The 57671-nt window shown below is 46.2% G+C and carries 39 protein-coding genes and 1 pseudogene (2 of these 40 running past the window's edge); 17 read left to right on the top strand and 23 right to left on the bottom strand.

Annotated elements, in window-relative coordinates; all coding sequences use genetic code 11:
* A protein-coding gene (gene pabB, locus G8759_RS06785) for an aminodeoxychorismate synthase component I (protein WP_167206420.1) crosses the window boundary here: on the bottom strand, positions 1 to 997 show its 5' portion. Its footprint begins 302 nt before the window's first position; 997 of the gene's 1299 nt are visible here — the first part of the coding sequence; its start codon is at positions 995 to 997; its stop codon lies beyond the left edge, outside the window.
* Positions 998 to 999: 2 nt separating this feature from the next.
* A complete protein-coding gene (locus G8759_RS06780; RefSeq protein WP_167206418.1) occupies positions 1000 to 2031 on the bottom strand; it encodes an NYN domain-containing protein in 1032 nt (343 codons plus the stop codon).
* Positions 2032 to 2288: 257 nt separating this feature from the next.
* Between G8759_RS06780 and hisB the strand changes: the two genes are divergently transcribed.
* Complete coding sequence (gene hisB / locus G8759_RS06775) at positions 2289 to 3437, top strand: bifunctional histidinol-phosphatase/imidazoleglycerol-phosphate dehydratase HisB (RefSeq protein WP_167206416.1); 1149 nt, start codon at positions 2289 to 2291, stop codon at positions 3435 to 3437.
* Positions 3438 to 3729: 292 nt separating this feature from the next.
* Positions 3730 to 4296, top strand: coding sequence for a 1-acyl-sn-glycerol-3-phosphate acyltransferase (locus G8759_RS06770; RefSeq protein ID WP_167206414.1), 567 nt, complete (start codon positions 3730 to 3732; stop codon positions 4294 to 4296).
* A gap of 23 nt (positions 4297 to 4319) precedes the next feature.
* On the opposite strand, the gene lpxB is transcribed toward G8759_RS06770, so the two are convergent.
* Entirely contained in the window at positions 4320 to 5450 is a 1131-nt protein-coding gene (gene lpxB / locus G8759_RS06765; protein WP_167206412.1) for a lipid-A-disaccharide synthase, read from the bottom strand.
* A 74-nt stretch (positions 5451 to 5524) separates the two neighbouring features.
* Positions 5525 to 5941 carry a 6-pyruvoyl trahydropterin synthase family protein gene (locus G8759_RS06760; RefSeq protein WP_167206410.1) on the bottom strand — a complete coding sequence of 139 codons (417 nt, stop codon included), beginning with the start codon at positions 5939 to 5941 and terminating at the stop codon, positions 5525 to 5527.
* Between the two features lie 268 nt (positions 5942 to 6209).
* On the opposite strand from G8759_RS06760, the gene rfaD reads away from it, so the two are divergent.
* Positions 6210 to 7175 carry an ADP-glyceromanno-heptose 6-epimerase gene (gene rfaD / locus G8759_RS06755; protein ID WP_167206408.1) on the top strand — a complete coding sequence of 322 codons (966 nt, stop codon included), beginning with the start codon at positions 6210 to 6212 and terminating at the stop codon, positions 7173 to 7175.
* A 94-nt stretch (positions 7176 to 7269) separates the two neighbouring features.
* Here the strand turns inward: rfaD and G8759_RS06750 are convergent, their stop codons facing one another.
* From G8759_RS06750 to G8759_RS06730, 5 genes are all read right to left on the bottom strand, one after another.
* Complete coding sequence (locus G8759_RS06750) at positions 7270 to 7641, bottom strand: DMT family protein (protein ID WP_167206406.1); 372 nt, start codon at positions 7639 to 7641, stop codon at positions 7270 to 7272.
* Between the two features lie 4 nt (positions 7642 to 7645).
* The gene (locus G8759_RS06745) at positions 7646 to 8965 is read right to left on the bottom strand and encodes a sensor histidine kinase (protein ID WP_167206404.1); all 1320 of its coding nucleotides are present in this window, start codon (positions 8963 to 8965) and stop codon (positions 7646 to 7648) included.
* Positions 8962 to 9633 (bottom strand): response regulator transcription factor, encoded by a 672-nt coding sequence (locus G8759_RS06740; protein WP_167206403.1) that lies wholly within the window; start codon positions 9631 to 9633, stop codon positions 8962 to 8964. Before G8759_RS06740 ends, G8759_RS06745 begins: the two co-directional genes overlap by 4 nt.
* Before the next feature lie 81 nt (positions 9634 to 9714).
* Entirely contained in the window at positions 9715 to 10563 is an 849-nt protein-coding gene (locus G8759_RS06735; RefSeq protein WP_167206401.1) for a hypothetical protein, read from the bottom strand.
* Positions 10564 to 10740: 177 nt separating this feature from the next.
* Complete coding sequence (locus G8759_RS06730) at positions 10741 to 12339, bottom strand: S8 family serine peptidase (protein WP_167206399.1); 1599 nt, start codon at positions 12337 to 12339, stop codon at positions 10741 to 10743.
* 136 nt (positions 12340 to 12475) lie between these two features.
* Here G8759_RS06730 and G8759_RS06725 point away from each other — a divergent pair, with 136 nt between their 5' ends.
* The gene (locus G8759_RS06725) at positions 12476 to 13771 is read left to right on the top strand and encodes an aminopeptidase P family protein (RefSeq protein ID WP_167206397.1); all 1296 of its coding nucleotides are present in this window, start codon (positions 12476 to 12478) and stop codon (positions 13769 to 13771) included.
* 71 nt (positions 13772 to 13842) lie between these two features.
* On the opposite strand, the gene G8759_RS06720 is transcribed toward G8759_RS06725, so the two are convergent.
* Complete coding sequence (locus G8759_RS06720) at positions 13843 to 14493, bottom strand: TetR/AcrR family transcriptional regulator (protein WP_232074155.1); 651 nt, start codon at positions 14491 to 14493, stop codon at positions 13843 to 13845.
* A gap of 572 nt (positions 14494 to 15065) precedes the next feature.
* The gene (locus G8759_RS06715; protein WP_167206394.1) at positions 15066 to 15497 is read right to left on the bottom strand and encodes a WapI family immunity protein; all 432 of its coding nucleotides are present in this window, start codon (positions 15495 to 15497) and stop codon (positions 15066 to 15068) included.
* A 205-nt stretch (positions 15498 to 15702) separates the two neighbouring features.
* Between G8759_RS06715 and G8759_RS06710 the strand changes: the two genes are divergently transcribed.
* The 3 genes from G8759_RS06710 (at position 15703) to G8759_RS06700 (ending at position 18821) form a co-directional block, all read left to right on the top strand.
* Positions 15703 to 16911: a saccharopine dehydrogenase family protein gene (locus G8759_RS06710; RefSeq protein WP_167206392.1), complete on the top strand. Its 1209-nt coding sequence runs from the start codon at positions 15703 to 15705 to the stop codon at positions 16909 to 16911.
* A gap of 247 nt (positions 16912 to 17158) precedes the next feature.
* Complete coding sequence (locus tag G8759_RS06705; protein ID WP_167206390.1) at positions 17159 to 17881, top strand: hypothetical protein; 723 nt, start codon at positions 17159 to 17161, stop codon at positions 17879 to 17881.
* Positions 17882 to 17999: 118 nt separating this feature from the next.
* Positions 18000 to 18821 (top strand): energy transducer TonB, encoded by an 822-nt coding sequence (locus G8759_RS06700; protein ID WP_167206388.1) that lies wholly within the window; start codon positions 18000 to 18002, stop codon positions 18819 to 18821.
* 42 nt (positions 18822 to 18863) lie between these two features.
* On the opposite strand, the gene G8759_RS06695 is transcribed toward G8759_RS06700, so the two are convergent.
* The gene (locus G8759_RS06695) at positions 18864 to 21683 is read right to left on the bottom strand and encodes a two-component regulator propeller domain-containing protein (RefSeq protein WP_167206386.1); all 2820 of its coding nucleotides are present in this window, start codon (positions 21681 to 21683) and stop codon (positions 18864 to 18866) included.
* Between the two features lie 274 nt (positions 21684 to 21957).
* On the opposite strand from G8759_RS06695, the gene G8759_RS06690 reads away from it, so the two are divergent.
* The 5 genes from G8759_RS06690 to G8759_RS06670 all read left to right on the top strand — a co-directional run bounded on the left by G8759_RS06690 (position 21958) and on the right by G8759_RS06670 (position 30821).
* Positions 21958 to 25026 (top strand): SusC/RagA family TonB-linked outer membrane protein, encoded by a 3069-nt coding sequence (locus G8759_RS06690; RefSeq protein ID WP_167206384.1) that lies wholly within the window; start codon positions 21958 to 21960, stop codon positions 25024 to 25026.
* 21 nt (positions 25027 to 25047) lie between these two features.
* Positions 25048 to 26583 carry a RagB/SusD family nutrient uptake outer membrane protein gene (locus tag G8759_RS06685; RefSeq protein ID WP_167206382.1) on the top strand — a complete coding sequence of 512 codons (1536 nt, stop codon included), beginning with the start codon at positions 25048 to 25050 and terminating at the stop codon, positions 26581 to 26583.
* 111 nt (positions 26584 to 26694) lie between these two features.
* Entirely contained in the window at positions 26695 to 27579 is an 885-nt protein-coding gene (locus G8759_RS06680; RefSeq protein ID WP_167206380.1) for a LamG domain-containing protein, read from the top strand.
* A gap of 67 nt (positions 27580 to 27646) precedes the next feature.
* Positions 27647 to 29317, top strand: a complete 1671-nt coding sequence (locus G8759_RS06675) for a glucoamylase family protein (RefSeq protein WP_197933100.1) — start codon at positions 27647 to 27649, stop codon at positions 29315 to 29317.
* Positions 29318 to 29429: 112 nt separating this feature from the next.
* Positions 29430 to 30821, top strand: coding sequence for a glucoamylase family protein (locus tag G8759_RS06670; RefSeq protein WP_167206378.1), 1392 nt, complete (start codon positions 29430 to 29432; stop codon positions 30819 to 30821).
* Between the two features lie 30 nt (positions 30822 to 30851).
* Here G8759_RS06670 and G8759_RS06665 read toward each other — a convergent pair whose 3' ends face one another.
* The 3 genes from G8759_RS06665 to G8759_RS06655 all read right to left on the bottom strand — a co-directional run bounded on the left by G8759_RS06665 (position 30852) and on the right by G8759_RS06655 (position 36326).
* Positions 30852 to 32534 (bottom strand): amino acid permease, encoded by a 1683-nt coding sequence (locus G8759_RS06665; protein ID WP_167206376.1) that lies wholly within the window; start codon positions 32532 to 32534, stop codon positions 30852 to 30854.
* Positions 32535 to 33069: 535 nt separating this feature from the next.
* On the bottom strand, positions 33070 to 33438 hold the full coding sequence (locus G8759_RS06660) for a hypothetical protein (RefSeq protein ID WP_167206374.1): 369 nt from the start codon (positions 33436 to 33438) through the stop codon (positions 33070 to 33072).
* A gap of 155 nt (positions 33439 to 33593) precedes the next feature.
* Entirely contained in the window at positions 33594 to 36326 is a 2733-nt protein-coding gene (locus tag G8759_RS06655) for a T9SS type B sorting domain-containing protein (RefSeq protein ID WP_167206372.1), read from the bottom strand.
* A 390-nt stretch (positions 36327 to 36716) separates the two neighbouring features.
* Between G8759_RS06655 and gldA the strand changes: the two genes are divergently transcribed.
* Positions 36717 to 37634, top strand: coding sequence for a gliding motility-associated ABC transporter ATP-binding subunit GldA (gldA, locus tag G8759_RS06650; RefSeq protein ID WP_167206370.1), 918 nt, complete (start codon positions 36717 to 36719; stop codon positions 37632 to 37634).
* A gap of 63 nt (positions 37635 to 37697) precedes the next feature.
* On the opposite strand, the gene G8759_RS06645 is transcribed toward gldA, so the two are convergent.
* Together G8759_RS06645 and aroB are read right to left on the bottom strand one after the other, a co-directional pair.
* Complete coding sequence (locus G8759_RS06645) at positions 37698 to 38231, bottom strand: DUF4136 domain-containing protein (RefSeq protein WP_162387460.1); 534 nt, start codon at positions 38229 to 38231, stop codon at positions 37698 to 37700.
* A gap of 120 nt (positions 38232 to 38351) precedes the next feature.
* A complete protein-coding gene (gene aroB, locus G8759_RS06640; RefSeq protein ID WP_167206368.1) occupies positions 38352 to 39392 on the bottom strand; it encodes a 3-dehydroquinate synthase in 1041 nt (346 codons plus the stop codon).
* Between the two features lie 120 nt (positions 39393 to 39512).
* Between aroB and G8759_RS06635 the strand changes: the two genes are divergently transcribed.
* Positions 39513 to 40757: an MFS transporter gene (locus G8759_RS06635; protein ID WP_167206366.1), complete on the top strand. Its 1245-nt coding sequence runs from the start codon at positions 39513 to 39515 to the stop codon at positions 40755 to 40757.
* A 167-nt stretch (positions 40758 to 40924) separates the two neighbouring features.
* Positions 40925 to 41833 (top strand): manganese catalase family protein, encoded by a 909-nt coding sequence (locus G8759_RS06630; protein ID WP_167206364.1) that lies wholly within the window; start codon positions 40925 to 40927, stop codon positions 41831 to 41833.
* 74 nt (positions 41834 to 41907) lie between these two features.
* Here G8759_RS06630 and G8759_RS06625 read toward each other — a convergent pair.
* The 6 genes and pseudogenes from G8759_RS06625 to G8759_RS06600 all read right to left on the bottom strand — a co-directional run.
* Positions 41908 to 42096 (bottom strand): annotated as a pseudogene (locus G8759_RS06625) (pyridoxal phosphate-dependent aminotransferase); the annotation flags it as partial.
* Positions 42097 to 45096 carry a polysaccharide lyase family 8 super-sandwich domain-containing protein gene (locus G8759_RS06620; protein ID WP_167206362.1) on the bottom strand — a complete coding sequence of 1000 codons (3000 nt, stop codon included), beginning with the start codon at positions 45094 to 45096 and terminating at the stop codon, positions 42097 to 42099.
* A 405-nt stretch (positions 45097 to 45501) separates the two neighbouring features.
* The gene (locus G8759_RS06615) at positions 45502 to 47079 is read right to left on the bottom strand and encodes a SusD/RagB family nutrient-binding outer membrane lipoprotein (RefSeq protein ID WP_167206360.1); all 1578 of its coding nucleotides are present in this window, start codon (positions 47077 to 47079) and stop codon (positions 45502 to 45504) included.
* A gap of 19 nt (positions 47080 to 47098) precedes the next feature.
* A complete protein-coding gene (locus G8759_RS06610) occupies positions 47099 to 50239 on the bottom strand; it encodes a SusC/RagA family TonB-linked outer membrane protein (RefSeq protein WP_232074154.1) in 3141 nt (1046 codons plus the stop codon).
* Between the two features lie 114 nt (positions 50240 to 50353).
* Entirely contained in the window at positions 50354 to 50566 is a 213-nt protein-coding gene (locus G8759_RS06605; protein WP_167206358.1) for a hypothetical protein, read from the bottom strand.
* Positions 50567 to 52501: 1935 nt separating this feature from the next.
* Positions 52502 to 53644: a pyridoxal phosphate-dependent aminotransferase gene (locus G8759_RS06600; RefSeq protein WP_167206356.1), complete on the bottom strand. Its 1143-nt coding sequence runs from the start codon at positions 53642 to 53644 to the stop codon at positions 52502 to 52504.
* A 381-nt stretch (positions 53645 to 54025) separates the two neighbouring features.
* On the opposite strand from G8759_RS06600, the gene G8759_RS06595 reads away from it, so the two are divergent.
* Both G8759_RS06595 and G8759_RS06590 read left to right on the top strand, forming a co-directional pair.
* Entirely contained in the window at positions 54026 to 57193 is a 3168-nt protein-coding gene (locus G8759_RS06595) for a SusC/RagA family TonB-linked outer membrane protein (RefSeq protein ID WP_167206354.1), read from the top strand.
* A 116-nt stretch (positions 57194 to 57309) separates the two neighbouring features.
* A protein-coding gene (locus G8759_RS06590; RefSeq protein WP_167206352.1) for a SusD/RagB family nutrient-binding outer membrane lipoprotein crosses the window boundary here: on the top strand, positions 57310 to 57671 show its 5' end (the start). It continues 1162 nt past the right edge of the window; the window shows 362 of its 1524 coding nt (coding positions 1-362); the start codon lies at positions 57310 to 57312; its stop codon lies beyond the right edge, outside the window.

Genomic DNA, 57671 nt, shown 5'->3' with positions numbered 1-57671 from the left:
GAATCGCATCGGCCCAGGTAATCGTATCTCGTAACGTTGCCGAAACGGTCGATATCATCTGATACACCTGCTGAAAACCGTATATCCCAAAGAGCTCGTCTACGCGCACGGAACCCGTTTGGGCACTCCGGGCAAGGTCATTGCGAACCAGATCAACGATCATTAGATTTTCGGCCCGCTCTTTTTCCGAACTCAATAACTCAGTACGGAGCCGGGCGTCTTCAGCCGGTGTCTTTCCACGCCGAATTGTGCCCTTTATTGGCTGAGATAGAATCTTCAGGCCTTCTTTCTTCAAAAACCGTTCTGGCGAAGCACCCATCACATACCGATCACCAATTTTGAGGAAGCTCGAAAATGGCATTGGCGACCGCTCATTCAACGCCTGGTACACGGTCAGGGGATCGATGTCGACGTGTTCGGCAAAAAATTCGATGCAATAATTTAACTCATAGACATCACCGGCCAGAATATGCTGTTGTATCTGGCGGACATTGGCCTGGTATTCTTCGGGAGTAACACGGCACGTTATCGTAGTCACGGCACTACCCCGTCGATCTGATGGATGAGTAAGGGAAATCGCCTGCATAAGCGCATCTACGTCTCCTTCTCCCCACACGGTTACTTCATTCTCCAGAAAGTCGATAACCCATTCTGGCTCAACAAAATGGGTGTTCGGGAATCCCAGCCGATCAGGATTACGGCTGTTTAGCGCTTCGAGCTCATTTTTTACATCATACCCGAAATAGCCAACCAAAAAACCGGGCCGGGCGCAATGAGCGTCATATAATTCCTGAAATGTGTCTTTACCCGATAGCGAAATGACCCGTTTCGCCCCAACAAATAGTCGGTTCGGAAACGGGTCATTCGGGTAAGAAATATCGTTATTTGTAAGAAAAGCTATGAAAGCGTCTGCGCGCGTTTGCCGGGTTATGGCCCATGTCAATGCCTGCCAGCGGAAAACCGGTAAATCATCAACGAATACGCGCTTCCTGTTCATGCTCAGGGACGCAGCATCCGTACATCAACAGCAATATCTTTACCTTCGGCGTTCTGGCCAATAGTAAACTCAACGTCGTCGTCTACCTGTAATTCGTTGAAATCAGTATCTATAAGGCTTGTATAATGAAAAAACAGGTTGTTTGGCGGATAATTTATAAAACCGTAACCCGTTTTTAAACTCCGGATCGTACTGATTTTACGGCCTTCCGGATCATCGTCTACCGTATCGGCAACGTTATAATTAGGCTCATCAGAATGCGGGTATTCATCGTAGCCATTACCGGAAGCCGGGAACCCATTCCCGAAACTGCTACTGTAACTTCCTCCATTACCCGCAGCAGCCACGGCGGTAAAGGTTGGTCGAGCCTGTTGCTGTTGTTTTACGAACAGGTTCTGAATAACCAGATCGTTTCTACGGCTCCGGTCGTCGATCATACCGTGCATTGCAACTGGGTAAGAGACTTCCTCCAATAAGTCCTGCGACGTACGCGTCACCTGCTTTTCGCCCTGTTCGTTCAAAAACTCGAAATCCCAGCTTAACACCATAATGCGTGAGCCGAGGGTATTGAGTTTACGAATCAATGGTACATAATCCCCATCAGATGTAATAAGTACAACGACATCAAATTTCTTATACTGAGCTAATTCAAAAGCTTCGAGCGCCAGCCACACATCGATACCTTTCTCCTGCCGATAGCCCTGATAGGTTTTTACGGGGAGGTAATGCGTAACGACGCCCTCCGACATTAGAATGTCATCAAACAATCGATCGTAAAATAATTGATTACCCCGCTGATTAGCCTCGTGGGCATTTAGCCGACCTCTAAAATAGTGTGCATCAACAATTTGGCATAAACGCTCATTGACTCCTTCTTCTTCAGCAACCTGCCGCCGTATAAATGCGTGTAAACCTGAAATACTAATCCGGCTGCGCCGTTCGTGAGAGTAATTATAATAATTGCTTACGTGTAAAAAATAGTTACCGTCATAAAAAACCCCTATACGGGTCAATCTTGATGCTGCTGTTGGCATAACTTTATTTGTAATATATGTATGGTACGAAATGCACTTTTAACCTTATCTTATTCTTTGATGGGATAGATATTTATTTCTTTACGGTAAAGCGAGTTACGAACTGAAAGGACTTTAAACGTATAAACAACCGGAGGGACACTACAGAAATCCTACTTACAGTATTAAATCGGAATACGCTAAGACGTTGCAAAATTAATACGTTTTCGCTTACAATACGGTTGGTAAGGTATCTTTGTCGATCAGATATTCTTTTTATGCGAAAAATATTGTTCATCGACCGTGATGGCACGCTCATTATTGAGCCCCAGCCCGATCAGCAGGTCGATTCGTTAGCCAAACTTGATTATATACCTAAAGCGATTTCGGCCATGCGCAAGATCGCCGAAGAAACCGATTATGAGCTGGTTATGGTTACCAATCAGGATGGTCTCGGCACCGACTCTTTCCCCGAAGATACTTTCTGGCCTGCTCACAACAAAATGCTTTCTACGTTTGAGAGCGAAAATATCTCGTTTGATGCTGTCCACATCGACAGGCATTTCCCCCGCGACAACTCGCCTACCCGTAAGCCCGGCACCGGGATGTTGACCCAGTATTTTAGTGATGCCTATGATCTGGCCAACAGTTACGTGATCGGCGACCGCCTGACCGACGTGCAGTTAGCGATCAATCTCGGGGCAAAAGCAATTCTGTTCCTACCACCCAACGGCTTAGCGACCGTGCAGGCGGCTGATGTGTCGGGGTTAACCGATGCGATGCAGAACGCCATTGCCTTCTCGACCGACGATTGGGATAAGATCTACGAATTTCTGCGCTTACCCGCCCGAACAGCAACCGTCGAGCGGAATACGAAAGAAACCCAGATTCGTGTAGACCTCAATCTCGATGGTCGTGGTCAGGCCGAGATTCATACCGGTCTCGGCTTCTTCGACCATATGCTCGATCAGGTAGCCAAGCATTCGGGTGCCGACCTGACCATTCGGGTTCAGGGTGATTTGCACATTGATGAACATCACACCATTGAAGATACTGCTCTGGCGCTCGGTGAAGCCTATCGGCGTGCCCTTGGCGACAAACGGGGAATCAGCCGCTATGGTTTTCTATTGCCCATGGATGAAGCACTTGCTCAGGTCGCCATTGACTTTTCGGGTCGCCCCTGGCTTGTTTGGGACGCTACATTCCGGCGCGAGAAGATCGGCGATATGCCTACCGAAATGTTCTATCATTTTTTTAAGTCATTCTCCGATACGGCGCTCTGTAATCTAAATGTGAAAGTTGAAGGCGATAACGAACATCATAAGATCGAAGCTATTTTTAAAGCCTTTGCCAAAGCCATAAAAATGGCCGTTCGGCGTGATATTAAAGAATTGGATAACCTCCCCAGCACAAAGGGTGTTTTGTAAGTAAGTAGGCTCTGACAGGAGATTTTCATTTTTTGTCTAATGCTCAGTGTCTAATATCCAACGTGTATTGTACTTTTGCATACGAATTCAACCGAACACAGATATGGATTTATCAACCCCGCTAACACTCCTGTTCTACGTTGTCCTGCTGACGGCTTCATTTATCACTGGCCGGTGGCTGGAGAGCAAAGACCGGAAATACTAAGTTGGTTTACAGTTTATAGTTTTCAGTGCACAAAGCAACCTTGCATTGGCCACTAAAAACTATAAACTGTAAATTCTAATTACAGAAATGCTCAGCGCCCTCACCCGTTGGTTATTTAAAGTCGCCGGTTGGCAGGTTGTGGGCCCTGTACCGCATTTACCCAAGGGCATTTGGGCTGTAGCCCCTCACTCAACTAACTGGGACTTTCTGGTCGGGTTAGGTGTACGCCCTACCATTCACGTCTGGATTCAATATCTCGCCAAAAGTTCGCTCTTTAGCTGGTATTCAGGCTGGCTTTTCCGGCTACTGGGTGGCAAACCTGTATATCGTGATAAATCGCACAACCTGGTCGATGCCATCGTTGCTGTATTTAACCAGAATGAACAGCTACAGATTTGCATAGCACCCGAAGGCACTCGCAGTAATGTATCAAAGCTTAAAACAGGCTTCTACTACATTGCTCTTGAAGCGCACGTCCCGATTATTCCGGTTGGCTTCGACTGGCCCCGAAAACTAGTTATTATAGGCAATCCTATCTATGTAACAGGCAATTACGAGATGGATATGCTCCCATTTTACGAATTTTTCTCACAGGTTCACGGCGTCAAAAAAGACTGGCTGAAGAAGTGGGAGGAAACGGGTGTGATTGCCTGAAAAGCTAGTTTCCCTAAAAGCCGCTAGCTTTTTGTTTCCTGTGCGCGTTTCAGTTCATCGACCATTCGACTACCGGCTCGCTCCGATGCGCCGGATTCGCCCATTTTCCCCTGTACCTCTGTGTAACCAGCCAATTGCGTATCCCGGCCCGGTTCACCGGGTAAAATGGCTCGTAGTTCATCGGTAATCCGATCGGCGGTGAGGTCGTTTTGAATCAATTCCTTCACAACTTCACGGTTGGCAATCAGGTTTACAAGCGATATAAACGGTACCGCAATCAGTCGTTTCGCAATGGTATATGACACCGTTGTTGTTTTGTAGCAAACGACCTGTGGCACATTAAACAAGGCGGTTTCGAGCGTGGCCGTACCAGACGTAACCAGCGCAGCCGTGGCAATATGCAACAGATCATAAGCCGCGTCATTAACACGTTTAACAGTTGGGTACCTCCCCAACAGATTACCATAGAGCGGAGCAGGCAAATTACTGACTGTGCCTACAACAAACTGACAATCGGGAAACTGGCGCGTTGCTGCCAGCATAGCAGGTAATATAGACGTAATTTCCTGACGGCGACTTCCGGGGAGAAGGGCAACAACAGGGCGTTCATCCAGTTTCAGCGTTGAGCGAAAATCGGGATTGGGCTGAAAATCAGCCAGAGCATCCAGTAGAGGGTTGCCAACGTAGTCGACGTTGTAATCGTATTTTGCGAAAAACTCCGTTTCGAACGGTAGAATCGTAAACAGCCGATCGACATTCGCTTTAATTTTTAATGCCCGGCGCTGGTTCCATGCCCAAACCTTCGGCGAAATATAATAAAACACGCGAATGCCATGCTGTTTGGCAAAACGGGCCATCCGCAGGTTAAATCCGGCGTAATCGATGAGAATAAGCACATCGGGACGGTGTTCAAGCAGATCGGCCTGGCATTCTCGCATGATCCGGCGGATTGTACCCAGGTTTTTCACTACCTCCAGGAAGCCCATAAACGCCATCTCCCGATAGTGTCGCACCAGTACCGCTCCGGCATCTTCCATCTGCTCACCACCATACGCACGGCACTGTGCATCAGGATCATGGCGACGAATGGCCCGAATCAGGTTTGCCCCGTGAAGATCGCCGGAACGTTCGCCAGCAATGAGGTAATAGTTCATGTGGTGTTGTATGTTATGGGTTGTATGACTTGATTATCGGCTCTATCATACACCCCATATCATCCATACAGGCTCTATTCGCCAAAATAATCCACAAAATTTTTCGGTGTTTCGTAAAGCCGAAGCTGGTGCAGATGAGCTTCTGTTACTTCGCCCAGTGCACGTTCGAGAATTTTCCAGATCTCCATGATAAAGATCTCACAGCTGGCCATTTTGCCCTGCATGAAATCGACGTCCAGATTCAGATTTTTGTGATCAACTTTCTCGATTACCTCCCGCTTCACAATATCACCCAGCACTTTCAGGTCAATCACAAAGCCTGTATCCGGATCGGGCTCACCTTTTACCGTTACGATCAATTCAAAGTTGTGTCCATGCCAGTTAATGTTGGCACATGGGCCAAAAACTTCCTTATTGCGCTCCTCAGACCAGGCCGGATTGTAGAGCCGGTGGGCAGCGTTAAAATGTTCGATTCTGTTAATATAGACCATTTTTCTGGTTTAGATGGGGCGGTTGCCAGAAACGCCGATTTTGAAAATAAGCCACAAAGGTACGAACTCTTTGGGCCTAATGAAACCGTTAGTTTAGTTGAAAAGGCGGTTGGAGTATATTTAATGCATATATGAAAAATACAATTTAATCCCTAAAAACGCTATTCCTTTGTTCATCTTAAAATCTGTATCTTTACAGCCACTTTCACTTCATGCTAGCTAGCTTTTTTCTCTTTATCGCAATCAATACGTTTACTTCTAGCTCTTTATGATTATTGTTACGGGGGCCGCTGGCTTTATCGGAAGCTGTTTGATCAGCAAATTGAATCAGGAAAATTTCAATTTTATCATTGCTGTCGATGATTTTTCGGACCCTCGTAAAGAAGCAAATCTGACTGGGAAACGGATTCAGGAACGCGTTGACCGGGAAGAGTTTTTCGGCTGGCTCGACAACAATTATCAGGAGGTGGAATTTATTTTTCACATCGGTGCCCGCACCGATACCACCGAATTTGACCGCCAGATTTTTGAGCATCTGAACGTTGAGTATTCCAAGCAAATCTGGAATCGCTGTATTGATTATCAGATTCCCCTCGTATATGCGTCATCGGCAGCAACTTATGGTATGGGCGAGTTTGGGTATGATGATAATGAGTCGATCATTCCGCAGTTGAAGCCGCTCAATCCGTACGGTGATTCAAAGAATGAATTTGATATCTGGGCACTGGAGCAGGAACGTAAACCCTTTTTCTGGGCTGGACTGAAATTTTTCAACGTCTACGGGCCCAATGAATATCATAAAGACCGTATGGCATCGGTAATTTACCATGCCTACAACCAGATTTGCCAATCCGGTCACATGAGGCTGTTCCGGTCACATAACCCTGATTATACCGACGGTGGACAGATGCGTGATTTCATTTACGTGAAAGACGTAATCGAAGTTTGTTCATTTCTGATGCATCACCGACGCAATTCAGGTATCTACAACCTCGGAAGTGGCAAAGCCCGTACATTCCTCGATCTGGCGACACTTACTTTCCGGGCTATGGATCGCGATCCGCAGATCGAGTTTATCGATACCCCCGTCGATATCCGCGATAAATACCAGTATTTTACGCAGGCCAACATGGCTAAGCTTCGTTCTATTGGTTATGACAGGCCATTCCATTCGCTCGAAGAAGGCGTTTCTGATTACGTAAAAAAATACCTCAAAGAAGGAAAGTATCTCTAGCTGCCGGTAATCATTCTTTTGTTTTTGGCCACCAGAAGCCGACGCACAGCGATCGCCCGATGACTGGCCTCTTATGCGTCGGCGAGTAGCGCATTTACCATTTCTTGAAGATAAAAAATACCGCGATCACAAGGAATACAAAGCCAACCAGATGATTCCAGGCGAGTTTGTCGGTTTTAAAAAAGTAGACCGTTATTAAGGTGAAAACCGTCAGCGAAACAGCTTCCTGAATTGTTTTGAGTTGGAAAAGCGAAAACGGGCCACCCGTTTCTTCAGAACCGATACGATTAGCTGGCACCTGAAAAATATATTCGAAAAAGGCAAGTCCCCAACTGAGCATAATAATGCCGAAAAGCGATAGCTTGGCCAATGTGGGGTACTGCTTTAGTTGCAGGTGGCCATACCAGGCCAGTGTCATAAAGATGTTCGATAACGTGAGCAATAAAACGCAATAGAGTCCTTTCATTTAATTATGCTAAAATTTTAGTTTCTGGCAGGACCAAGGTACTGGTAAATCGGAATTCCTGCCAATCGAGGAGTAATTCTCCGTCAAGTAAAGTTGTTAAACGATAACTAATCCACAAACCCAGTCCATGTCCTTCTTTGAGCGGATCAGCCCGAAAGTAAGGCTGCATCAGATCAAGCACAGGCCCGGATTCCCGAACGGTTCGATTCTGGACAAAAATCGTCGGTGCGTTTTCCCAAACTAACCGGATACTCACCACACTATCCGGAACGGCATACTTGATCGCATTTTCGAGCAGATTCAGTAACACATGTTCCAGCTTAACGGCATCTGTTCTGATCGGCGAAGAAAGCAATGTTGGTTCCTCAAACTGCGTTGTTACTTCATAATCAGTGGCTACAGTTTCCAACTGAGCCAGGCAGTTTTTTATTAATTCCGGCAAATCGACCGGTGTTGTTTTGAGTACCTGATGGGCATGATCAGGGCGGCTAAGCGTCAGAAATTCGTCGAGCAGACGTGTCAGACGTTTTATTTCATCCAGTTGTCCCAGCAGGAATGGTGTTGTCCGGCCGTCTACCTGACCACTGTCAAGAGTGACTTCAAGACCAGTTTTCATGATGGCAAGCGGTGTTCGAAGTTCATGCGCAGCGGCTCCAAAAAAATTACGCTGTAGTTCAGCACTTTCCCGAATTCGGGCCAGCATCTGGTTTAGCGTATCGGTTAACTGATAAAGTTCATCACGAGCGGTTGGCAAGGCGATCGGCTCAATTGTGGCTGCATTCGTGATCTTTCCCGCCTGATGAACAATTGCCTGAATTGGTTTCAATAGCCATCCAGCGATAACATATCCTCCCAGGAATGCCAGGATCAGGCTTACGAACCAACCAAGCCCAAAGACCCAGCGTAACTGTCGGATATCCTGCATCAAACTAGCATCGGGCACTGCTAATGTCAGACTCACCTGACCACTGGGAATCTGATAAGCCATAGTCTGAACCGTCATGGATCTGAAAGAACGCAGATGCCGGTCAACGTCGTGCCCTACGCCGGATGCGTTTGGAAAGCCAGGACTACGAAAAAGCTCACGGCTCCGACCATAACTATGGTATATTACCCGCATCTGTTCGCTTTCGGTAGGCAAAGGCAACACAATCGGATCGACACTAACCTGCGAAAGTAACCATCCAGCCCTGGTCGCTACCGCCCGATCAAAAGCGATCTGGAGGCTATTTTCGGCCCGGATCAGCATGAGCCAACCGGCCAGTAAACTTACTCCGGCAAACACAGCCGTAACGGCCAGCACAATCCGGCTGCGCAGGTTCATATCGATTTGAGCCGATAACCACGGCTGATAAGCGTCTCAATCAGTCCACGTGTACCAACCGCATCCAGTTTCTTACGCAATTGATAGATGTGTACTTCTATCACGTTACTGCCCATGTCATAATCGGCGGCCCATACCTTCTCGGCAATCTCATTTTTCGTTACCAATAGTCCGATTCGGCGCATGAATAATTCGAGTAAAGCAAATTCCCGATTGGTCAGTTCCAGCTTGATGCCTGCCTTGAACACCTCATGCGAAACAAGCCTCATTTCTAGATCAGCCATGCGTAATACGACGTTATCTCCGGAATGGGTTCGTCGCTGTAAAACCCGAATCCGAGCCAGCAACTCGTTAAAGTCGAACGGTTTCCGAAGGTAGTCAATGGCGCCAAGATCCAACCCCTCTATCACTTTATCGGAATCACTCAATGCCGATAAAATCATGACCGGCACCGTCAGGCCAAAGGCTCGTAGATTTTTCAGAACCTCAAACCCGGTCTGTCCGGGCAACATTAAGTCCAGCAACACAAGATCGTATAAGCCTCCGGCAACCTGATCGAGTCCTTCTGAACCGGAATAAGCCAGGTCAGCGACATGGCCATGTTGTTCAAGTCCCTGCTTTATAAACCGGGCCAGTTTGCGTTCATCTTCAATAATCAGAATTTTCACGCGAATAGTGAGTGATTAATTGACTGCTGAAATTGCGGAATGAAACCCATCAAATCAACTATTCCAGCAGTCAATCATGAATTAGCGAACCAGATACTGCTGACCGTTGATTGTCAGCACAACGGCGTTTAGAATGTTTGTTTTTTCTAACTGAACCTGGCCTTCCCGAAGGTTTTTAGCGTATCCCTGAACCGTAATCGTACTGCCTTTCGTAGCCAGATTCGTCAGTTGATAAGCCACATGCGGAGGGACGCGTACAATTGTTTTATCATCAAGGACAAGACCGTTAACGCGTCCATCCCTACCTATTTGATAGTCGGCTATCTTGCCCGTTACCGTAGCTTGTGAAGGAGCTGTCGGGGGCGTAACAGGCATAGTTGGAGGAGCGTCAGAAATCGTCGTTTTGCCAGCCGTAAGGCTAACCATCCGAAAGCGCGATTCTCCTTTGGGAGACATTTCAGAATAGCCAGTCACGCTGACGTTGCTACCTGGCTTAATGGATTTTTGCACCTGCTGGCCGAGATGGGGAGGGAATTTTACAGTGGTCGGTGTATTGGCAGATCCGGTGAAGGTGAAACCCTCCAGAATAGCATCATCATTACCAATCCATTGACCTACTGTTCCAGAAACGGTGGTGAGCGATGTAAGGCCACGCTCGTGGCCAATTCGATCGGCCTGACCCGGCCCTGATTGACGCTGCCCCATACGATGTCTGCCAGGACCACCGGGCTGATGACCTCCTCGAGGTCCATGCGGCCTACGGCCATCCAGCCCGGGACCATCCAGTCCCGGACTGGATGGGGCGTTCAGGGCAATGGGCGACGGTAGCGCACCCGGTCCTGGCTCACCCAGTGTCTGGGCATTAACCTGTGAAGCAGCCAGCATGACCGCAAATAGAATTGGGGTAATTAATTTCGTGTTGCTTTCCATTGTCAATTGTTATTTACTGTTCACGATGGAAGCAAAACTAGCGGCCTCATATAAAGCCAGTCTGAAAACGAAATTAATTTTTCTTCATACTGTCGCAAGTCATTTATTTTGAGTCGTAGAGCAGAGCCGTGCCACGGTTCAAAACCGTGGCACGGCTCTGCTCTACGACTCAAAACATTATTCCCAAATCACCTCAATGACTTCTGTTTTCAAATCTATAGTCGTCTGCTTTTCGCCCGTTGACCGACGGAGCGCCAGTTTCCCATTGCTAACCTTCATGGCCTCCTGCTGCAAAATGTGCATGGCATCTTTTTTGTGAAACACTGACACAACCGACTCTTCCGTCGACACGGGTAAGGTAAATGACTTACCGGAAGCTTTTACAGAGCGGGCTGTTGCAGGTAACGGCTGATTCCGAAGTAATGAAATCGCCCGGGAGGCTTGCGGCACACCATAGCCAACATAGTTGTTGCCATAAGGGTATAGATGCGACGATTTTTCAATGATGGCCATGACCTCCTTATTAGTCAATTTCGGATTTGCCTGCATAATACAGGCTGCAAATCCGGTAATGACCGGCGCCGATAATGAGGTTCCATACAAAGAAAAACAGGAAACATTGGGTTTCATATAGGGCAAACTCTCAGGGCCGATACTGCTGTAGCCAATCCGATTCCAAAGTCGGGCATTTGTTGCACCAATGGCCAGAACACCCTGAGCATCAGCGGGAGTGCTGATGATTCGCCATGAACGATCATCGCCTTCGTTTCCGGCTGATACAACAATAAGAATACCTTTTTTATCGGCCGCAATCTGTGCCGCCCGACTAATCAGGCTGGTATGGCCATCCATCTGACGGGGTTCATAATTTTCCTTGGGGTTACTCATCCCTTTGGCGTAACCCAGCGATGTATTGATCAGTCGAACGCCAAGACTATCCATCCACTCCATTGCCGCTACCCAGTTATCTTCTTCGCCCCGGTATTCGCGATTGCCCTGATCAGTACGTGCCAGATAAAATGTTGCATCGGTAGCCAGACCATATTGCGTGTTTTCGATCGGATCACTACCAGCAATGGCTGCCAGAACTTCGGTCCCGTGAAAATCCGACATAGTTTCGAGCGTATGGAACAGGTCGCCGTGGGTCTTTTTGTCATTCACATAATCACGAACCCGTTTTACACCCTCCCGCGCGAATACATGCTTCAGGGCATTAGCCGAATCTGCGCCAAAAAAACCAGCATCGATAACACCAATATTTACAAATCGTCCGGTTAGGCCAGCCTGAGCAAAATCGGAAGCCTGAATCTGCGTCATAACCGGAGCCATATGCGGGCTGGTTGAACGGGACCCATCGGGATTACCAATTGATGTAATGATAATGGCTGGATCAATGGCCTGAATCCCTGCCACAAAGGGTAAAGCCGCAACCTGTGCATACTGACTGGTCGTAAGCCGGGCCGAGACAGCATTCAGCCAGCGCGATTTATTGAGTGGTTGAACACCTTCCTGTTTTAATTGATTTAGATAGTCTACCGAAACAGGCTGATCTGTCTCATCAAGCGGAAAATTCTGGGCTCTTCGCCTGGTTATGGCCATTTCCGATAAGGCTGGCCGGACACTCTGGTCTTTAGCCTTAAAAAGAATCCAGTATTTAGGACTATCTGGTCCATAGCCTTTTGTATTTAACCAGGTCGTATTGGGATGCGAAACGCCAGGATTCGCTTGAATCAGTAGCGTAATCAGACAGAATAAGAAGTTTAGGCGAAGCGTCATGAACCAGAAAATAGCTATTTACCGTGTTTTCCAGGCAAACCGTATGTAAAAACATAAACACACAAACACGCAAAAACTCTTATAGCTTTGAGTTTTCTTTGCAATTTAATTAGAAAAGCAGTTTCAACGTCCTGATATGCGCTACTTGCCCATTGATAATCAACTTTTCGTTCAAAATCGTCATCGGCTCACTCAGTTACTGAAACCTAAATCGCTGGTGATTCTGAACGCTAATGACATCATGCCGACCAATGCCGATGGCACAATGACATTTCGGCAAAACAACGATTTATTCTACTTAACGGGCGTCGATCAGGAGGAAACCCGGCTTGTTCTGTTTCCAGACCACCCCGACCCTAAATTTCGGGAGGTCCTGTTTCTGCGCGAAACCAGCGAACTGATCGAAATCTGGGAAGGACATAAGCTTACTAAAGTCGAAGCCGAACAAACTTCCGGTATTTCACAAAAGCAGGTCTACTGGACGCATCAGTTTGAGCAGATTTTTGTACAAATGATCTTCGAAGCGGATAACGTTTATCTGAATACCAATGAGCACACCCGTGCCGGCATAGATGTTCAGACCCGTGATGCCCGATTTATTGACGAATTCAAACAAAAATACCCGCTTCACCATCTTGAGCGACTTGCGCCATTGATGCACTACTTACGAGCGATCAAACTACCGCAGGAAGTGCAACTGCTTCAGACAGCCATAAACATCACCGACAAAATGTTCCGCCGGTTGTTGGGTTTCATTAAACCCGGTGTATGGGAATATGAAATTGAAGCCGAGATGATGCATGAATACCTCCTCAACCGGTCGCGGGGAGCTGCCTATTCGCCTATCATTGCCTCGGGAGCCAACGCCTGTGTACTGCACTACATAGATAACAGCCAGCAGTGCCAGGATGGCGATGTGATTTTGCTCGATATAGGTGCGGAATACGCCAATTATAATGCGGATATGACCCGTTCAGTACCTGTTAACGGGCGATTTACGGAACGCCAGCGAGCTGTTTATGATGCGGTATTACGCGTACTGAAAGAAGCGAAACAAATGCTTCGGCCCGGTAATCTCTGGGACGATTATCATCGCGAAGTAGGCAAAGTAATGGAGTCGGAACTTATTGGCCTTGGCTTACTCGACCGCCTGGAAGTCGAAAAACAGGATCCTGACGCACCTTTGTACAAAAAGTACTTTATGCACGGCACGTCACACTTTCTGGGACTTGATGTTCACGATGTGGGGAATAAATACCGTCGAATGGAGCCCGGAATGGTCTTTACGGTTGAACCAGGCATTTATATTCCTGGAGAAAAACTCGGCATCAGGCTTGAAAACAACGTGCTGATTACGGAGTCAGGGAACACTGACCTAATGGCCAACATTCCGCTCGAAGCAGAGGAGATTGAAGAGTTAATGAACCGATAGACAGGAATGGTGAGCGATGAATGACAAATACGGCGACAACCAATTTGTCATTCATCACTCACCATTCCTGATTACTTTACTTCAGCTTTTTTAGCATTTTCACGTTCGAGGGCAATGCTCAAACTTGAGTAGATGCGACGAACTGCAGTTTCGAGCCGTTCCCAACCTGCTTCTGTACGGAGGTCAATATCACCGATATGATCACGCTGTGTACTGGTCAGCACAATATGCGTTACCGCAGCTACCATCAAACTCGTAATAGCAATAGGGTCGTAATCGGCAAATGGAGCCAGTTTATCAACCAGTTTTTTGTAGGAATTGTCACGAAACTCGGCCAATCGGCGGGCAAGTTCTGTTTCGCCATGGCTCATTTCCCACCGGATTAATTCCTGTGATGGCTTCCGCGTGCGGAATTCGCGCATGAACTGAATTGTATATTCAGACCATACTTTGCTTCGGTTATCCGAAGGAAGGTTATCTGGGACGGAGTCCAGAAACTTTTCGTTGAACATGGATAAGAAGAAACCACGTTGAACATAAGCCTCCAGCAATCCATTCCAGCCACCAAAATAACGATAGATCAGTACTTTATTAACGCCTGCTTTTTCGGCTACTGCATTAATACCGGCCTTTTCGGTCCCCCGCTCGGCCATTACATCACCCATCGCCCGCAAGATACGCTCCATGGTCATCTGGCGATTTCTACGCTTGACAATTTTCATACTGCTAGTAGTTTTTTTTGTGTTAAAGAGGGATGTAATGTCTCTACATTCTTTGTAAAGACAAACAAAGAAATCTACTGAAACTTTAGACTGGCGACAAATATGGGGATAACTAATGATGTTATCAAGAGATTACCTTAACGACGTATCGGAAATTTCATAAATTGTTTTTGGGGTTGGGTGGTGACTTCTCCCATTTTTGTTGTAGAGACAACAATTGGTAGCCAAAACAGACAAAATGGATCGCTACGCCTGTTTCTAGCGCCTTCAAAAGCGAATTTGATCTGGAGAAAAAAAACATTGCCCGTGGCGAATACGCGGCTAATACGTCGACAGGATTCTACGATAAGCAACCGTAGTTGGGAGTACGGGATTGGATCAAATTGGCGCAGCCAGCTGATCAATATGTTAAAAAACATAAGCTCAGTATAGGGATAAACAGGACGTTTTCAGGAGATCGCTTAAAACGCCATGGATGTCTAAAAGGAGCTTATATATCTAAAAAGCAAACCCTGATAAAGCTCAGGTGCCTTATCAGGATTTGTTCTTTAGACATATAAACTTACCATTATTTACCGCTCCGGATAGCTGGCTAGTTGACCGGATAGGTCCTGAATAGCTTCGTCTAATTGTTTGCGGTTCAGAAGCATATTCATTTCTAACGGAAAGTCAGGATAGGCATGCCATGCGGGTGTTAACGCATGGTCCAATTGAATCTGTAGCTTATAGTTATCGCCAGGCAGTGCAGTCGCTTCAAGGCTTAGGCCGGGCTCGGAGAATGTTAAGGCAACATGATTAACGGCTTTATTCCAGAGTGAACGCAGGCCGCTTAACAACCGCCGAACTTCCCAGGTTTGGAGTGGAGTCGCCTGCGAATCGTGTTGTTGCCGCCAGATCGTCGAGACCCGACACCGCAAATTATTCCGGTCGCGCCAATTCGTTGTTTTATTACCGTAGCCTAGTATCGAGAATTCGAACGAGCCAGAGGAGGAGATAAATTTCATAACGTGCAGAAGCTTAGTTGAGCGCTTTTATTTGCCTACTTAACAAATATACTAATTGTTTGTTTTCCATCAAAATCAGTTAGCCAATTAATTAACAGGTAAATAAGTCAGAGAGTTAGTAGTATCGATTCGGGAACATAATCTCTTAACCGACTCTCTAACTGACTTTGACTATCTTTGCGGCCAAAAAATCTGATCTAACAATATGGCAAATGTGCTCATTATTGGAGCGGGTGGAGTTGGTAGCGTAGTAGCGCACAAATGTGCGATGAACAGCAATATCTTCACAACTATAATGCTTGCTAGCCGCACCCAATCGAAGTGCGACCGAATTGCAGCCGAGATTCAGGAAATGCACGGCGTAACGATCCAGACAGCACAGGTAGATGCCGATGTGGTTGCCGATGTGGTTTCGCTGATTCAGTCTTTCAATCCAGTGCTGGTTATCAACGTGGCGCTCCCCTATCAGGATCTGCCCATCATGGATGCCTGCCTCGAAGCGGGTGTGCATTACATGGATACGGCTAATTATGAGCCTAAAGATGTCGCCAAATTTGAGTACAGTTGGCAGTGGGCATATAAAGAACGGTTTGAAAAAGCGGGGTTGATGGCGCTGCTGGGATGCGGCTTCGACCCTGGTGCTACGCAGGTATTTACAGCGTATGCCAATAAACACCACTTCGACCGGATGGACTACCTGGACATCGTTGACTGCAATGCGGGCAATCATGGTAAAGCCTTTGCCACCAACTTCAATCCTGAAATAAATATTCGTGAGATTACACAGCCAGGGCGCTACTGGGAAAATGGCGAGTGGATCGAAATTCCGGCAATGAGTATCCATAAACCCATTGATTATCCCGAGATAGGTCCGCGCGAGTCGTATGTGTTGTATCACGAAGAATTGGAGTCTCTGGTCAAAAACTTCCCTACACTAAAACGGGCTCGCTTCTGGATGACGTTCGGGCAGGCTTATCTGACACATCTTGAGGTCTTGCAAAACGTCGGTATGACCCGCATCGATCCGGTGAAGTTTAACGGAATGGACATTGTACCGCTTGAATTCCTGAAAGCTGTTCTGCCCGCTCCCGACACGCTTGGCGAGAACTATACAGGTCAAACCAGCATCGGCTGTCAGATAAAGGGAGTGAAAGACGGCGCTGATCGTACTTACTACATCTGGAACAACTGCGACCATGCCGAAACCTACCGTGAAGTACGCGGTCAGGCCGTTAGCTACACAACGGGCGTTCCGGCTATGATCGGAGCCATGCTGATTCTGACGGGTGTCTGGCTGAAACCCGGTGTCTGGAACTGCGAAGAATTAGATCCGGATCCATTCATCGAGCAGATGAATAAACAAGGGCTACCAGTCAATGACCGGGTAGATGTGCCCTTGCCACACGAATACTAGACATAGTGATGAGCTATATCGGTCGATGGTGATTTGATGGCCAATACGCCACTTCTTTACCACCATTACCCATAGGACTTTTGCTTCGAGCTGTGCCACGGTTCAAAACCGTGGCACAGCTCGAAGCAAAAGTCCCAACCCAATTATTTGTGATTAAAGTCGTGCTGTGGTTATTTTGAGTGACATCAGAAACCTGGCACGGCTTTCTGTTTTATTAACACCCGGAATCACTATTCTTCTGCTACGAATGAAACGTATCCTTGTCTGTTTTCTGATAGCAATAAGCGGAGCCGCATTAGCTCAAACCGCCACCGATCCTACCATCGATTTGCGGCTCAATAACCTGAACAATCCATCGACCGGACCGCTCATTTTTAAGATTGATTCACGTTATGAAGGGCAGCATGGATCACCTTATTTACTGCCCGACTGGTCAAAAGGTCAGGTTAGCCTTCGCGATGGCCGACAGTATAAGGATGTATCGCTTAAGTTCGATGCCTACCGACAGGCTTTGATTCTACTCCGACCTAAATCAGGCAACGATTCAATCATTCTTGATCGGCAAACAGTTGCCCGTTTTCTGCTCACAAGTCCAGATGGGCAACCTTACTTGTTCAGTCGTTATCCAATGGCAAAAACGAGTGATGAGGAGGTGAAAGATGGCTATTTTCTGATCTTGTATGAAGGAAAATCAGCTCTACTCAAGCGAGTGGCAAAAACCTTTAAATCGGCTGATTATAAGGGTGGTTACTCGGCTAATGTCCGCTACGACTCGTTCAACGATGCCATCACGTATTATCTGTTAAAGCCCGATCAGACACTCACAAAAATAAAGCTCTCGAAGAAAGCCATACTGGAAGCCCTCAGCGATAAAGGAGAGGCATTAAAGACATTTGTGGATCAACAGCAACTCGCCTTCAAAACGGAAGACGACGCGATAACTTTAGTGAAGCAATACGACAGTTTGTAACTAATTGGTGGCCTGTTAAGGAGGCTAGCCATTTTACAAATGACTGCTCGCTTAGGCTTCATATGGAATTTGTCGCTGATTGACATCCATGCGGTATGAACCAAACCCGCATACTGTCATGCTTAAATCCGATACTCCTGCACTCACCCTTGACGAGATCATTTTCCAGACTCGCAACCGGGCTTATGGCGCCTTCGATTTGCGCTTACATTACCGATCTGCACTCACCCGTGCTCTGGGATTTGGCATCGGTCTGTTTTTATTAGGTTTATCTGCTCCTACTTTATATAACCTGTTTTGGCCCCACAATTTACTGGTGGACAAGCCAGTTATGACAGAAGTAACGCTAACGAAACTGGCGGAACCACCCGTTGAGCAACCGATAAAAATACCACCTGTCGAACAGGCTCCGTCGGTCAAAACCGTTCGCAACCTGCCGCTGGTTGTGATGCCTGAAGAAGAGGTCATTGTGGAAACTCTCCCCCCTACCACGGAGCAATTTCAGGATGCAACCTCAGGCACTCAAACTGCGGAAGGAACTGGCGATGTTGACATCATTGCCGCACCTGAAGCCACGGCACCAACTGTTGTAGAGAAAGCCATCGAAGCAGAACCTAAACCTGATGAGTTATTTATCAGCGTCGAACAAAATCCCGAATATCCCGGAGGACTTGAGGCTATGCGAAAATTCTTGTCTAAAAATTTAAGTTATCCTCGTTCGGCGGCTTCGGCTGGAGTTTCGGGCCGGGTTTATGTAAGTTTTGTTGTCAATTCGGATGGTAGCCTGACCGATGTACAGGTACTAAAAGGTATTGGATTTGGGTGCGATGAAGAAGCAACCCGCGTTATCCAGAAAATGCCCCACTGGAAACCGGGCAAACAATCGGGCAGAGCGGTTCGGGTAAAATTCAACTTACCGATAAGCTTCACGCTCGAGTGAAAACTCAGGATTGTCTGTAGCAGGAATTCTTGCTACAGACAATCAATACTTAATCATAAATTCGCTAAGGTTAATATCGCCTTCGATATCCAGCTTTTTACGAAGTCGGTATCGTTTCAATTCAACACTTCGATGGGTTATATTCAGCAACTGAGCAATCTCCTTGGTTGATAGGTTCATTCGAAGATAAGCAGCTAGTTTCAGGTCGCCCTGGCTGAGGTCGGGGTAGTTTTCGATCAGGTGTTTTAAAAACTGTTCGTGTACTTTATTAAAGTTTGCTTCAAATAGTTTCCAATCCTGATCCGTAGAAATATTAGCCTCAATCAGCGTATTGATTCGCTGGAAATCTTCACCAGAAAGCTTATTGCCAGACCGGGCTTTTACCCGATCCAGTTCATCTTTTAATTTCACCAGTAGTTCGTTTTTCTGGATAAGCGACATCGTCGAATTTGCCAGTTCTTCCGATTTTTGAATCAGCCCCTGTTCTAACTGTTCTTTCTGGAGCAGAATAATTTCCCGTTGGCTTTGCTCTTCCTGATGGCGCAATTTTTCTTCAAGCTTTTCGCGAATCCGGTTTTGCTGAACGGCTACCCGCCGAAGATGAAGTTGGTAGAACAGCTTCAATAATCCACCCATCAAAAACAGATACACGATCTTACTCCAGGCAGTCCAATACCACGGAGGGCGAATCTCAAAAGCTAATGTGCTTTCTTCAGCATTAAGATTTGATTTTAGGTGCAATTTGTATTGTCCGGGCGGCAGATTACTGAACTCCTTCTGATGAATACTCAGATAGGGCGACCAGGTCTCCATATTGTTTTCAAGCCAGTAGCTGTATTTCGCCGGACGGGTATAATACGGTGTGGAAAATGTAATGAACAGGTTTGCCTGACGATGCGAAAACGAAAGCAATGGCGCTGGCCCCTGGAATATGTAATTCGAGGCAGGACCATCGACAACCGATACAGACCGGATCACCGGTCGCCGAACCGCCCCACCAACAAGCTGAGCTAATTCTTTTCGGGGCAATAAAGCAAACCCATTTTCGCGGCAAATGGCAATATAGTTTGTGTCGAGTGGAACAATGTTTTCATACTCTTCTACCCACTCATTCGTTTTAACCGGAATATCACCGACAGGACTCGTCCCCTGGCGCGTCCAGCTTAACGTTCCATCCTGACGAAGTAAAAATAACTCTGCATCTGACACCGGAAATAACTTACGGGCCGTTGCTCCAAGCCAGGGATAAACCGACTGAGCCGAAATAAACCGATCTGAGGAAGCATCGTAGGCCAATAAGCCCTTTTCCGAAGTTACCACAATGTGTTGCTGAATACGGCATAAATTAACGGCTGGTCCATGAAAATCTGCATCAGAATATTCCTTAGTCGCTTCAACCCGTCGCAAATCGGCCGATAAACGAAGCCGCTGTAAACCCTGGTTTGGTGCTTTATTCACCCATATCGTACCATCTGCGTCTTCCTCCAGTTGTCGAACCGGTGCTGAGAACCCGTCGACCGTATGCGAAAAGGTCCACCGCCCCTGACTGTTTTTCTGGTAAATACACAGTTTTGTATAGGTCCCCTGAATAAGCAGATCAGGGTGACGATTCAGGCGATGCAATACCCATCCTCCGGTAATACTGTTTAGCAGTTGAGCCTGTGAACCCTGAATTTTAAACGTACCTTTATTATGGCCACACAGCAACTCGCCATCGATCACAGCAAGATCCCAAACCTGGCCCTGCGTTCCGGAAATTAAGCGAAAGGGTTCATCATTTCGAACGAGCGGCTTATAATAAACTCCCTGATTTGTCCCTAAATACAGATTGTCAGCATATTGTGCCATATCATAGAGTGTCCCCAAATCGCCCTCATTATCGCTAAAATAGCGAATTGGGGAGTTGAGGTTAATGAGATCAATACCTTTATCCAGCCCTACCCAAAGATTGCCTTCTGCATCCTGGCACATTGCCAGAACGGTACTATTCTGCAAGCCATTCTTCTGACTGAAGTGGTAGCGAATCTGCCCCGCAGCATTGGTTAGTAAAACCCCGTTCAACAGTGTACCAAAAGCATATAAATCTGGCCCAACGACCAGCCCTCTATTGAGCCTGTTCTGTTGAATAAATGCATTAAGCTGCTCATTGAAGGGGCGAAACAGATTACCATCATAGCGGTAAATAGCCCGTTCTGTGCCTATCAGGAGTTCATTGTCACCCAAGGGTAAAATGGTATTTATAGTTTCTCGTCCCAGAAATTCGCTCCCCGTTATCAGCTTATACCGATCACCTTTTAATTCATAAAGCCCTTTATCGAGCACTTCGAGCAATAGCTTATCATGAGCCTGATGGACAAATAGAATATTGCCGGGTGGCTGAAGGAGTTGAACCTGCCCTTTTTGATAGCGGTAAATGAAGGCAAATGACTGAAACAGGATTCCCTGGGAAGTGACCAGAATATTCCAGATTTCTTCATTCCGAAAGGATTTCTCTTTAACCCGATCGGCCAGCGAGTGATAGACCAGTTCGCCCAATGGCCCCGGCGACCAGTAGCCAAATTCACCAAGCGCCCCCGTATAAACTCTCCCCTGTTCATCAATAGCAACCGAACGTACTTTTTGCTTTCCAGGCAACTCATAGGTTCGCCAGCTACTTCCATCAAACTCAAGTAGTCCTTTCGAGTTTGCAAAATACAAAAATCGAGTCTGACGATGCTGGGCGACACCCCAATTCTGGTGATAGGCATTATAGGTTTGCCGGGTGTAGTGAATCAACTCCGGACGACAAAATGCATAGGGAGACTGAGCAATACTAGTCCGACAAACTCCGCATAACAGTAGAATCCAGACAAAGGCTATCAAGTAAAAGTATATTATACGGTCCACTCTCGACTTTCTCATAAATAGCAGATCAACAAAGTCTTGATGTGATAAAAACCAGCCTAAATAAGCTAAAAAACAAGATATGATGTGGTAATGATGTACTCCATTTTTAGGTGGCAAGTTATCATGCACCTACTTTTGTACAAAAAAATATAAGAAAATTATTGCTAATTCTTGACGAAACTGGTAACCGTGCTATCTAACGAAGACGACCGTCAACTTTTTTCCAGCAATGGTTTTAATCGATTTATATATGAGAAACATTCTTCTTAACCGGAACGCAAGATGGCTGGTGCCATTACTAGTTGCCCCTCTATTTATTCTGCTCGCAAACGATTCCATAGCCGGGAAGGCTGATATCCGCGTAACAGGCAAAGTCACTGACAAAGCTACCAATACAAGCCTGCCCGGTGTTACTGTTCAGGTGAAAGGCACAAATACCGGCACAGTAACTGACGCAACAGGCACCTACAGCATACAGGTTGCAGAGAATGCGACTCTGGTTTTTTCGAGCATTGGTTTCGGTAAATCTGAAGTACCTGTTGGCGGTAGAACAGCGATTAATGTTACGCTCGAGGAGGATACCAAGGCACTCGATGAGGTTGTCGTAGTCGGTTATGGAACTCAGCGAAAGTCTGACGTTACCGGCGCAACCGTTACCATTAAGGGCGATGAACTGGTTAAACAACCCGTATTGACCGCTACGCAGGCTCTTCAGGGAAAAGCCGCCGGGGTACAAATTATTAGCAGTGGTCAGCCGGGCAGTTCTCCGGTTGTGCGTATTCGGGGGACTGGTAGCGCCATTGGCGGCACCGCAGCTCTCTTTGTCGTAGATGGTGTCCTAACCGATGATATTACCAATATTAATACGGCTGACATTGTAAACGTAGACGTTCTGAAAGATGCTTCGGCAACGGCTATTTACGGCTCCCGCGGAGCAAACGGAGTCATTATTATCACAACCAAGCGCGGTACGGCCGGAAAAATGACCGTGAATTATTCGGGAAATGCAGGCTTTCGGATGCCTTCCTACCTGGTTCCGATGGCCAATGCTGCCGAATATGCCAATTACGCCAGTGTGGCCAGCGGAAATCTGGTCAGTCCAGGCAGCACGTCTACCGATTGGTATAAACAAATTCTGCGTAATGGCTTTCAGCAGAATCATGGTCTCTCGATCAATGGAGGCACCGACAAATCTACCTATTTTGTCAGCGCAGGTTATTATACCGATCAGGGGCTGGTTATCGATAATGTATACAAGCGATTCTCGATCCGGGCAAACAACGATTTTACGTTCAATAAGCACGTTAAAGCAGGACTATCAGCCTCCTATGCCAACGGCGACAACCAGATTGCCAACCTGAGTTCGGCCTATAACAATGCTTATAGGGCGGCCCCAATCATTCAATCGAAAGAAAATGGCAAGTATGGTAATACCTCCGTTTATCAGAATGTAGGTAATCCACTGCTGGATATTGAAAAGAATAACAACCACGCACAGGACAACCGCCTTCTCGGATCGGCCTACCTCGAAATCAAGCCCATTGAGTGGTTAACCTTCCGGAGTAATCTGGGGGGCGACTGGGTCAATCTGAACAGCCGGGAGTACAATTATCAGTTCAATAACGATACAACAACATTCATCAACCCTGGCGGAAACCAACGAAATCCGAACAGTAATCTTAAGTTTATAAACACCCGGACCTTTCACTGGACCTGGGATAACCTGGTAACGTTTAACAAGAAGTTTGATAAACACGCTCTGACAGTGCTGGTGGGTACAACCGCCGAAAAATACACCCTGACCAGCTTCACGGCTTATCGGAAAGATGTACCGGCCGCACAAAACCTGTGGTACATCAATACGGGCGATGCCAACACCTCAACCAACGATGGTGCCGGAGACCAATACAATCGGAATTCCTACATCGGCCGGCTGAATTATAGCTTCAACGACAAATACCTGCTCACGGCTACGATTCGGGCCGATGGCTCGTCGCGCTTTCCGGCTCAGAACCGATGGGGTTATTTCCCCTCAGTAGGTGCGGGCTGGGTGATCAGCAATGAGGACTTCATGGCTAACCAGCACATTTTCGACATGCTCAAACTACGAGCTAGCTGGGGCAAAGTCGGGAACGACCGGATTCCGACCGATGCGTATACAGTTACCGTTACTCCTAACCTGGCGTATCCGTTTGGCGGAGGTATTGCCACACCTGGTAGTGCCATTACCCAGATTAAAGACCCCAACGTGAAGTGGGAAACAACTGAAGAAGCGGATCTGGGTATTGAATTTACGGCACTGAGCGGTAGGCTGACCGGCGAACTAAACTACTACAACAAAAAATCCCGCGATCTGCTGATCAACGTTAAAGTGCCATCCGTAACGGGTGATGCTGATGGTGTTGTCCTGACAAATGCAGCGTCTATTCAGAATCAGGGCGTTGAATTAACGTTGAGCTGGCGCGGAAAAATAACAAACGATTTATCGTATCGCATTGGGGGAAATGCTACGCTGAACCAGAATAAGGTCATCGGTCTAAATGGTGGTCAACCCATTCTCGATGGGTCCATTGGGGGGAATCAGCAGTATACGACCCGAACCGATAACGGACAGCCCGTAGGTAGTTTCTATGTACTTCAGGTGCTGGGCGTTTTCCAGAATGACGCCGATATCAGTAATTACAAGAACGCTACGGGTCAGATTATTCAGCCTTCGGCCAATCCCGGCGATTTTAAATATCAGGACACGAACGGCGATGGGAAGATTGATGATAATGATCGTGTGTTTGCAGGCTCCTACCAACCGAAAGCTTACTTCGGGCTGAATTTGGGGCTAACCTACAAAGGGTTTGACCTGAGCGCCGATTTTTACGGCAACGTTGGCAACCAGATTTATAATGGGAAGCGGGCTTTCCGCCAGAGTGCGCTGGACAACGTCGAGCGGTCGATGGCCTACAACCGCTGGACACCATCGAGCGGAACACAAACGAACCCAGCGGCAAACAGTGGCAACCTGCCCGCTTCTACCTACTTCATCGAATCCGGTAATTTTGCCCGGATCAATAACCTGACGCTGGGCTATCAATTGCCCGGTACGCTGCTGCAAAAGGTGGGCATCACCACCGCAAGAGTGTTTGTAACTGGTCAAAACCTATTTACAATAAAAAAATACAGCGGTTTTACGGCCGAATTACCGGGTTTCAACACAACCAGTAATGCAGGTATCGTAACAACCGGAAGCCCCACCACACAGGGCATCGAGTTGAACGCCTATCCAACTGCCAGTACGGTTGCCTTTGGGCTAAACGTAGGCTTTTAATCGAACTCAACCGACATAACCATGAAATCATATAAACTTATCCTTCTCAGCACGAGCTTCGGCATTGCTTTACTGGCTGTTTCCTGCCAGAAAAGCTTTCTGGATGTACCCGTTCAAGGGCAGGCTACAACCGCTACCGATCCTAATCTGGCCGTAAATCTGGTAACTGGCGTCTACAATAGCCTCTACAATAGCGAAGCTTTTGGCGGAGCTGGTGGCGATGTACATGGCATCAGCTTCATTGCTGCCACTAACATCATCTCCGATGATGCCGATAAAGGAAGCACAGCAACCGATCAGCCACCATTAGCTGATATCGATAACTTCACGACGACACCAACCAACAATTTTGTAGCCGCTTTATGGAATGGTTATTATAGTGGCATTTCCAGAGCGAATCAGGCGTTGGCAGCTTTAGCAACGTCTTCGATCGATGCTAAAACCAAGAATCAACTGATTGGTGAGGTCCGGTTTATCCGAGGGTATTATTACTTCAATCTGGTTCGTTTCTTTGGTAAAGTCCCTAAAGTTATTCGTGTCCCCAAAGATGCACAGGACGCCAATACCGACCCGGCTTTCCAGACACGGGCTCCGGTCGATACCATTTACAATGTTATTACTCAGGATCTGCAATTTGCCCTTGCCAATTTACCGCTAAAAGCCCAGGCGGCTGTCGGTCACGCCAATAAGGGTGCGGCTCAGGCACTCCTGGCCAAGACGTATCTGTATCGCAAAAACTGGCAGCAGGTCCAGGCACTAACGCAGGACGTGATCAACTCCGGTCAGTATGCACTGGTACCCGACTACACCACGATCTGGCGCTACGTCGGTAACAACAACGCTGAATCCATCTTCGAAACGCAGAGTGGTACGTTCAATAACGGCGATATTGCCGTTGGTGGTTATTGCACCTGGCAGGGGCCACGGGTAGGCGGCAAGGGCGGCTGGACCGATCTGGGTTTTGGCTTTGACACACCCTCTCAGGATTTAGTGAATGCCTATGAAGCGGGCGACAAGCGAAAAGCTTCAACCATTATTGCGGTAGACAACAGCGGCAAACACGTTGGAACGGTTCTCTACGATGGTTTCCGGATACCTAGCTCCGATTCGGTACAGAACCTCTTCTACAATTACAAAGCATACGCCAGTGAGAATAAAAACGTGGAACCCTACCTGGGCAACCGCGATAAGAAGCAGAAAAACGTACGGCTCCTTCGCTATGCCGATGTGCTGCTGATGAATGCCGAAGCAGCCAATGAACTAGGCCAAACGGCAGCTGCGGTTACCTATCTCAACATGATTCGTACCCGTGCCGGTTTACCGGCGACGAAAGCCGCTTCGCAGGCCGACGTGCGCACGGCGATCTGGAAAGAACGTCGACTTGAGCTAGCTATGGAACACGACCGTTTTTTCGACCTTGTGCGAACGGGCCGTGCCGCTCAGGTTATGCAGGCTGCTGGGAAAAACTTCGTAGCGGGGAAAAACGAACTACTTCCCATACCGAGTCTCCAAATCCAGTTGAGCAGTGGCCAGTTAGACCAAAATCCGGGGTATTGATTTTATACCCTAACCCTATATTCTAGGTTTATAAGGCTTTAAAACCTTATAAGCCTGACAGTCAAACAATTACCAGATTAATGCCAATTCAAATTACAAAACGAAACGATCATGAAAACAAGACAAATCACAACGTGGGTAGTGGCGGGTGTAGTAATGAGCACTGTGTTTACTTCCTGTAAAAAAGAAGATACGCCATCGTTGCCAGACATTGGAGGATATGCAAGTTCAAATGACATTGCAAGCGCAAGCCTACTGGCTCATTTCCCATTTGATGGCAACAATATAGAACGCAAATCAGGTACAGCAGGTACAGCTTTAAATGCATCGTTTACGACAGGGGCCAGTGGGCAAGGCCAGGCTCTAAACCTAAATGCAGGATATGTCTCCTTTCCTGCATTATCGGCTTTAACTAGTGCCAGCAGTTTACCAAGCTTTACCATTAGTGCGTGGGTAAATGTGAAGAATAATGGCACCAGCCCATCTTCTTTTGTAACAATTGCCCGGGCTGGAGAGTGGGCTGGTAGCGTAAACTTACTGGCTGAGACTGGTCAACGAAAAGCCACTTCAGATACATTGAATGTTAAAGGACTGCTGGTACAAAAAGCATCTGACGGCAATGCATCGTTTCAGGATAACATCAATTCACCAGATAAAGGAGGTGATCAAGCGTTCAAAAATGCGGGTAAATGGTCGCATCTGGTATTTGTCTACGACGCTTCGACGTCAAAAATTACGCTGTATGGTAATGGCAAGAAAATCAACAATCCAGATTACGAAAGCCGCGCTTACAACGGCGCACCACTTGGAAATCTAACTCTTTTTCCAGTAACAAACGTTATTATTGGGGCCTGGGGAACAAACCTACCTGGTGGCAAGCCGGATAGCTGGCAGACACCGATGACTGGCCAGGTTGACGAGGTTCGTATTTATAGTAAAGCTTTATCTGTTGGCGATATTACATCGCTGTATCAACTGGAGCAAGCTGGCCGCTGATAGCCATACCCGCTAAAACAAAGGGCTGTTTCTTCCTTGGAACAGCCCTTCTTTATCCTTCTCCGTTATGAAATCAATGAAACTCTGGTTGGCCTTACTGGTTTTGTCGGTAGTATGTTCCTGCAAAAAACATCAGGATGTTACGCCCAGCGGCCCTTTCTACTATAAAACAGTGTTGGTCAATGGGCAAACGTCGGCAAATCTGCGCTATACGGCGGTTAATGCAACACCCGTTGTTACGCTGTCATTTTCGGCACCCATTAAGCGAGAGTCCGTTGCGGCTTCGCTTAAACTGACCGAACAGGCTACGGCCAAACCGGTTTCGTTAACGTATTCCTTTTCGGGAAATGATACCCTGCTGACCGTGACACCACAAAGTCCGCTGCGTTCGTTAACGAACTATACGCTAACCGTCACGCCCACGCTCACCTCTACCCAGAATACGACTCTGATTTCTGAAGTATCGGTTGGCTTAACTACAGCCATTGATAGTACTGATAAATTGCCCCGAATCAGTGATTCGCTGCTACTAGACCTGGTTCAGAAACAGACTTTCGCCTATTTCTGGGATTTTGGGCATCCGGTCTCGGGTTTGGCCCGCGAACGCAATTCGTCGGGCGATGTGGTCACGTCGGGCGGATCGGGATTTGGTATTATGACCATTCTTGTGGGCATCAACCGAAATTTCATTACCCGGCAGGAGGGGCTGGCCCGTCTGACAAAAATCACCAACTTCCTCACCAACAACGCGAAACGCTATCATGGCGCATTTCCGCACTGGCTTAATGGCGCTACGGGTGCTACGGTTCCATTCAGTCAGAAAGACGATGGAGCCGATCTGGTAGAAACATCGTATCTGATGCAGGGACTATTGACGGCCCGGCAGTATTTCAGCAGCACAACCGATGCCAGCGAAATTGCGCTTCGCAAAACCATCAACGCGTTATGGGATGGCGTTGAGTGGAACTGGTTTACCAAAAGTGGTGCGGAAACAAATCTGTACTGGCATTGGTCACCCAATTATAACTGGGACATGAATCTGCCCATTCGTGGCTGGAACGAAGCATTGATTACCTATGCATTAGCCGCATCCTCCAACACGCATCCAATTGCGAAAACAGTTTACGATAACAGCTGGGCGCAGAACGGGAAAATGGCCAATGGCAACAGTTATTACGGCATTAAGCTTCCGCTCGGACCTGCCTACGGTGGACCGCTCTTCTTTTCGCAATATTCCTTTCTGGGCATCAATCCGCATGATCTGAAAGACGCTTATGCCGACTATTGGCAACAGAATACGGCCCATTCTCTTATCAATTATACATACTGCAGAACCAATCCCAAACAATTCTATGGCTACAGTGCAAATTGCTGGGGATTAACTGCCAGCGACGAACAGAATGGCTATTCGGCTCATGAACCAAACAACGACAACGGCACCATATCGCCAACGGCCGCTTTATCGGCCATGCCTTTCACACCCACAGAATCGATGCAGGCCCTCCGGTTTTTCTATTACAAACTAGGCGACAAAACCTGGAAAGACTACGGGTTTATCGATGCATTCAACCTGACCAATATCTGGTTTGCCGATTCATTCCTGGCCATCGATCAGGGACCAATTATTGTCATGATTGAAAACCAGCGGTCGCAGCTACTCTGGAAACTATTTATGAGTTGTCCGGAAGTCAAAAAAGGCATGAAAAATCTGGGTTTTCAAAGCCCTAATCTGAATTGAATTTCTCTGTCATGCTGCCAATAGTAGAGAGCTAAATCACCAATCTGAAAATGCTTTCATATCGTCGGGATGGCAAAAATTCGTAGAAACCCTGTATTCAGCAAAAACTACGATGAAGACACTACTCTTTCTCTTCCTTACCTTAAGCATTACCTACGCCCAGACGAAAACGCCGGTTTATCGATTCACGGCAGCCGACAATCGGTTTCTGGATAGTCTGGAACACGACACGTTCCGCTACTTCTGGGAAACCGCCAACCCCGATAATGGGTTGATCCCAGACCGTGCTCCAACGCCATCTTTCAGTAGTATTGCTGCGGTAGGTTTCGGGTTAACATCGTATCTGGTTGGCGTTGAGCGCGGTTATATCACGCGAACACAGGCTGCCGACCGCACACTAAAAACACTCCGTTTTTTTGCCAATGCACCGCAATCGGAGAAAGCAACCGGCGTGTCGGGTTACAAAGGCTTTTTCTATCATTTTCTGGATATGAAAACCGGGGAGCGCTTCAAGCAGGTCGAATTATCTACGATTGATACGGCCTTGCTATTGGGGGGCATTCTAAGCGCCCAGACTTATTTTGACAAGAATACGCCTGTAGAAATCGAAATCAGGAAACTAGCCGATCAAATTTACGGTCGTGTCGACTGGACGTGGTTTCAGCATCGTAGGCCATTTGTATCGATGGGCTGGCATCCCGAAAAAGGATTTATCTCTGCCGACTGGAAAGGCTATAATGAAGGCATGCTGCTCTATATTCTGGCACTTGGATCGCCCACCCATGCTGTTGGCCCGGATACGTGGTCGGCCTGGACGACAAGCTATGAGTGGGCGGCCCCGCGCTGGGCAACGTTTCAGAGTCAGGCACACGTTAATTTCGATCCATTATTCGGTCACCAATACTCGCATATCTGGGTCGATTTTCGGGGCATTCAGGATAGCTATATGAAGAGTAAAGGCATTGACTATGCCGAAAATTCGCGACGGGCAACCTACGCGAATCGGGGCTATTGCCTCTCAAATCCGGCCAAATGGCAAGATTACGGACCAACCATCTGGGGGCTGACAGCCTGCGACGGGCCGAAAGATACGACCGTTGCCAATCGTCATTTTTTCTCCTATCGCGCCCGTGGGGCTGCCAGCCAGCAGGTTATCGACGACGGTACCATTGCGCCCACAGCAGCGGGCGGTTCACTTGCCTTTGCGCCTGAGATTTGTTTACCGGCTCTGAAAACGATGAAAGCCAGCTATGGCAGTAAACTATACGGTAAATACGGTTTCCGGGACGCCTTCAACCCCACTTATCATTACCCATCTGCTTTCGCGAATGGGTCAACGAAAAATGGCTGGTTCGACATCGATTATCTGGGTATCGATCAGGGGCCTATTCTATTAATGGTTGAAAATGCCCGGACTAATTTTGTCTGGAATCTGATGAAACGAAATCCGCACATACGCCGGGGGTTGCAGCGTGCCGGTTTTACAGGTGGGTGGCTGAAATAGCTTGCCTAATGACAGGTGAATGATACAGGATTAGACGCCAACTGCGTTTTCGGCTTGTCTTAGTTTGCTTTTCCGGAAGCCGTATGAGAAATAGATGGCCAACCCAATGATGAGCCAAATACCAAAAATCTGCCAGTTACTTGCTCCCAGTTCGGTCATCAGATACAGGTTCGTTAAAATGCCCACCACCGGAAGCAGTGAGAAATTATACCGAAAGCCCTGCACGGCCAGCAACGCCCAAACGCCCCAAAACACGAATAACAGGGGTTTGCTCTCCATTGTCTCCAACAGATTGGAGCCTGTTAGCGCATAACCAGCTACCACAAGAAAAACCAGGGCGATAATATACTTACCATTAATGTAAGGAACCTTGAATTTAGACTGTGCCGAAAGTCCTTTGGCATCCAAAAACAGGATACCTGCACAGACAAGAATAAAGGCAAAAAACGTACCTACACTCGTCAGATCGACAAAGAATTTGAGATCCATGAACATAGAGGGTAAGGCTACGATAATGCCTGTAATAATGGTGGCAAACGAAGGCGTTTTAAACTTGGGGTGAATGGTGGCGAAACGCTTCCAAAGCAGGCCATCCCGGCTCATGGTCATCCAGATACGGGGCTGACCGAGTTGATAAACCAGTAAAGCACTCGTAATTGCTACGACCGCACTCACCGAAATCACACCCGCAACAAAATCGAGGTTCACCTTTTGAAACACATAAGCCAGTGGGTCGCTTACGCCTAGTTCCTTGTAATTAACCATTCCGGTTAGCACCAGCGTGATCAGTACGTATAAAACTGTACAAATCGCTAAGCAATAGAGCATGGCTCGGGGCAGATCACGCTGTGGATTTTTGCACTCTTCGGCCGTTGTCGAAATGGAGTCGAAACCGATAAAGGCGAAAAACACAGACGCTACTCCGCTCAACACACCCGAAATGCCATTGGGCGCAAATGGCGACCAGTTTGCCGGTTTTACATAAAAAGCCCCTACTGAAATAACCAGGGCAATTACGGCCAGTTTTAATACAACCAGAATATTACTCGCCGTTCGGGATTCTTTGATGCCGATATAGACCAATGCTGTAATGAGAACAGTAACTGCCCCGGCAGGAAGATTGGCAATCAGTTTCAAACTGCCTATTATTGGCGCATTCGCATACGCATCAGCCAGCAGGCGCGTATTTTCGGGCAATGTGCTTAGTGCAGCCCCACTTAGTTTCGTTTGCTGAACGAGATCGAATGCTTTTGAAGCGGAACCGTAGTCCGTCGCGAAATATTTAGGGAACGTGATGCCAAACCCGCTCAGCATGGATGTAAAATACTCCGACCATGAAATGGCTACAACCATGTTGCTGACGGCATATTCCAGAATCAACGCCCAGCCAATGATCCAGGCAAAAATCTCACCGAAAGCTACATAAGCGTAGGTATAAGCGCTACCACTTACCGGAACCGTACTGGCAAACTGTGCATAGCTAAGAGCCGTGAAAACGCAGGCAATAGCTGTAAACACAAATAATAAAGACACCGCAGGGCCACCGTTATAGCTTGCCAGACCAATCGTGCTGAAAATTCCAGCGCCAATGATGGCTGCGATACCAAACGAGGTCAAATCACGAACACCCAGTGTCTTAACCAATTTGCTTGATTCGCCCTCGGCGGCATCACTCAGAATTTGTTTTACAGTTTTTTTGCGAAAAATGGACATGTATAGGTGGTGGAAAACGGTGTCTATTTACGTTAAACGCTAAAAATAGACATTCTTTCCGGTTCCAGCAAAAGCGAAAAACCGGGCTAAATAGCCATTAGCAGGCATAAGCAATGTATGGCAATAGTTTTCCAGCCAGACTATCGAAAAACAGTTGACACTTGTGCCCACTAGTTACAATACTAAATGTACCAGTAAGGTCACATGTATTGACAAAACCGTCATGCCTTTGCGAAAAAAAATGAAAATCTGCTACTGGTGACAGGAATCACAGTCAAATTTAAAAGATACAATCTACGGATCGGTTGCCATAAACCAACACCACTTCTTTAACAAACCGCCATCACATCGACTGCTTTTACAGACGAATTCATGGATATATATTATTTTTTTGCCCATAATCTTCGAATAAAAAATTCGAAGATTATGGGCAAAAAATCTGTAATTATTTACTAGCTATATTATTTTTTTAGCATTAAAACGATCATAAAATTCAAGAACTTATATCAAGTTACATTTTACAAAATAAAGCTAATTATTTTTCTTTTTCATACACGAAATCCATATTATAATACCTAAGTGTAAATGTATTACCTGACACAACCGTACTCAAAGATGCTCCGTTGAAACTCAAGACCAAGTTTGGAGGATTGTATTCATAAGTGTTAATTACAGGGGCAGTTGCCAGGTCTGTCTTGTTGTATTTCGAGTAGCTCTCTACTGCATTACTGGTTTTAAACGTAAAATAGTTGTAAGTATCCTTACCCGTGAACTGGTCTTTATAAACAGGACCAATCCAGGTTGTACCGACTAATCCCCCAGGAACAACAGGAGAACTGTCATCTTTTTTCGAACATGAGCCTAATACCGCCAGTAAGAATAGTAAAGCGAAGAGTTGTTTCATAAAGCGGATAAAAATAGTTTGACATTACTTGGTTAGGACTTTTGCTTCGAACCGTGCCACGGTTTCTAATCTTTTGCTTACTAACCGTGGCACGGCTCGAAGCAAAAGTCTATTGGCATTATACGATAATTAACTAGCTGATTAACTTTAACTAATTATCGATTGATGAGTATGGTTCCACTATATTTCTGGACTACATCACTCTTCAATGTCTTGTAATAGAAGACGTAAGGATAAATATTATTAGGACAAACGTCGCCTTTATATTCACCATCCCATTTTGGATTTGGGCTTTCTTCGCTGTAGATGGGATTACCCCAGCGATTATAAATATCCAGTTTTATAGCTTCTCCGCCGACGACAATCAGCTTGAAAATATCGTTCACACCATCTCGATTAGGTGTAAATGCAGTCGGGGCAAAAATTTGAGCCGAACAAGGGCCATCGACTGTTAGGGTTCTTGTCTTTGAACACCCAAACTGATTGCTGATTTTTACCTTATAAATGCCTTCATGTTGAATCTCAATAACTGGTTTCGTTTCTCCCAGATCCTGCCACTCGTAACGTAAATTATCTTCTAAACCACCGGCTTCAACCGTTTTTTCCAGGCAAATTGTCGCATCAGCCATTATCTTGGGCGAAGGATTTATGATAACGCTAACAGAATCAGTAGCCTGACAAGTCGATTGGTAGACAGACAAAGTATAGAGTCCTGATTTTTGGGGAGATATTGAAGGGGTTGTCTCGCCGGTTGACCAAACGTATGTCGTGGTAGGTGTCAGGTTGGTTATTTGGGGCTTTAATTCAATCGGAACGCCCTCACATACAGTTACGGAATTACCCAAATCCACGAGTGGTGTTTGACCTATCTCAATGCTTCGGGTTGCCGAACATCCTTCAGCCGTACTGACTTTTACCTGGTATTTTCCAGCATTATTGACTGTCAAACTACTACTTCTGGCTCCGCCCGGAGACCATTCATACGTTAAATTGTTTCCTGTGGCACCAGCGTCAATGGTTATTGAATTAGCAGATAAACAAAGCTTCTCGTCAGGTTTTATCGTTGGTTTGATGACGATAATGACATCAACAGTGTCCTTCGCTTCGCAATTTGACGTGGTGTTTTTGACTGTAATTACATATTTTCCACTCTGGCGAACCAGTATTTTAGTTGAGTTGACAGTTGTTCCGCCAGGTAATGACCAAACATAGCTGTTCCAGTTTGCGTTTGTTGGGCTGGAAAGTGTGACCGTATCACAAGCGGAGATATTGTTTTTGCCGAAACTGTATGTAGCTGCGTTTGTAAAATCGACGGTAATTTCTTTTTCCAGATAGCACGTATTATCTGTTGGATTGAAAACTCTAACTTTGAAAATTTGAGTGCCCGTACCAGACACCGTTACTGTATCCTGAGTTGCTTTTGTAGCGGGAATTCCGTTTCCTGACCACAGTAGGGATGAATTGGCATTTGCCTGAAGTTGAACACTTCCACAAGCTCTGCCTACTATTTTCGGATTTACGTCTAAAATGACAATGGGTATTAACGCCGATTTCGCTGAATCAATTATGCACTGTCCCACTTCTTTCACGCTAACGAAATAGCTCCCGGATTGAGTGGGCTTAAACGAAGATTGATTAGCCGCATTTATTGGTTTGTTGTCCAAAAACCATTGAAAAACCAGGCTGGGAGCGCTTGAAGTGGCTTTTGCCGATAATGTGATATCATTGCAATTGGCCCCTTTGGTGATTGTTGCTGTAACTGATAATGGTTCTTTTATATAGGAACTAATCAAATTGGGTAATCCTAACTGGCTATTCTTGTTTGAGAGATAGATTCCCTGCTCAACATAATTACAGGCTGTTCCTTTAAGATCAGGTTTATTGATTACGCCTAAATATTTCGTACCATCAAGAGCCACATAAATTAAATTGTCGGGCGCAATTTGTAATGCTCCAATTCTGACCGCTCCTGTTGCATTGGTAGCTACACCTATTTCGACTCTCGACGATGCAAAACTTGCGTCGCTAGTGGCGTTAGCGTCAAATTGATGAATGATCTTCGATTCAGCACTTGAAACATATAAATATTGATTGTTAGGAGAAAATTCGGCACCATAAGCATAGCGCGTTGCAGCATCCTGAAATGTAATAACGTTTGATAAAATGCCATTCGCATTGTCAAAATTAAACAATTCTACTCTTCGAGCCGACCAACTGCATACGGCAATTTTCCGTCCGTTATTGGATGCTTTCAGATAACCAATCGCTGCAGTAAAATCACCCTGAACGCTGCCTACTTTGCTTGCTACAAAAGTCGCACTCAATCCATCTTTGGTAAGTTGATAGGCTCTAAATGTATTATTGTTAATTTCATGCATAACAACCCAGAAATCTATGTTATTACAGTGCCTGATCGCCGTAATTTTTTCGGATGCTTTTACCAGCAGGCCATTATTCTTAGAAACTATACCTCCCAGGCCTCCGTTCAGGGTCATATCAATTATAGCATATTGAAGAGGTCCTCCTTCTTTATCCACTGAAAAAACAAAATATCGATTAGGATTGCCAGGTTGTGGAACAATTATGCCTGATTGTGAAGCGGATTCATCACCGCCTAGATTTACAGCATTTGGCATGACTGAATGTCTGTTATTCCAAATAGAACGGCCATCGGTATAGAAGAGTAAATTGCCGTTTTCATTACAAATGGTAGCACAGCCTTCTGATATACTCAATGCTCCATCTGTCAGAGGAACAGGCTTTCCGGAATTGAAATCAAGACCAGCGTTTTTTCCAAAATACCATACGTTGGCTTGTTTACTAGTTTGACCCAATAGAAATGGTGTATTAAAAAAAAGCAGTATTGAGATGAGTAGTACGTGTTTCATTTTATGTAATGGGTGGAATCTGCTTTATAATGATAAACAATTTTACCAATCCTCATTAAGCTTAATTTATTGGAACTTCGGCAAGTCGGACACTACCTACCCAACTTGCCGAGGCTTAAAGAAAGAGAAGCTGGTCTGCCGACGAGAACTACCCAAACGAATACCCATCAACTATCCTTTTATGCCTTCTAGTCCCATTAATGTAACAGCGAACCAATTATTTTTTTAGTGTTTTGCTTGCGAAAGGATCAAAAACGGCCTTCCTGGCTTTTAAAGTAGGGTCTGGAAGGAAATAGAAATTCTTTCCATTTTTTTGTACGTTGCTTACACATTCATCTCATGCCAACAGAGCATGATTTATCGTTTATCATTTATCATTCATGATCTAGTATGTCCATTCGGGTTCAGAACCTAACGAAAGAATATAACAACCAGCGGGCCGTTAACCAGATTTCACTGACGGTTCAACCGGGCGAAATTGTCGGATTTCTGGGGCCTAATGGGGCTGGTAAGTCAACAACTATGAAGGTCGCTACGGGCTATCTGCCCCCTACCGATGGTACGGTCGAAGTAAATGGTTTCGATGTCAGAACGCATCCAATGGATGTGCGTCGGAGCATTGGCTACCTGCCTGAACACAATCCTCTTTACCTCGATTTATACGTTAAAGAATACCTGCACTTTGCTGGATCATTGCATAACCTGCGTGGTCCAGTGCTGGCCAAACGTATAACCGATGTACTTGAATTGGTTGGGTTGGGCCGCGAGCAACATAAGCGAATTGGTCAACTCTCAAAAGGCTACCGCCAGCGGGTTGGGTTAGCGCAGGCCCTACTGCATAACCCGCCTGTACTGATCCTTGATGAACCAACTACAGGTCTGGACCCGAACCAGCTAGCCGAGATCAGGCAGGTTATTCGTGATGCAGGACGTGACAAAACAGTCCTCTTCTCCACGCATATCATGCAGGAAGTCGAAGCTGTCTGCGACCGTGTTGTGATCATTAATCGAGGGCAGATTGTTGCCGATGGGTCATTAAGCCAGCTCAGAAGCGCATCGGCAGGCGATGGCATCGTGGTTGTGGCCGAATTTGAAAGTGATTTATCGACGCCTGACATATTGAAAACCGTATCGGGTATTGAGCGGGTAGATCCGCTGGGTCAGGGCCAATATCGAATTACGGCGGCTCCAAATACGGATTTAAGAGCCGCTATCTTCCGGCTTGCTGCCGATCAGAACCTGACCCTTGTTGGTCTGCGCCAGCAGGAAAGTTCGCTGGAAGGGATTTTTAAAGAGCTGACAAAATAATAATTGGCCATGCATCAGGGCAAAGTCTACCCTGATGCATGGCCAATTATTATTTTGTATTACTTATCGGGCTGTTGCCATCAATGGATATTGATCGAAAATAGATCGGACAATTCCTTTGAAGTAATTATTCTTAAAGTTTGGATTACGCATCATCTTCGACGCATAGCCCTTCCAGATAACCTGATACGACTCGGCATCGATCAGTGAAATCATCAGAGTACCTTCATCCAGGTTGTAATCAATACGCTTGTAGGTAGCATCATCGTCTTCACGAACAACCCAGTCCTTGATAACGGGCTGCTGATACCCCCGAAACCGAAGGTCTGACCGAAAAATATTATACGAGATCAGCAGGTTCGGATTGCGGTTGCTGACACGATAACCACGGGCTTCCATCTGATGACGGATTGCGTCCTGAATATCGGAGCAGAGAAGTGTCGAGTCGACAAATTCGCACTCTAAAAAATTAAACGATTCGTAGTTCTTAAAATGGCCTTCGTAGCTATAATCATGCTCCACAAAAAGTCTACTGGGCGAACAACCCGCCATAGCGACAATGGCCAGTACAAACAAAACACCGATGCACTTTTTCATACTCCAGCTCGTAAAGGTTTTCGATAAATATACTCAGATGAATTAGTAGTGAAATCAATCTTTTGGTCGAACCCAAATATAACCGTAAATGTTTGGCAAACAATAGCCTACTACCAAATTTTAATTCTTATTTACCCCTCGGTAAAACTCCAGCCCCCGACGCATTTCGCCAGCTGTAACCGGAACATCGAATGTACAACTACCCGGCCCATCGAGCAATGCCATTCGAACCTGATTACCCCGATTCTTTTTGTCCTGTAAGGTAAGTGCCAGAATCGGTTCCGTATCTGCATCGGTTAGTCGTACATTTCCATATACGGCAAACATGTATTCTTCGATTTGTGTCAGCAAGTTTTCATCAATCATCTTTTTGTGAAAGGCAATGTAGGCTTCGGCAACCATACCGACGGCAATGGCCTCGCCGTGTAACAAACGCTTCCGGGGCTGCGTCAAATAGTAGGTTTCCACGGCATGACCCAGCGTATGGCCGAAGTTCAGAATTTTACGTAACCCCTTCTCGGTTGGGTCTTGCTCGACTACACGTTGTTTTACCGCAACCGAATGAGCAACTAGTGCGGCCCAGTCCTGCTCGTCAAGATCGCGACGGCGAATTTCATCCCACATGGCTGCATCGGCAATCAGGCAATGTTTGATAACCTCGGCAAAACCCGATCGTAGTTCCCGTTCTGGCAGCGTTGCCAGAAATGCGGGATCAATCAGGACGGTATCTGGCTGTTTAAAAACCCCGATATGATTTTTAAAGCCTCGAAAATCAATACCCAGTTTACCCCCTACACTGGCGTCTACCTGCGAGAGAAGCGTGGTAGGCAGTTGTGCAAAGGCAATACCCCGTTTGTAGGTAGCCGCACAGAAACCGCCCATATCGCCAATAACACCACCGCCGAGGTTCAGTACCAATGCATGACGGTCGAAGTTAGCGCGCGTTAGGGCGTCCCAGATCATTTCGCAGGTAGCGATATGTTTCTGTTCTTCACCAGCCTTTATCCGAACAAGGGTATGTTTCGGTAAAAACGCTTTCAGATCAGGATAGCAAAAACGAAAGGTATGATTGTCGGCAATAATGGCAACGGCCGAAAAATCGTAGGATTCCAGGAAAGCAGGCAGGCTTTCAGCGATGGGGGCAATAGTTACAGTTGACATATCGTAAAAGTACAGTAGTACTCGGTCGGTACATAAGTAGACCGGCAAGTATTTTTAATATCGGCCGAAATTATAGCTTTGTAGGTACTATTCAGACTTAACCTATTTCCTTTCCCGTCTATGAAGTATCGCTACCGCGTTCTGTCCGGTTTATTTTTACTTTCAACCATCACCTATCTCGACCGGGTCTGCATGAACGTGGTCAGTAAATATGTAAAAGCTGATCTGCATCTTGACAACGAACAATTTGGCTATATTCTGGGTGCCTTTTCGTTATCATATGCCTTATTTGAAATCCCGACCGGTTCGCTGGGCGACAAAATTGGTCCGCGCCGTATTCTGACCCGGGTAGTGTTGTGGTGGTCTGGTTTTACGGCCCTTACTGGCACGGCATTCTCGTTTCTTTATCTGCTCATAGTTCGGTTTCTGTTTGGCGCTGGTGAAGCAGGTGCCTATCCAAACGCGTCTATTGCGATTGCTCGTTGGTTCCCGGCCGTTGAAGTAGGGCGGGCTCAGTCGGTCATCTGGGCCGCTGGTCGATTGGGGGGTGCCTTAACCCCTTTGCTGGTCATTCCTCTCGTCCATTGGGCAGGCTGGCGGTGGGCCTTTGGCATATTAGGTATAGTAGGCGTTTTATGGGCTGTAGTTTGGTTTTTCTGGTTTCGTGATGAACCGGCAGCTAAAGAAGGGATCAGTGACGAAGAAGTCCGGGAAATTGAACAGGGTCGAAAAATCAAATACTCCGACCATCAGATTCCCTGGAAAACGATCATTCGCAACCCTGATTTATGGGCTCTGATGTTGATGTGTCATTTGTTTTTCTACGGATCGTATTTCTTCACCAACTGGTCGTCAGTCTATTTTCAGGAGGGACGGGGGATGACCGAAGATCAAACGAAAAACTTTATTTCCCTCTCTTACTTTCTGGGCGCAGTTGGCTGCCTGGTGGGTGGAGTCTTGAGCGACCTTCTGACCAAACGATATGGTCTGAAAATAGGCCGTAGAGCCGTTGGCATGGGTGGCCTGGGACTATCGAGTTTGTTTTTTCTGCTGGCAGGAATGACTACCGACAATCAGATGGCGGGCTATCTGCTAGCGATATGCGTATTAATGAAAGACTTGGCCCTGCCCGTTGCGTTTGCGGTCTGTGTCGACATTGGGCAGCGAAACGCGGGTACGGTAACGGGTTCCATGAACTTTGCCGGGCAATTAGGTGGCTTTTTTATTACCATCCTGTTCGGCATCATCGTCAAACAGACGAATAATTTCAATTACCCACTATTCATGATTTCGGGTTGTCTGCTGGTCAGCGCCTTATTATGGCTCCGCATTGACCCAACTAAGGCTGTGAGTATAAAAAATTGATTAGACAGCCTCAGGTATGTCGTTTTTAGGAATACCTAACCAGTTATTAGGTTAGTGGCCGTTGCCTTATTATAAAGCCCTATTTAAGCATCCATAGATAACTAGTAACCGTAGCCTTAGTTGGCGTATAGGAAGAGCAGTTCTTTTCCAACAAAACCCGTAAGGCTATGATATTAAAAATGGATCGGCTACCCATTGAGTTGCCCAAGCCCAACAACCCATCGGCTAACAATGCGGCTGCCGTTCAGGAATTACTAGGTGGCAAGTTCGGTGAAATGTCCACTCTGATGAATTACACGTATCAATCATTCAATTTCCGGGGGCGCAAAAAACTGCGTCCATTCTACGACCTGATTTGTAGTATTGCGGGCGAAGAATACGGTCATATTGAAGTGGTGGCCTATACTACGAACCTATTGCTGACAGGCACTAGTAAGCGTGGTATGGATCCAGCCAAAACGCCACTCGCCAACGGTGTTGATGCCCGAAATACAAGCCATTTTATTGCCAGCGGCCAATCAGCCCTGCCTATGGATTCGATGGGACGTTTCTGGAGTGGCGAAAATGTGTTTAGCAGTGGCAATCTGAAGCTTGACTTATTGCATAACTTCTTTCTGGAATGTGGAGCGAGGGCCAATAAAATGCGGGTATATGAAATGGTTGATACGCCAACTGCCCGAACCATGGTCGGCTATCTGCTCGTTCGCGGAGGGCTGCATGTAGTGGCCTATGCCAAGGCACTAGAGAAACTGACGGGCGTTGAAGTAACAAAATTGCTCCCGATTCCTGACCTGAGTAATGATGCTTTCCCGGAAGCCAAAAAGTTTATGGAGCAGAAACTTCACCTTCAGCTCTATACATTTAGCCAGGAAGATTATAAGCAGTCAGGCCTGATTTGGAATGGTCCCCACCCTGAAGATGGGCAGGAGTGTGTAGTTATTGAAGGGGCTATTCCTGGATATCCCGTCCCCGACCTCGACGAAGAACCTCAACTCAATGCACCGGGGGCCGATGATTTCGATCCACAAATGTTTGCGGATATGGCAAAAAAAATGGGTATCAATTATCAATATTAGGTGTAAAAAAGACTAAAGGCTGGCTCTGACTATAGAATCATAGTCAGAGCCAGCCTTTAGTCTTTTTTATCTTTTTACGATATCACTTTCAACCCATCGGCAAAGGCTTTCATCTGGTCCATGGTGCCCAGGCTAACGCGGCACCAATACTGACCGTCGAACTTCCACTGGCGGATACTCACGCCCTGTTCCAGCATCCGACCAACAAAATCTTCACCCTTCATCCGAATCGAGAACATCACGAAGTTTGTGCCCAACGGCAATCACTTCAGAATCAAAAAACGAGCCACTTGCTGCCTGTTATTCGTCCCATCAGCTGTAATAAAGTAGGTTCCTGCGGGGAAAGGCCCAAGATCAAAGGTGATCCTTTCAGAAGTAGCTGACTTTTTTTGTTGCAATTGCTTCCCATTACTATCAATCATAGTGACTGTATAAGGTTCGGAGCTAGTGGGAAACACATGGATAAAGTCAGATGCGGGATTGGGGCCGACGGTAAAAAGTGGATTTTCCGTTGTTAAATTACTCTCCAGAACCACAGCCTGTCCGCTTCGGGCAGATGCTGACGACTGACTATATACCAGAAGCCTCGGGCAGTCATCAGATACACTACTTTCTCTGGAATTAAAATTGGCATCTGTTTTATCGATATCAGTAGTCGTAGGCTCAGACACGATATGGATAGTCAGCAGCTTATCTGCCGACAATCTTCCCAGAACGGTGGCCGTGATGTTCAATCTTAAGGTAGAACCGGCTCCTCGCCCAGTTAATTCGCCAATCCTTGTCGTATGGCCCGGTTTGTTCGTCCAGTTAATACCTGTTTCCGTCCAGGAGTTATTTTCTACAAGGTAAAAAACCCATTTAGTTTTGGCAACGGATGTATTCGCGTTACTGACCTTCAAGTGCAAGAGCACACTATCCATACTGGCCGGGATGCTGGCCAGATCAAATTTGATGAAAGCCTCACGTGTGTATCCCGTTGCATCTTTTTTCAGGGTCAATATAGTTTCCTGACCATAGTTAACATTCGCATATGAACCATTACGGACAAAGGCATCGGCGATAGCACTCACACTACCAACTGGCCGCACAGCCTCATAAAGTGGACTCGAAGGAGTGATCGTTGTGCTCACGCTGCTTCCGGCGTCAAATCCCGTCGGCATCGTCATATCGGCTGACTTCATCTCCGAAAACTGAGCCGTTTTAAGGCCCAAATGGATCTGTTTAGCCTGTTGTGTCGGATCAGCAATATGAACGACAACGGTACTGGTAGAAACATTTTTCAGCATAACCACACAAGGCTGATCTACCTTTACAAGTACACCGTCCGCTTGAAACTCCCCTGCCCGATAAAATACGATCTGCCAGACACCCAATACATTATGCCTGACCCCCTGCATGGTTGAGTCATTGGCCAGGATACTGATATTGTTGCCGTTATAAGCCTGCATTTGGCTGGCAGACGTTTTTCCAGGTGTCACAATGTATGCGTAGTTAGCATTGGAAGGATTCAAGCCATGTTTAAACCAAAGTTTGAAAACGTCCGCAGAAACCGTTTCAGAAGCTATGGTGCTATTGATCTTTGACCAATCACCGGTTTGTGTCTGATTGCTAACCGAAACCTTACCTCCCTTGGGGAAAAAATAACCGACATTTCCTTGCAAAACCCATTTTAAGTTGCTGTCATAGTCACGACCACCTTTACTCAGTACGGTCACATTACCTGAACCATCAGCTATCGTAACATCTGTTTTTAGCAAGCATTGATTGAGCGCAGTATTGATATTCTGGGCAGCGCCGGAAGCTATTCCCGCACCTAAACAAACAATCTCCTCATCAAAGAAAAACCATGATTTCTTCGCGGTAGTATTATAATCGTTCATGGCATAAGCACTTGCCCCATAAACTCCATCAGACACTCCGCCTACAAAACTTGACTTTCCTAAATATGTCCCGAAGTCGGTCCTTTTAGGGTAAGATGTAATTTCTGGTACAGTCGTACCTGGAATCTTATTCCAATCCCAAACCGGAAAAATATTGAAGTATTCATCCCCATTTACTGCTATATAATTCACTCCTTCTGTCAGGTAATATCCTTTAAGGTTTTCACCATTACCTGTTTCAGATTTTTGGGTTCTGGTAGAAACGTTGCGTAGCCCAAAAGTGTAGTTAGGGCTGAGGTGCAACGAATAATCGGACCGCCAGTAGTGTATGTGCTCTGAAAGGATATTATATGATGCAGGCTGTATTTGCCGCATTCGTTGAATCGCATCATCATAAGCACCTGAATTGGCGGAAATGTCGACTGCCTTCACTTTTTCTAACAACCCTGGGTTGGCCTTACCCGCGTTTTTCCTAGTCACTCCACGACCAAATAGATTAAAATCTGCATAGGCACCCCTGGAAGGCTTGATGAACCCTTTTCTAACAAAGTTGGAAAAAATAGCTATTTTATCCGCCGGGAACGCAAAAGACGTGCCTACCACCCAGGAGGCAACATTTGAGATTCCGGAGATGTACTCGTTGCCATAACCATATATATATAATTGTGGCCCATGTGCCAAGTAAGAATTGTCTTTTTGTATCCCTGAAGATCCGATCAAAATAGAGTTATTTACCTGTGTTACTGCCTCTTTCAACAGCGTCTCATTTTGTGTAAGACACGCGCGCATAATGTAATGTTGTGCAACGTCAGTCAAATTGGAGCCTTGCCTGACAGTGCTATTACTAAATGTATAACCTTTTGTCATCCAGGCAAGCATTTGACTTTCCAGCGTCGACGATATGCCGCTGGGCGACTTTCGAAGGCAAATCAATAAGTTACCAACAGATTTCGGGACACTAATCGTAAGATAGAACCAGTTCGTGCTACTTGGCGCAGGGTTCAGCCCCAACCAGTAATTCATTCCCCCCTCTATTTTTTGTTTCAAATCCGCCTTGCCATAAAAAGCGCTGGACGGATTGGCATAAGCCTTGGCAAACAGTCCTAATCGATCCAGATGTTTACCAACTAGCCAGTTACCTTGCGCGGTTGAACTATACGGAATATCACTCCATGAATAATCAGAGCGCATAGCATTCGACAACGAGTCTACTTCAGCGTCCAACGTAGCCCCGCTTGCCGACTGGAAATCATGGTAAATCCGGTCCATAATTAGATCAAAATCCGCCGTAGATTGCCCGTAGCTGTATGTCTGTATAACGAGTACAAGGAAGAGCATTTTAGCTCGATCCGCTAACTTAAAAAAACGCAACAATGACTTCATAAACGATACAAGTTAAATGGAATAGGATGAATTGAATTCTGATCACTTATCAACTATTGATCAAACTGCTCACTTTCTTTATAGCTATTGGCACAATTCCCAATAGCTTCCTGGCTAAATCCATAGAGACCTGGCATAAGAGTAAGAACCTAGCCGACATAACCCTTTTTAAGATCGGTATTGCTTATTGCAAGAGCTCAATTCGAATGGCATGCAAAAGAGATCGACGGTTCGAATCCTATTTTTTTCCAGCGGTCCCTTTTAAGTTTTTTCCCACAACTAAATGCGAACTTCTGGCGCCATAATTTGACTATGCACTTGATCATTTATTTTCCTCTAAATTTCAGAATCGGTATGGCAGCCAGCTGCCATACCGATTCTGAAAGAGAGCTGACCGTTTAATTTTTAGAAGTTTGCAGCTTTACCTGTATCCCACCAAAGGCGGGTTGCAATATCATCCTTTGCGCCTGCACCCATTTTTGTTACTGCATCGGTAATAGCGGCAGTATTACCAGTTCGCTCAGCAGTTACAAAAGGCATTCTTTTGATCCATTGATCCGCTGGAATAAGGCCCCAGTCGCCATTGCTGTCATTTTTGGCCACGCCAGGTATTTTCGGATAGCCTGTCCTTCTGAAATCTACCCACGCTTCCACTGTATTGGTGAAAGTATTTATGTATTTCTGGGTAATGATTTTCTCCAGCTTTAGTTCGTTCGGGTCCGCTTCGTTCCATGCAACAGTGATGGTTGAGGCCGCCGTGAAATTGTTACGCGCATCAATCGGGTCCACATAGTTAATCGGCTTGCTGGTGTTATCTGCCAGATAAGCATCTACACCACCAGCGCCCCAATCCGCAAAGGATAACTTGATACCTTCTTCGTAGTTGGTTTTGGGATCACCTGCGCCCGCCCAGCCCCTGAGTCCGGCTTCTGCTTTTAAAAATGCCACTTCTGCCGCCGTAAAGTTTCTTCTGGTTTGTACAGTCTGAAAATCTTCACTCACTTTCGAGAAAGGCACGTGATCCGCTTTTGCCTTGATGTAAGCTCCATTCCTTATACCTTTATAAGGTACAGAAGGGTGATCTGCATACAAGGCGGCATTGGATATGGGCGCAAAATATTTTGAAATTCGACCATCTTTTAAACCTATCAAGAAGGATTCCATTGGCGCCCCCATGCGGGTATCGTCCCACTCGTAACAAATCTGAGCAACTGGTATCTTGTTGCCATTCAATGAATTGACAAAATTATCGGCGTTAGTCGTTATTAATCCGGCAGGATCGCTCAGTGCTTTTTCGCCCTGGGTTTTGGCCATTGCCGGGTCTACTTTTGAAATACGCATAGCCAGTCTCAGACGCAGGGAATTTACTACTTTCATCCAGGAAGGAATACTGCCATTGTATTTGGTAGGATCAAATTTTTTAAACCCTGGATACTCTTTATTAGCCGCAAATTCTGTTTGTATAGAATCCAGCTGACTAAAGAAAAGTGGATACAAATCGGCTTCCTTGTCATATGGAATTGAATTGGCCGTAGTACCGTATTTCGAATAAATGATCGGTCCATGAACCGCCGTTAATTTAGACATAGCCAAAATACGTATCAGCTTCGCCCAGGTCGCAAACAGTGGTAAATTGTTATCTTTTGCGAGCTGGATTACCTGCTTCGCTGGGGACATTACGCTACCATACTCCCTTCCCCAAAACGAGTTCCACCGTATGTAGTAGGTTGTATTATTTACATTGCCTACAAAATCGGTCGGCGTGCCCATGAATCCCATCCAGTTATCAGCGCATAAATCCTCTTCGATCTGGTGACCGTTCAAGTTGAAGATCATGTTTGAAAATGGAGAGCCTACAAGGTTAAAATCCTGTTTAAGTACTTCATCCGAAATTTGATTCGGGTTCTGGTTTGTCTCTATAAAATTATCGGTACACGCTGCTAATGCAATCGCGGACACCAGTGTTATAATTACTTTTTTCATTTCAATGATTTTAAAGCTTTTAGAAACTAAACTTCAGGTTCAACCCATAAGATCTTGTGGATGGTAAACCAAACACGTCGGTCGACTGCATAGCATTGTTGGTACTCATTGCCTGCTCGGGATCGAAAGGTGCTTTTTTGTAGAAGAAGAACAAGTTTCTACCTACAAAAGAGATAGAAGCATCTTTAAACACTGGGTTTGCACCTTTGCTTTTAAAGTTGTAGCCTATCACAAGCTGCCCTAACCTGACGTTTGTTCTTGAGAACACATAAGGTTCCATGATCTTATTCCTGTCACCAACGGCAGAATAATACGTATAAGGAGCCAGGGAAGTAACAGCTGCGCCCTCAGGTGTAACTGCGTTAATCGATACTGATCCGGCATCTCTTGCCTCCGCAGATCTTTCGCTCACACCATAAGAATCCAGGAATGCTTCTGTTTTGGAGAAGGCTACACCACCGAATTTACCGTTAACCAGCACGCTGGCGAAGAAATTACGGTAACTCAGGTTATTGGTCCATCCCAGTAACAGCTTGGGGTTCACGTTACCTACGAGAGTTTGCGTAGCTGCCTTTGTAGGAACACCATTTTTATCCAGGATAATCTGCCCTGCGTCATTGCGCGCGAACTTGTAGACATAAACATCATTGAAAGAGCCACCTGCTTTGATGATCGATGCAAAACCCTCATTGTCGCCCCCCACCTGATAGTCCGGATTGGAAGTGATCAGTTCTACAATCTTGTTTTTGTTCTGAGAAGCATTGATCGTGGTATTCCAGCGGAAATGATCTGTACGGAAAGGTTCTGCATTAAGCGTCAGCTCAAATCCGTTGTTTTCGATCCTTCCCGCATTGATATAGTAGGTTGTATATCCCGAGCCCGAAGGCGCTGCCAATGAAAGGAACTGATTGGTACTGACTCCGTTGTAATAAGTAAAGTCAAGCCCTAGCTTATTGTTAAAGAATTTGGTTTCCAAACCGTATTCGTTGGCTACGATTTTTTCAGGCTTCAGGTTTGTAAAGGGTACCTGCGTTGGCCTGTTGATACCGCCTATGCCAGTCGGGCCACCTGCACCGCCGATAGAACTCAATGGTACCACCCGGTTATAAGGTACTTCATTCGCTGTTTGTGAAAACGAAGCCCTTACTTTTAGCAATGAAATAGCCTTAGGCAAATCAAGCATCTGGCTGATGACAGCAGATCCTCCAATAGATGGGTAAAAGTAAGACTGGTTACCGGTAAGGGCCAGGGTAGAAGCCCAGTCATTACGCCCGGCAAGGTCCAGGAACAGAAAGTCCTTGAAACCAAGAGACAAGTTAGCAAATGCGCCTTGCTTGATGGTATTGCTATAATCCGGATGGTTATTGAAAATTACGTTATAAGGCATGTTCGCAAACGTATATACGTTGGGATACTGCAACGACACCGTACCATTGTTTACGGTCATTCCATCATAGTATTTGTTTTTCTGATAACTAAGTCCGGCAAGTGCATTCAAACTGAAATCGCCCAGGCTCTTGTTATAGGTAAGGATACCATCGGTGTATACGGATTGATCGGTGTATCTGGCGTAGGCCCATGTGCCGTTCGGGCTAACGCTTACAGAGTTACCACCGGCAGCATAGCGCTTATCATCCAGAACATTATTGTAATCGATATTGGCCCTTACTTCGAATCTAAGGTTCTCCAGGATATCATAGGAGAGTTTAACGTTGGCAATGAGTCTCTTGTAAGACTGCAGTTTCGGATCCCTGTTAAGTTCCCAGTAAGGATTGTTTTGCTTTTCTTCTGTCGAATACCAGTTCATCTTGTCCATGTTCCTGGCCTCATTGAACACCGCGTAGTTATTTTTGTAGCTAGTAAAGTCGCGGTCTCTAGCGAACAAATACAGACCGGTCAGCGGGTTGTTATAGTAACCTGCACCCGGACGGTTTCTGGACACTTCAGCAGACAGGATCATGCCGGAGCTTATTGTAATCCTGTCATTCAGCAGTCTGGTGCTTTGTCTGAACGAAAAGTTATTTTTCCCGTAGGTATTCGTTGGCATTATACCCTTCGAAGAAATATTTGCGTAGGAAAAATATACATTCGTTTTAGCGTTCCCGCCAGTGATTGCCACTGAGTTAGTGAAGGTAGAGCCCGTCTGGAAAAAATCTTTGATATAATCTTTCTGATAATTGTTCGCTTTAACTTCCGGTGTTCCCAGGGGAGTCCAGCTATAATCCCCGCCCACAGTTCCATAACGATACTGAAAATCAGGAAGACCGGATACTTTTTCCAAAACAGCACTGGAATTGAAGTCCACAGACAATTTACCTTCCTTGCCCTTTTTGGTTGTGATCAGTATAACGCCGTTGGCGCCCTGGCTCCCATAAAGAATAGAAGCATTTGCTCCTCTCAATATGCTGATAGTTTCGATATCAGCGGGGTTAATGGCAGAAAGACCATCGCCACCATCCGTTCCACCATAAGAACCTGGTTGCGCGCCTTTGTTATTGACCATAGGAATACCATCGATCACATAAAGGGCCTCACTCGATCCCTGCAAGGATTTATTCCCCCGTAGGACAGCCCTGGTGGAACCACCGGCACCTGAGCTACTAACTTTGATGTCGATACCTGCTGCCTTGCCATTTAGGGCATCGACGAAGTTGGTATTGGCGGCTTGCCGCAATTCGCTACCCCCAATCTGCTGGGTTGCATAGGTTAACGCCTTTTTTTCCCGTTGGATACCCAAGGCTGTTACGACTACTTCGCCCAATTGATTTACGTCTTCAACCAGCACAACTTCTATGGTCTTTTGGCTGCCAACCGTAACCTCTTTCCTCAAATACCCAATCGACGAAAATACCAGGACAGCATCGTTATCAGGCACATTGATACTAAAAGTACCATCCGCATTAGAGATTGTCCCAACTGTAGCGCCTTTGAGCACAATATTTACACCTGGAATAGCTGACCCCTTTCCGTTCCTAACGGTTCCTTTGATTTCCTGAGCCAAACGGCTATCAATTTGTTTTTTACCCGAAGTAACCCGCTCTAGTTTGCCGAGGTCAACAGCCAATGCTGGCAAACCGGCAAAGTTCATGACCCCAAGAAAAATAAAAAGTCCGCAACGCCCGATAATTCGAGGGACAAGTCCTCGTAGCTGTTTTCTCATAATTATCTAGTAAAAAAATTAACAGTTGAAAAAATTGTGAATAAAATAGGTTAGGATTTTGAGCCGGTAATCTGTGTCCGCCACCTCCATAGCTGAACATTGGAACTGGTTCTGCTATGTAAATTCTGGATGCATCTGCTCCTGATTCGCTTCCAGGCCGCGCAGTATAAGACCACCACCCCCTCTCTGACTTTTTTGGGCAAACACATTTCCCGTCTGCATTAATACCTCCGCTGAAACGGGACTATTTTGACGAGAGATCTCTTCCTGACCAATATGAAGGGTCTGAAATGGAAGCGTGATGCCTATGACTATCAACCAGGTCATGTAATCTCAATGAAATACGGGTTTAAAATTTTGGCCTACTAAAGGATCGTGAAAGCCGGAAAATCGCGGCCTTTCCCGGTAGCACAAACACTCCCTCACTTGATCAATCATTAAAGATTCAAGCACACAATTGTGCCTGTCGGATTTAAATGCCATTAGCAGTCTAACACCCGATAACCGGAGCGATATAGCATGTACTACTATTGATCAAGCTGCTCACCTGCTTTGTAGGCATTGGCACGAGGTCCCATAGCTTTCGAGTTACATGCGCCGGAACCTTTGTCGGTCAACCAAAATGAAGCTGAAAAGCCCCAATACAACTGACAACAAGATGCTTTGAATAGCAAATCAAATCCTTGAATACAAATTTATAAAAATAATTCAAATAGTAGTATATATAATGATCTACTATTTGTAGAAAAAAAGTTTATATTTAATTAACCTTAATTCCTATTATACATATAAACTTAATAGCGTTACCAGACATACTCTCAACAATACATCGTACTGGCATATGAAAACTAATTGCATTCTATCCCTCTTGTGTTTGATCAACGAAGCACCTTCTCAGACCGCGTTGCTGATCATTACACAGTACTCTACCGATAATAGCCTGCTACAAAACAGTGCTAAAAAGAGCGCATTTGATAAATGGGGGTGACTGGATGGCGCGACCGGAATGGGTCTCGTCTTATTTGATAGCAGAAACGTTTCCGTATTCGGGACGTCTGAAATCAAAGGCCTGCGGTTGGACCGGATATAATTGATCAATACCAATACAAAAGGAGTTGTCTATGTATTGTTAGAAGGCGGCCAGATCTTGGCGGTTCCTCTTAAAAGGTCTTTTGGTATACCAGTTCCAGCAATCAACTCCCACAAATCAATCTTATTTCCTACTCAGGGTTCGCCAGCCTTGACTTGACTACCTATTATATTCTCAACCAATTTTATAGGGATTATCCGGAGGGATGCCACTACAGCATATGTACTACCACCGGGTAGCTTTATTTGTAGGTAGCGTCTGATGTTTTATATCTTTCAAAAGCAAAAAAATAACAGAGCTTGTCAATTATTCAAAAAGGCATTCTCTAAAATACGCGTTTGTGAAGGGTCAAATTCTGATATCGCCAATCGAAATTTACACGGACTAACCTTTAGAAGTAAAAATATGATATCGGAACTGGCCATCGGAAACATAGATGTACCGACGTTGGGGGCTGTATATCGCGTGAGAGAGCAGAAAAAATAATATCTAAGCTCCTTTGTTATCCAGAAGCCTTATTTTTCACAACCAGTACTGCCGAAAACAACAGATGAAAGTTTTTACGCTCATGCCCTAATAAACGATTCTATAATTTCCTAACAAAAACTGATCGTGGCTCCAGGCGTTAAAACAGCCAGATTGGATTTAAACCACGAGCCCTTCGCCGGCGTTGAGGTGTCTCAAAGTCAACAATTATATTTTCAAAAAAGTAATCTTTCACTAACCAGGTATGATTTCCAAATCAATAATCTGACCAATCTTTTTTCACTCAAATACCCCATTACCTCTCTGCGCCACAAAAAAGCGGATGATGGATCATACTTTTCACGCAGAGAGAGCTTAGAAAGCTCTTCAGGGTTCATTAAATGAACTCCAGCCCTTCCCGCACACGGATTGAAATGGTACACAATAGCGATCGAAATAAAATCTACCAATCAGCTTTAAAGTCAATGCAACTAAACCTATTTGCTGACCTATAACCACGCCAAACAGTTTAAGACCTTGTAGGACTAAGAATTCGTCTGCGCTGAGTGGCAAATAAAACCGACTACCTCTACTCGAGACCCGACTCAGTTCACTCTGGGACTATAGATCTAAGTGTAAAAAAGACTAGAGGCTGGCTTTGACTATGATTCTATAGTCAAAGCCAGCCTCTAGTCTTTTTTATCTTTTTACGATATCACTTTCAACCCATCGGCAAAGGCTTTCATCTGGTCCATGGTGCCCAGGCTAACGCGGCACCAATACTGACCATCGAACTTCCACTGGCGGATACTCACGCCCTGTTCCAGCATCCGACCAACAAAATCTTCACCCTTCATCCGAATCGGGAACATAACGAAGTTGGCACCCGATGGTAATGGTTCGTAGCTATGCTGTTTCAGTACGCCAAGCAAATAATCCTTTGATTCTTTGGCTTTGCCAAGTGAGAATTTGACAAAATCCTTATCCTGCAAGCTAACCGAGGCTGCCCGTAGCGTAGTCATGCTGATACAGCTACCGCCAGTGGCGAATTTACTGATCTGCTCCAGCAATTCGGGTTTGGCAACCATATAACCAGTCCGCAGACCAGCAAAACCGTGCACTTTGGAGAATGTCTTGGTGATAATGACGTTGCTGCCTTTTTTCACCATATCAACCATCGAGTACGCTTTCGGATCGGGCGTATAATCGATGTAGGCTTCGTCAACCAGAATTGGTGTCTTCGCTCCAACTGATTCGCAAAAAGCGCGCAGTTTGGCGGGATCAACAATGATAGCCGTTGGGTTATTCGGGTTACAGAGGTAAACCATTCCCGTTTGGCTACCCACGCGTTCGTTAAGCTTATTCAGGTTAATGTCATATCCATCGGCAGCGACGAGTGGAACACGATCCATCGTAATTCCGTGTTTTACGGCTGTACGTGGCAGAGCATCAAATGTCGGATCAGGAGCAACGATCGTACGACCCGCATTCGGGCGATAGGCAGCCCAAAGTGAAGCCGCTGTCAGCAACTCACCCGAACCGGCTCCTAACAGGATGTGATCTTCGGGAACACCTTCTGTTTCGGCAACCAGTTTACGGAATTGCCGGGCATACTCCATAGCATAGAGATAGCCATCAGGAGCGGATTCCGTAATGGTTTTGAGTGCTTTTGGCGAAGGACCATATGGGTTCTCATTTGCAGAAAGCCGTGCCTTCAGCGTTCCTCCCTTCGGGGCTTTGTAGCCCGCAGGCATTTCGGGTTCTGGTTCACAAAAAGCAGCTGGTGCAGCAGCCAGGCTCAAACCAGATAACATACTGGCACGGAGCCAGTCACGACGATTGATTGACATAGGTGAGCGTTGGTATTAAGACAAAAGGAATGTTGAGAATAAGTACGAATAACTTAATTCATCGAGCGATTACTGCCTGTAATCCGGCGATAGGTAATCGATATAGAAAGACTGTTTTGTTGCACCAACTTTAATACAACAAATATAGGCACTTAATACGATTGTCAAATAATATTTTGATTCAAACTCGATAAATACAAATAAAATTCTACTTAAATAAGCAAAGCCAAAATATAATCCAACACAGTACGTCCATTTTTTCTAGATAAAGTTCAAAAACAACCCGCCACTAGTCAATTCATCCTATATAGTTGCGTCTTTGGCTTTTTTAAGCCAATTTTGAGATAGTTTTCATCAATATTTTCTTAACCTTTTCTGCTTATGCAATCACTTATACGCAGCCTTGTACTGCTATTGGTTGGATTATCAGTGCTGGTAGAGGCTTATGCTCAGGATCGAGTGGTCACGGGCAAGGTCACATCAGCCACCGATGGCGCCGTACTACCTGGCGCCAACATACAGGTCAAAGGCACCAGCCGGGGTACAACAACAGATGGTAATGGAAATTACAAAATTGCCGTTGGTTCAAATTCATCGCTCGTTATTAGCCTGATCGGCATGGTCAGTCAAACAGTTGAAGTGGGTTCCAGAGACCAGATCAATGTTAGTTTGCTTGAATCTTCCTCCGAACTGAACGAAGTCGTTGTCACAGCGCTTGGCATCAAACAGGAGAAGCGGGCGCTAGGATACTCGGTAGGCGAAGTCAAAGGCACCGATATTTCCAATGCTCAGCGCGACAATTTTCTGGTAGGTATGCAAGGGCGGGTAGCTGGTCTGACGATGACAACGACCTCAGGCACGCCAGGGGCATCGGCCTCGATTCAACTACGTGGAGCCAGTTCGATTGGCGGCAACAACCAGCCACTGTTTGTTGTCGACGGTCTGCCCATCGACAACCGTACCTTCAATCAGGGAGCACTGGTGTCTAACCGTCCTAACCGCGACAATGACTACTTAAACCGGGCGGCCGATATCAATCCCAACGATATCGAAAGCATTACCGTATTGAAAGGCCCTGAAGCCGCTGCTCTGTATGGGATCGATGCCTCATCAGGTGCCATTGTTATTACGACGAAAAAAGGCGCTAAAGGCCCCGGCCGCGTAACGTATGATAATCGTTTTCAGAGTACTGAAGTATATCGTTTCCCCGAAGCGCAAACGACCTATGGACGTGGTACACTTGGCTACTCCAACGCGAATGCCACGACGTATTTTGGTCCTAAATATGCCGCCGATGCTCCGATCTACGACAACGTCCACAGCTTTTTCAAGAAAGGATTTACGCAGGTGCACAACGTAGGCATAGAAGGTGGAAGCGACAATGCAACCTATCGGCTGTCGACGAACTACACCAACCAGTCGGGGGTAGTACCGACAACTGGCTACAAACGCTTGTCGGTACGCTTGACCGGAACAGCTAAAATTAGCCCTAAGCTGGACGTGATGACATCGTTCAACTATGTTAACACCCAGGTTGACAAGGCCATTCGGGGTAACAATGGCTTTTTACTGGGTCTGCTGAGTTGGCCTGCCAACGACGATATAACGAACTATCTGAATCCCGATGGAACCCGCCGGATTCTACTCGGCAGCATTAACCAGCAGGAACCCGACAATCCATTCTTCTCCGTCAATAAAAATAAGAGTGGTGATATTACGAACCGGACAATTACCAACTTCCAGCTGAACTACAATCCTACGCCCTGGCTAAGTCTGACCGGGCGGTTTGGTGCCGATATTTATTCGACCCAAAGCAACTTGTTCTTGAATCCGGAATCGTGGCAGGGAACCGATGCAACGCTCGGCGGTTTTACCACAAAAGGGTCGGTTGAAAATGCGCTGGAAAATAATCAGTTATTGAATGGCAACTTGCTGGCTACTGTAAAGAAAAACTTCGGCAAGCTGAGCACATCGCTGTTGCTAGGGACTACGATTGACGACCGCAGTTATAAAGTCACAACGGCTTACGGCGAAAAACTTTATCTGCCCGATTTCAACTCGACCAACAACACCGACCCAACCACGCAGCGCAACAAATATACCCAGACCCAGCAACGGTTGCAGAGCGTATTGGGAAGTCTGACCCTGAACTACGATGAGTTGCTGATTCTAACCCTGACAGGCCGGAATGACTGGTCGTCGACACTGCCAGCCGCGAATCGGAGTTTCTTTTATCCGGCGGCTTCTCTGGCGTTCAACTTCTCTGACCTGCCAGGTTTAAAAAATCGGGGCAATACGTTCTATTACGGTAAACTGCGGGCCAGTTATGGACAAACAGGCCGCGATGCTCCGCCCTATCAGGTTAACTCAACGCTGGTTCCACAGACATCGACCGGCGGTGGTTTTGCCTATGGTTTCTACGGCAGCAACCCAAACCTGAAACCGGAACGGGGCGAAAGCTATGAATTGGGTACAGAGTTGATGTTTTTTGGTGGCCGGTTAGGACTCGACTTTGCTTACTACAACAAAACCTTGTCGCAGCAGATCGTGACCCAACGTCTTAGCTATGGAACGGGCTTTATCTTCGGCCTGCTCAACGGCGGTACTTTCAACAACCGGGGCGTTGAGCTTCAATTAAAAGGGTCGCCGGTTAAGAAGGCTGATTTTGGCTGGGATGTGATTTTGAACTTTACAAAGCTGAAAACAGATGTTAAAAGCCTGCCAGCTGAGGTACCGGAATATTACAACTCCGACACATGGGTCTACCTCAATGCCCGTTCCAGTGCATTTGTGAATAATCTCCAATCGTATTTCCCCAGTGATAACCCGGCTTACCGGAGCTACAACTTTAACTATTACCAACGGGGAAGCGGCTCGGCAACCGCTATCGGCGGTTACAGTTATGCCCGCAACAAAAACGGGGATATTCTGGTCAATCCCGCCAATGGATTGCCCATTACGAACGCTAACTTTTTGCCCATTGGCGACCGGAATCCTGATTTCAGCATTGGTTTAACTAATTCGTTCCGTTACAAATCATTGAGCTTGTCGTTCCTGCTCGACATCCGCAAAGGAGGTGATGTGTTCAACGGTACGGCCATGTATCTCTGGCGCAATGGCCTGAGCAAAAAATCACTGGATCGCGATACGCCTGTTGTATTTAAGGGTGTACTGCGTGATGGCAAAGAAGACACAGGTACGCCAACGCCAAACACGATTCAGGTAATACCGTCGCTACGTTCGACCGATTATTACAACTCGGTCCCAGAGTCAGAATTTGTTGAGAAAGACATCAACTGGCTTCGTCTGCGCGATGTAACGATTAGCTATGTGCTGCCGTCATCGGTGCTTAATAAGGGAAAGGTTTTCAAGCAGGCCAGTGTTTTCGTAAACGGGACCGATCTATTTCTACTGACGAATTACACCGGAGCTGATCCGAACGTAAATGGCACAACGGCAACCTCAGGTGGTGTTGGTGCGGCTGGTATCGACTATGGTACACTGTCTGTTCCCCGCGGTTTATCAGCAGGTTTCCGAATTGGATTCTAGAAATGGAATGTGGAGTTGATTATCAATTTTCGGACTGAGGCAAGTTAGAGAACTGCACCGAAAACGGCCAATGCAATACCACAGCTAAATCCGACACTATAAACGTCATAACATCAATGAAACGACTGACAATTCTCACGTTACTACTGGGCCTGCTTACGCTTAGTAGCTGTGAAAAATACCTCGACATAAACCGTGACCCCTCGAATCCGCAAATTGCGGAGGGCTACGTCTTATTACCGCCCATGTTGGCCAATCTGGCCTTTGCTGAACAATTCGACTCCCGCTTTATCGGCAAATACATCCAGAACTGGGGCGAAGCTACGGCTAATGATACGTGGGATCGGATGGGTTATAATGCGGGTTCCGATAATGCCGGGAACATCTGGCGGACGCATTACTGGAATCTTGGCGCAAACATCCAGCTCATGCTGGACGATGCTACAGCCAAACAAAAATGGGATTATAGTGGTGTCGC

Origin of the sequence: Spirosoma aureum, assembly GCF_011604685.1 — a bacterium.
Lineage (GTDB): Bacteria > Bacteroidota > Bacteroidia > Cytophagales > Spirosomataceae > Spirosoma > Spirosoma aureum.
Note: the sequence above shows the minus strand (reverse complement) of the source record. Positions and strands in the feature narration are given on the sequence as shown.

What these genes read in the sequence shown, in the direction of transcription:
- G8759_RS06670 (WP_167206378.1), top strand. Translation starts at nt 29,430, where the DNA reads ATGAAGACACTACTCTTTCTCTTCCTTACCTTAAGCATTACCTACGCC.
- G8759_RS06635 (WP_167206366.1), top strand. Translation starts at nt 39,513, where the DNA reads ATGAAGTATCGCTACCGCGTTCTGTCCGGTTTATTTTTACTTTCAACC.
- G8759_RS06620 (WP_167206362.1), bottom strand. Translation starts at nt 45,096, where the DNA reads ATGAAGTCATTGTTGCGTTTTTTTAAGTTAGCGGATCGAGCTAAAATG.
- G8759_RS06690 (WP_167206384.1), top strand. Translation starts at nt 21,958, where the DNA reads ATGAGAAACATTCTTCTTAACCGGAACGCAAGATGGCTGGTGCCATTA.
- G8759_RS06655 (WP_167206372.1), bottom strand. Translation starts at nt 36,326, where the DNA reads ATGAAACACGTACTACTCATCTCAATACTGCTTTTTTTTAATACACCA.
- G8759_RS06760 (WP_167206410.1), bottom strand. Translation starts at nt 5,941, where the DNA reads ATGGTCTATATTAACAGAATCGAACATTTTAACGCTGCCCACCGGCTC.
- G8759_RS06735 (WP_167206401.1), bottom strand. Translation starts at nt 10,563, where the DNA reads ATGGAAAGCAACACGAAATTAATTACCCCAATTCTATTTGCGGTCATG.
- G8759_RS06595 (WP_167206354.1), top strand. Translation starts at nt 54,026, where the DNA reads ATGCAATCACTTATACGCAGCCTTGTACTGCTATTGGTTGGATTATCA.
- G8759_RS06730 (WP_167206399.1), bottom strand. Translation starts at nt 12,339, where the DNA reads ATGACGCTTCGCCTAAACTTCTTATTCTGTCTGATTACGCTACTGATT.
- G8759_RS06680 (WP_167206380.1), top strand. Translation starts at nt 26,695, where the DNA reads ATGAAAACAAGACAAATCACAACGTGGGTAGTGGCGGGTGTAGTAATG.
- G8759_RS06780 (WP_167206418.1), bottom strand. Translation starts at nt 2,031, where the DNA reads ATGCCAACAGCAGCATCAAGATTGACCCGTATAGGGGTTTTTTATGAC.
- G8759_RS06750 (WP_167206406.1), bottom strand. Translation starts at nt 7,641, where the DNA reads ATGAAAGGACTCTATTGCGTTTTATTGCTCACGTTATCGAACATCTTT.
- aroB (WP_167206368.1), bottom strand. Translation starts at nt 39,392, where the DNA reads ATGTCAACTGTAACTATTGCCCCCATCGCTGAAAGCCTGCCTGCTTTC.
- G8759_RS06720 (WP_232074155.1), bottom strand. Translation starts at nt 14,493, where the DNA reads ATGAAAATTGTCAAGCGTAGAAATCGCCAGATGACCATGGAGCGTATC.
- G8759_RS06710 (WP_167206392.1), top strand. Translation starts at nt 15,703, where the DNA reads ATGGCAAATGTGCTCATTATTGGAGCGGGTGGAGTTGGTAGCGTAGTA.
- G8759_RS06610 (WP_232074154.1), bottom strand. Translation starts at nt 50,239, where the DNA reads ATGAGAAAACAGCTACGAGGACTTGTCCCTCGAATTATCGGGCGTTGC.
- G8759_RS06685 (WP_167206382.1), top strand. Translation starts at nt 25,048, where the DNA reads ATGAAATCATATAAACTTATCCTTCTCAGCACGAGCTTCGGCATTGCT.
- G8759_RS06600 (WP_167206356.1), bottom strand. Translation starts at nt 53,644, where the DNA reads ATGTCAATCAATCGTCGTGACTGGCTCCGTGCCAGTATGTTATCTGGT.
- G8759_RS06675 (WP_197933100.1), top strand. Translation starts at nt 27,647, where the DNA reads ATGAAATCAATGAAACTCTGGTTGGCCTTACTGGTTTTGTCGGTAGTA.
- G8759_RS06705 (WP_167206390.1), top strand. Translation starts at nt 17,159, where the DNA reads ATGAAACGTATCCTTGTCTGTTTTCTGATAGCAATAAGCGGAGCCGCA.
- G8759_RS06725 (WP_167206397.1), top strand. Translation starts at nt 12,476, where the DNA reads ATGCGCTACTTGCCCATTGATAATCAACTTTTCGTTCAAAATCGTCAT.
- G8759_RS06700 (WP_167206388.1), top strand. Translation starts at nt 18,000, where the DNA reads ATGCTTAAATCCGATACTCCTGCACTCACCCTTGACGAGATCATTTTC.
- G8759_RS06745 (WP_167206404.1), bottom strand. Translation starts at nt 8,965, where the DNA reads ATGAACCTGCGCAGCCGGATTGTGCTGGCCGTTACGGCTGTGTTTGCC.
- G8759_RS06660 (WP_167206374.1), bottom strand. Translation starts at nt 33,438, where the DNA reads ATGAAACAACTCTTCGCTTTACTATTCTTACTGGCGGTATTAGGCTCA.
- G8759_RS06645 (WP_162387460.1), bottom strand. Translation starts at nt 38,231, where the DNA reads ATGAAAAAGTGCATCGGTGTTTTGTTTGTACTGGCCATTGTCGCTATG.
- G8759_RS06715 (WP_167206394.1), bottom strand. Translation starts at nt 15,497, where the DNA reads ATGAAATTTATCTCCTCCTCTGGCTCGTTCGAATTCTCGATACTAGGC.
- G8759_RS06770 (WP_167206414.1), top strand. Translation starts at nt 3,730, where the DNA reads ATGCTCAGCGCCCTCACCCGTTGGTTATTTAAAGTCGCCGGTTGGCAG.
- G8759_RS06615 (WP_167206360.1), bottom strand. Translation starts at nt 47,079, where the DNA reads ATGAAAAAAGTAATTATAACACTGGTGTCCGCGATTGCATTAGCAGCG.
- gldA (WP_167206370.1), top strand. Translation starts at nt 36,717, where the DNA reads ATGTCCATTCGGGTTCAGAACCTAACGAAAGAATATAACAACCAGCGG.
- rfaD (WP_167206408.1), top strand. Translation starts at nt 6,210, where the DNA reads ATGATTATTGTTACGGGGGCCGCTGGCTTTATCGGAAGCTGTTTGATC.
- G8759_RS06630 (WP_167206364.1), top strand. Translation starts at nt 40,925, where the DNA reads ATGATATTAAAAATGGATCGGCTACCCATTGAGTTGCCCAAGCCCAAC.
- lpxB (WP_167206412.1), bottom strand. Translation starts at nt 5,450, where the DNA reads ATGAACTATTACCTCATTGCTGGCGAACGTTCCGGCGATCTTCACGGG.
- G8759_RS06665 (WP_167206376.1), bottom strand. Translation starts at nt 32,534, where the DNA reads ATGTCCATTTTTCGCAAAAAAACTGTAAAACAAATTCTGAGTGATGCC.
- G8759_RS06605 (WP_167206358.1), bottom strand. Translation starts at nt 50,566, where the DNA reads ATGACCTGGTTGATAGTCATAGGCATCACGCTTCCATTTCAGACCCTT.
- hisB (WP_167206416.1), top strand. Translation starts at nt 2,289, where the DNA reads ATGCGAAAAATATTGTTCATCGACCGTGATGGCACGCTCATTATTGAG.